The organism is Corynebacterium sp. HMSC05H05 (genome assembly GCF_001807265.1).
Classification (GTDB): domain Bacteria; phylum Actinomycetota; class Actinomycetes; order Mycobacteriales; family Mycobacteriaceae; genus Corynebacterium.
Genome location: NZ_KV788413.1, coordinates 1 through 42,445, shown reverse-complemented (window position 1 = coordinate 42,445; position 42,445 = coordinate 1). Strand labels below are relative to the sequence as shown.

The following is a 42,445-nucleotide window of genomic DNA, read 5'->3' as shown; positions in this document are numbered from 1 at the left end:
GGTTCTGCGGTCGCAGAATGTTGTGCCGGTTCTGTCCCGGGGTGGTGTTTTTGCTTCTTACTTTCGACTCGGTGTAAAGCAGACGCAAAGTCTAGGGTGGCCAGCTTAGCAAGGTGAATAGGGGTGACTACCCCTATTGGTAGATGCATTGCTCAATTTCATGACCGGTTTCGCTGACACGAATACCGCGTGTGCGGCTTGGGAACTTCGCAGGGATCCCTGACTCGAAATCAATTTCAAGTTTTGCTGATAATAGTCGCACCGCATCATCGACTTCATTGGGATCACAGGGAACATCAGCAACAGTTACGAAGAAGAATACCGAGTACTCCGCTTCCTCTTCCGGGCTTAGCTTCTCGCTCGGTGGGATGATCTCTGACAGGAGGAGTTCAAAAGTTGGTTCACTGTGTCCAGCTTGGTATGCCTGTTCAGACGAGAAGTGCACTCTGTTTTTCTCGCGCACTACATCGACGCATCTTTGGTGCCTTGCTTTTGCTTCATCAAGTTGGTCGTACCGACACACGAATTTTGTGAAAAAACACCACGTAGATGTCTCATTCATAAAGTTTCCTTATCTGTACGTCGATTTATTTCGTGGCGTGGTCGTCTCTATCCGGCCACCTGAACTAGAAGCGTGTCCGAGGGTAACGTAGAGGGGAGGATAAATAGATGTAGACAATGTATGTTTCATTGCTCCCCACTTTTCCGGAGGGTCTCCCTCGTTATATCCAATTGCAACTCGTGCTGGCACCATTCCCATCTCAGGTTTGTACAGAAAAGAGATTGACTCCAGCGACAACTATCGGGTCGCCCGCGCCTATTTCAAGCTGAGCATGTTACGGGACAGGTAGCCGAAACCGTAGATATCGAGCGGGCGTTTTTCGAAACGGTGACCATCTCGTCGAGTTCTTTCGGCATTCGCAGGGCTTTGGATTCTGACAGGCTGGCCGCCGAATCGGAATCGATTGCGTGCTCTTTGCGCGTGATCGGCGCTCGAGTAGTAAGGGAAGGATGGGCCGTGACGGAGTTTCGGCACCGCCACATCGATCGTCCGTGACAGGCTCTTGCAGTTGCGGTGGGGCACGCCCTAGAGAATGAGGCGTCGCCGTATTGGGCGTCGTTGGCAGGGTCAGTTTGGACGCAAGAGGATCTAGTTGAGTTGACTTGTCCAATCGGGGGGTCTCGAGCCAGTTGAACTTTCAAATACGTTGCCGGGAGGATAGGCGGCGCATCGGTTATTGCCATGCTCCTTTCGGTGGTGCACCGGAGGACGTCGATAAGCGAGGGGCTCTGCGCGCTACGATTGCGCACATGACTGACTCTTCAATGCGCGTACGTTTTTGCCCGTCACCAACTGGAACCCCGCACGTGGGCATGGTGCGCACGGCACTGTTCAACTGGGCGCAGGCGCGCCACTCCGGCGGCACGTTTGTGTTCCGCATCGAGGACACGGATGCCGCGCGTGACTCGGAGGAGAGCTACCAGGCGATCATCGAGTCGCTGGAGTGGCTGGGCCTGACCTGGGACGAAGGTATCAACGTGGGTGGCCCGCACGAGCCGTACCGCCAGTCCCAGCGCTCCGAGATCTACACGGACGTGCTGAACAAGCTCATCGAGGCCGGCGAGGTCTACCCGGCGTACTCCACCAACGAAGAGGTCCAGGAGCGTCACAAGGCTGCTGGCCGCGACCCGCAGCTGGGCTACGACAACTTCGACCGCGACCTGACGCAGGAACAGATCGACGCGTTCGAGGCGGAAGGCCGCAAGCCGGTGTGGCGCCTGCGCATGCCGGACCAGGATTGGACTTGGAACGACCTGGTGCGCGGCGAGGTGACGTTCAAGTCCGAGACGCAGCCGGACTTCGTGGTCGCTCGCTCCAACGGCGCACCGCTGTACACGCTGGTCAATCCTGTCGACGACGCGCTGATGGGCATCACCCACGTCCTGCGCGGCGAGGACCTGTTGTCGTCCACCCCGCGCCAGATGGCGCTGTACGAGGCGCTCAAGCGCGTCGGCGTCGCAGAGTTCACCCCGGAGTTCGGCCACCTGCCGTTCGTGATGGGCCAGGGCAACAAGAAGCTGTCCAAGCGCGACCCGGAGTCCAACCTGTTCAACCACCGCGACAACGGCATCATCCCGGAAGGCATGATCAACTACCTGGCGCTTTTGGGCTGGTCGCTGTCCGCGGACCAGGACATCTTCAGCGTCGACGAATTTGTCAAGGCCTTCGATGTCAACGACGTGCTGGGCAACCCGGCCCGCTTCGACCAGAAGAAGCTCGAGGCCATCAACGCCGACCACATCCGCCTGCTCGAACCGGAGGACTTCCGCGACCGACTGCGCGCGTACCTGACCGAGCACACCGACTTCCCGGAGGACTACCCGGCGGACAAGTTCGCCATTGCCGCGGACCTGGTGCAAACACGCATCAAGGTGCTGTCCGAGGGCTACAACCTGCTGAAGTTCCTGGTCACCGCCGACGAGGACCTGGAGCTGGACGAGAAGAGCGCGAAGAAGAACCTCAAGGACACCGCCATCGAGCCGCTAGACGCCGGTATCGCCGCGCTGGAAGCGGTGGAGGAGTGGACCACGCCCAACATCGAGGCGGCGTTGAACAAGGCGCTTATCGACGACCTCGGGTTGAAGCCCCGCGTCGCGTTCGGTGCCCTGCGCGTCGGCGCTACCGGCGCTGCAGTCTCCCCGCCGCTGTTCGAGTCTATGGAGCTGCTCGGCCGCGAATCCACGCTGAAGCGTCTGCGCGCGGCACGCGAGGTAACCCCATACCAGGCCGCGGAGTAGTTACAACGCTGTTGTTATAGCGCAATAAAGGCCGCCGCGATTTGTGCGGTGGCCTGCGGATTTGGTTGCTTTAGCTATCCATGGTTATAGTAGTCCACGTTGTTCAGCAGACAGGCGCAACACCGAAAGGGAAAGCGCAGGTCAGACTGGAAAACGATGGCCTATGGTGTAATTGGCAACACAACGGTTTCTGGTACCGTCATTCTAGGTTCGAGTCCTGGTAGGCCAGCTGCAGAGCTTTTTAGTTCTGTGTCCTAATGCCCCGTTCGTCTAGCGGCCTAGGACGTCGCCCTCTCACGGCGGTAACACGGGTTCAAATCCCGTACGGGGTACAACGCAAAACCTCCGATCCAGTTGCTGGGTCGGAGGTTTTTCGCTTCCGGTACTGTGACCGCATGGTGTGGAAGTTGTCGTCGCTGTTCAGCGGTGAAATTCGTCAAAGTGGGTCCAGTCTCATCGATGCGTTCAGTGTTCCAGCTGCGGCGTCGAGCCTGTCTTCTTCGATTCCGCTGCTCGCGGTTCCGGCACTGTTTCTCGCGGTGCTAGGCGGGGGAGTATTCGGTGCGCCGCTGTATGAGGGGATGAGTGGCACCGGGTCGTCGTTAAGCAATGGCTCCAGCAACGTCGCCGACACCTTCCCGGATCCGGACGCGAAGCCCGCGACCCTGAAATCGGTGACGCACATAGAAAACGACGTCTATGAGGTCGTCGTGTACTCGCCCTCCATGGATAGGGAGGTCAAAAACGAGGTGATCCTGCCCGGCGGGCCGGACAACGACGCCCCGCGGCCGACGCTGTATCTGCTGATGGGCGCGGACGGCGCGGCCAACGGCTGGTCCTGGCGCAACTCCTCCGACTACCAGGAGTTCTTCCAGGACAAACTTGTCAATGTGGTCACCCCGATCGGCTCGGTCTCTTCGATGCAGGCCGACTGGTACCGCGAGGACAAGGCGACTGGCCGCAACAAGTGGCTCACGTACTTCACCAAAGAGCTGCCTCCGCTTATCGACGAGCATTTCCACGGCACCGGCATCGACGCGATCGCAGGCATTTCCATGTCGGGCGGGCCCGCCCTAAACATCGCGTCCCTGGAACCGGAGCGGTTCGCCGCCGCGGCCTCGTACTCCGGATGTCCGGCCACCTCCGGCGTGCTCGGTGACACGTACGTGCGCCAGGCCCTGAAGCTCAACGGGGCGGATCCCCGCAAGATGTGGGGGATGTCCTCCGACCCGGCGTGGGCGGCGCACTCGCCCGTGCTGCACCTGGATGCGCTCGAAGGCACAAAGCTGTTTGTCTCCGCGGCGCAGGGAGTGCCCGGTGCCATCGACGACACGAAGACCTCCGCTGAACGCATCGGCCCGCCCGTGGCGATCGAGGCCGCATCATATGCCTGCTCGGAATACTTCGTGGATAGAGCGCAGCGCGCAGGCTTGGACGTGCAGTGGTACCCGCAGGTAGAGGGCACGCACAGCTGGGGCCTGTTTGAGAAGTCCATGCGCAAAAGCTGGGGTGTAATCGGGCCGGCTCTTGACGTGCAACCGTTCGCTAGGGAGACCCCAGTGACGAAGACGCCGCTTCCGGACGAGGCGCCGCAGCCCGTCGGCGGGTCCTCGAGATCGAGTAGCTGACACGTGTTCGGCTACAGTTTCGGGTGTGAAACAACATTTTCGGCGCGGCGTATCTTTGTGCGCCGCAGTCGCCACCGTCAGTCTGCTCGTTGCCCAGCCCGCGCAGGCGGTGGAAGGTGGGGAAGACCTTGGGCTCGTCGACAGGCAAGCACATGCCCCTGCGTTGAGTTCTGCGATCGCCACGATCTTCGGCTCCGGCGGGCTCGGATCCTCGCTCGCGGACGGGTTTGGGCAGCTGCGGCCAGGAACCCCGCCGATTGCGGTGCCGCTCATCCTGCTTGGTGCGATGATGAGCGGCGCGTTGGGCGACCTCCTGTTCGGCCGCTACCTATTCGGCGGCAGCTCCGTGGCCGCCGAAGCGCTCGGCTCCAGCACCGTGATTGACCGAACGTTCCCGGATTCGGACGCGCCGCCCGCGCAGTTCCGGAAACTCGAGCACGTGCAAGACAACGTGTGGGTCCTTACTGTGTACTCGCCGTCCATGGGCCGAGAGGTCGAAAACGAGCTGATCCTGCCCGCCGGTGGACCGGAAAACACGACGCCGCGGCCGACGTACTACCTGCTCGGCGGCGCGGGCGGCGGCGAGAAAACTCCGTGGTGGAAAGACGGCGGCGCCTCCGAGTTCTTCGCGGACAAGCAGATCAACGTGGTCACCCCGCGCGGCTCCGTCGGCTCGCAGCAGGCCGACTGGGCGGATAAGGACCCCAAGCTCGGTGTGTACAAGTGGGCCACCTACTTGACCAAGGAGCTGCCTCCGCTCATCGACGAGCATTTCCACGGCACCGGCCGCGACGCAATCGCGGGGCTATCCATGTCCGGCGGGCCGGCGCTGCACATCGCGGCGATGGAGGACCGCTTCGTCGCCGCCGGCACGTACTCGTCCTGCCCGTCGACCACAGGACTAGTAGGGCAGGCCTTCGCGTACGGCACCGTCAAGCAGTACAAGGGCGACCCGTCGAAAATGTGGGGACGGGCGTGGGACCGCGCCTGGGCGGCGCACTCGCCGGTGCGCAACGTCGAGGACCTCAAGGGCAAGACACTGTTCCTGACCGCCTCGCGCGGATTGCCGTCAAAGTGGGACGTGCCAGTGGAGGACTCGCCGGAGCCGCTGCTCGTGCCGGATGAGCAGCTGGCCTACACCTGCACCCTGCACTTCCTCTCCGAAGCACGGCGCAAGGGGCTGAACCCGGACTGGTACGAGTTCGAGGAAGGCACCCACAACTACGGGCTGTTTCGCCGAGAGCTGGTTGCAAGCTGGGAAACGCTGGGCCCGGCGCTTGGTGTTTCCGGCCTCTGACCAGGCGATTTGTAAGTTTGCGGTAGCGTCCTTTATCTTTAACAAGTCGCAAACAAGCGAGCGCGCCCCGTTCGTCTAGCGGCCTAGGACGTCGCCCTCTCACGGCGGTAACACGGGTTCAAATCCCGTACGGGGTACAAAGCAAAAGCTCCCGATCCGGACTCCGGGTCGGGAGTTTTTGCGTTGGTAGCCTTGGCGGGGTGACTTCCCTGGACTTCTTTGAAATCGACGTCTTCGCCACCGGCGCGTTCACCGGCAACCCGCTCGCCGTCATCTGCGGCGCGGATAATCTCAGCGACGAGCAGATGCAGCAGATTGCGTCGTGGACCAACTTCTCGGAGACGACATTCCTGCTCGAGCCGACGAATCTCGAAGCTGACTACCGGGTGCGCATTTTCACTCCGGTGGAGGAGTACGCTTTCGCCGGCCACCCCACGCTCGGCACGGCGCGCGCGTGGCTGGAGCTCGGCAACACGCCGCGCAACCAGGGCCGCGTGATTCAGGAGTGCGGCGTGGGCAACGTCGAGGTCCGCATCGAAGGCGACTCGCTTGCGTTCGCCACTCCGCCGCTCAAGCGCGACGACCGGCTCTCGGCAGAGGAAAAGGATGAGGTGTGCGACACCTTTGGCGTCGAGAAGCAATTGCTTGTCGACGCCGCCTTCGGCGACAACGGCCCCGGCTGGAAGCTGGCGCTGCTAGATGACCTGGACGCGCTGCGGGTGTTGGAGAAGCCGGCGGATAGCGACCTGAAGGTGGCGTTTGCGGCGCTGACGGGTGGGTCGGATCCGGCCTATGAGCTGCGCGCTTTCACGCCGACGTTCGAGGACCCCGTGACTGGCAGCGCGAACGGTGCGATGGCGCAGTGGCTGCGCGGGAGGGGAGATGTGCCGGCAGAGTACACGGTTTCGCAGGGCACGGCGCTCGGGCGCGACGGACGGGTGGAGATCACCGACGACGGGGAGGACATCTGGGTTGGTGGCCGCGCGCGGGTGCGGGTGCGTGGGACGCTGGACGTCGAGTAGAACGCGCGTTCGAATTGTGGGGTGGCGATGTCGGACGCGCTCGTATCGTGTGAAGCGTTCCCGGCAGAAAGGGGTCTGGCATGACCAATGCTCCCGTCGCGTCCCCGCGACTTATCAAAGCAATCAACACCGCAGCGTGGGCGCACCGTGACCACGTGCGCAAAGGCACCGACATCCCGTACGTCTCCCACGTTGTCGGTGTGATGCACCTCGTCTCCCAGGTCACCGACGACGAGGACGTGCTTATCGCGGCGCTGTTCCACGACATTTTGGAGGACGTGCCCGAAGAGTACAGCCCGCAGCGCATGGCCGAGGAGTTCGGCGACCGGGTGGTGGAGCTGGTGCGCGGAGTAACCAAGGACAGCACGCTTTCCAGCTGGCAGGACCGCTCGGACGCGTACCTGGCGCACCTGCGTGAGGCGGACGACGGCAGCGTGCTCATCTCCGCCGCCGACAAGCTGCACAACCTGCTGTCCATCCACGCGGACCTCGATGCGCTGGGCGACGAGCTGTGGGGCCGCTTCAACTCCGGCAAGGAGCGCCAGCTGTGGTGGTACCGCTCCGTGGCGGACCTGGTGCAGGAACGGCTGCCCGGCAACCTGCTCGGCGAGGAGCTGGCCCGCCAGGTAGAGCGGCTGGAGGCACGCCGCGCATAAGCTGGTGCGCATGGATAATTCGGTGATGAAGGTAGCGGTTATCGGCGCCGGCCCGCGCGGCCTGTGGGCGTCAGAAGAGCTCATGGAACGGGCGCGGGAGCGTGGCGCGGCTATCGACGTGACGGTGTTCGACGCCAAGCCGCTGGAGGAGTCCTCCGCGCCCGGGGCGTTTCGGGATTCGGTGCCGGAGGAGTTCATCCTTAATGCACCGAAGTCGATCGTGGAGACGAAACTCGGCCCGCTCGACCCGAACGATGAGCTTCCCGGCGATTTTCCCAGCCGAAAGCATGTCGGCGAGCACCTGGACAAGTCGTGGCGCGCTCTCGAGAAGAATCTGCCGCCGCGCTGCAGTTTCACCCACCGAGTGGAAAACATCGAGATGGTCGAGCCCACCGACAGCGGGGTAGACGTGCTCGGCGAGCACTTCGACGAGGTGCTCATGGTCACCGGGCATGCGCATGACTGGCCCGGCTCGCTCGCGCATGCGGACCTCGGCGACCTCAAGGTGATTGCTCCCGTCTACCCGGCGTCGAACCTGGACGCGGTGAGCCCGGACGATGTTGCGTTGGTCCGCGGCGCGGCGCTGACGTTTATTGACGTGGTCAAGTACGCCGACGCGAAAGTCTTCTATCCCGTGACCCGGTCGGGCCGCTTCATGGAGGTCAAGGCGTACCTCGAAGGCGAGGCAAAGGAGGCCGCTGAACCGTCTATTGAGGCGGCGTCGCAGAAGATCCTCGAGTGCGAAGGCCTCGACGAGCTAGAAGACATACTCGCGGACTGTGCCACGGAGATCCTCCGCATCGCTGACGGCGACGGCGGGGAAGACGACATCCGGAAGGTGTTGCGCGGCGAAGACTTCACCGGTGACCCAGTGGCGGAGCTCCGCGCATCTGTCGCGGCGGCGCGCGGGGAACGCCCGTGGACGCCGGCCCTTGCGGTGGCGCTGGCTTTCCGCGACACCTACGACGCGGTGATCGACCGCGCCTCCTACGGCGGGCGCCACACCCTGGGCGGGAAGAACTTCGACGCCTTCGTGTCCACGCTGGAGCGCGTCGGCTTCGGCCCGCCGGTGGAGTCCGCGCAGATCATGCTCGAGCTTATCGACGAAGGCCGGATCCGCACCGAGCTCATCGCCCGCGGAGAAGAGGACCTCCGCGACTTGGCCGAGGAGGTTGGCGCGACCGTCGTCATCGACGCGGTGCAGGCGCCGCCCGGGATTGTCGAAGGCACGCTGGTGGGCAACTTGGTGGACGCCGGAATCGGACTGCGCTACGCTGACACGAATGCGCTGCATGTGAAGCCGGACGCCACGCTCGTGGGGCAGGAACACCTCGCCGCGGCTGGCCGCATGAACGAGGGGCTGGTGCTCGGCCACGACACGCTGAAACGCACCAAGCAGCACGGCATTGATCGCTGGGCAGACCGCGTGAGTGCCGCTGCGGCAGAGCGTAAGTAGCGGCTGGTCAAAAACGCAGAACCCGCCACGGCGATCCGGGTGATCGCGGTGGCGGGTTGATTGTTTGGCGCTAGATGTTGAACTGCTTGCGGATGTCCTGGATCCACTGCGGGTGGACGTAGGACAGTGCCGCGAAGATCGCGCCCAGGACCGCGATCAGGATCGCCAACACGGTGAGGATGATGCCGCCGGTGCTGCTGCCGGACACACTGCCCGCGGCGTCCTTGTCAGTGTTTTGATCCTCAGCCGGCTCCTGCGGCTCGGCGTTCTTGGTGGTGACCTCCGGTTCAGCGCCTTTGGTGATGGTGGTCGGCACCTCAACCGTCTCGGTCTTCGTCACGGTTTCCTTCACCGTGGTCGGCATTTCCTTGGTCTTTTCCACCGTCTTGGTTGCAGGCGCGGTCTGCACGGACGTCTCGGTCACCGTGGCGGTGCCGACGGAGGTACTCGTCGTGGTGACCAGCTTCTCGGAGGTCTGCGTCGTGGTCACGACCTCAGGCGCCGGCTTCTCCTCGGTGGTCGGCTTCTGCTCGGTCGACGGCTTGGTGGTCTCTTCCGGCTTCTGCGCGTCCCTCTTCTGCAGCGTGACCTGGTCCACCACGTACGGGGTGTTGATGTTGTAGGTGGTCAGCTTCAGCTCGGTCGGGGAGACGTCGATGCTGGTGTAGTCCGGGTTGTAGTCCTGTCGCCAGCGGGCGGTGGAATCGTGTGCGAGGTCGCGGGCGCGCTCCTCGCGGACGTGCGGGTGCGTCTCGCCAGACTCGTCCTGGAAGTCGTAGTACTTGCCGCCGGTGGCGGTGGTGGAGGTCAGGTAAAGCACCTCGCCGTCCTCCGGGATCAGCACGTCGCCGGACTTGGCGGCGCCTTCCGGGATCACCGGATCGAAGCCGTTCATCAGGTGGGTGCGGGTGTAGATGTGGTCGTGGCCGCTCAGCACCAGGTCCACGCCGGCCTCGGAAAGCTTCGGCGTGAGCTGCTCGCGCAGGCGCACCACGTCGGAGTCGGTGTAGTGGGTGCCCTGGGAGAACGGGGCTTGGTGGATGCCCACCATTATCCAGTCCGCGTCGGCGCCGTTGGAGGCGATTGCGTCGTTGACAAACTTCGCGTGCGCCTCGATGTCCGCAGCGCTGGAGCGGTTGCCGTCGAGGCCGATGAACAGGACGTTGTTGTAGTTGAAGAAGTAGTTGGCGCTGGCGCCGTCTTCGTTGGGCAGGAAGTAGGTGTCCTGGAAATGGCGGTCTGGCGCGTAGGTTTCGTGGTTGCCCTTCAGTACCGCCAGGCGGTACTTCTGCAGGGCCTCCGGAGCGGTGAACTCCTCGAGCTGCTTGACCGGCGCGCCCCAGCCCTCAGCCTGGTCTCCCAGGTGCATGAGGAATGCGGAATCCGGGTGCTCGCCGGTGGCGACGTTGACGGCCTTGTTCCACGCGGCAGACTGCTCGGCGATCTTCGCGTCCACGCCGATCTGCGCGTCGGCCATGGCCAGGAAGTTCCAGGTGTCGGAATCCTCGCCCGTGGTGAAGGTGCGTTCCTCGCTCCAGCCGCGGTCGTCGTTGCCTACGCGGTAGACGTACTCCGTCTCCGGCTCAAGGCCGGTCATCGTCGCTTCGTGCGGGTAGAAGATTGCCGCGTTGTAAGGGCCACGCGGGGACTCGACGCTGGTGACGTCGTCCGGATTGTCTGCCGGCCAGTACTCCAGGTACTGCATCTCGTTGGTCTTGGACTGCCACGCCAGGTTGGCCTCGGTGGCGTCGGAGCCGATGCCGAGCACGATGCGGCTGATCTTGGTGTTGACCGCGTCGTCCTGGGCGGTGGCGTCGACGGCGACGGTCACCGGTGCGAACAGGGAGACAACGACGGTGGTGGCAACAGCGTTGCGGCGCAGAGAACGGTGGGTACGCAGGAGAGTCATGGTTGCCCACTTAAATCACCTGTTTTTAACAGGTGGTTACAAGTAGCAAGACACCTCGGTGAATTGAACATGAATTTCAAGTGACATCGGTCTGCTGTTCTTGCACCAGGTTTACAGCTGGTTAAAAGTTAGCTCCATGAGCTCAAAGTTCCGTGTCAATCGTCGTGTGTTCCTGCAAACTGTCGCAGCGGCAGCAGCCGCAACCGCCATCGGCACCGGCGGCGCCTACGCCGCGCGGCGCGGCACGGTGTCCACTCCGGAAAAACCGACCCCGGCAAGCGAGTGGGACCTGCCGTTCCTCCACGGCGTCGCATCCGGTGACCCGCTGCCGGACCGAGTGGTGCTGTGGACCCGCGTGACTCCGTCGCGCGAGGCGCTGCCGGGCTCAGGCCTGGGAGAGGACGTGGAGCTGGAGTGGCAGATCGACACCTCCGAGGACTTCAAAAACCCGCAGACGGGCACGGTGGCCACCTCGGCGGATTCGGACCACACTGTCCACGTCGACCCGGACGGCTTGGAGCCGGCGACGGAGTACTTCTACCGCTTTATCGTGAAAAACGGCGAGTTTGAGGGCGCGACCTCCCCGGTCGGCCGCACCCTCACGGCGCCTGAGGCTGACGCGAGCGTGGACAACCTCAACCTGGCTATCGCGTCGTGCGCGAACTGGGAGTCCGGCTTTTTCGCCGCGTACGGCGACATGGCACAGCGCGCCCGCGCAGGCGAGATCGACCACGTGGTCTTCCTCGGTGACTACATCTACGAGTACCCGACCGGCGAGTACGTCGGTAAGAGCGGTGTCGCGCGCATGCACCACCCGGAGTGGGAGATCACCACGCTGGAGGATTACCGCCAGCGCCACGGCCGCTACCGCACGGACCTCAACCTGCAGGCCGCGCACGCGGCGTGCCCGTGGATTGTGATCTGGGACGACCATGAGACGGCCAACAACAGCTGGTTTGCAGGCGCGGAGAACCACACCGACGGCCGTGTGGAGGGCGAGTGGCCGGAGCGCTTGAGCGCCGCGGTGCAGGCCTACTTTGAGTGGCTGCCGGTGCGCGCGCAGTCCGCGGGCGAAGAGCAGCTGCTCTACCGCAGCTTCAAGTTCGGCGACTTGGCGCAGCTGACCATGATGGATCTGCGCACCTACCGCGATGAGGAGACCACCGGCGCGAACTTCGCCAACGACGACCGCACGATGCTGGGCAAAAAGCAGTTCGATTGGGTGGCGCAGCAGCTGCAGGAATCCACCGCCCGCTGGGACGTGCTGGGCAACTCGGTGATGGTCTCGCCGATGCGTTTTGTCACCATCGCGGACAACGAGAAGGCCAACATCGCGGCCGGCTACATGAAGGAGCGTGCAACGGGTATCGCGGTGAACTCGGATCAGTGGGACGGCTACGCCGCGGAGCGCGACCGCCTGCTCACCATGTTGGACGAGCAGGAATCGAACGCACTGTTTCTCACCGGCGATATTCACTCGGAGTGGGCGAACTCGATCGCCTCGCCGTCCGGCTTCGGCGAGATCGGCTGCGAGATGGTCACCACCTCCATCTCCGCCCCCAATGTGGACGAGATCCTCACCAGCGCGTTCGGCACGTACCACAAGGAGGACAACTCCACGTCGTTGCTGGTGGAGCAAACAATTCGGGACGCCAACCCGTGGGTCAGTCACATCGATTTTGACGCACACGGCTACGGCGTGGCGAGCATCCACCGCGATTACGTCGACATGCTCTACTACCGTGTCTCGGACGTGGAGGACCCGGACGCTTCCGTCAGCTTGGGTGAGGAACGCCAGTGGCGCATCGGCGAGGGGTTCGTCGAAGCATAATCTGCTTATCGACGACGGCCGCGACATCTGGGTGGGCGGGCTGGTCACCGCGCGCGTGCGCAGCACCATCGAGCTGTAGGGGGCGGCCTACGTCATCATCACCTTGGTCTGGGCGACCGCCTCGTCCATGCGGCTGATCGCGTGGTGCAGCCGGTGGCGCAGCCAGAGGCCGAGGAAGAGGAAAGGCAGCGCGAAGAGGACGAGGATGCCGAGGTCTCGCCAGAAGTCCCAGCCGTAGGTGCCGAAGACCGCGGCGCGCATAGCGCGGATCGAGTAGGTCGCGGGCAGCCAGGGGCTGATCGCCTGCGTCCAGCCCGGCAGCAGCTGCAGCGGGTAGGCGCCGCCCGCCGCCGAGACCTGGAGCACCAGGATGAGCACGCCCACGGCCTTGCCGGCGTTGCTCAGGGAGAGCACCAGCGTGTAGCAGATCAGGTGGAAGACCAGGCTCGAGACCCACCCCGCCACGAAGAGGAGGAAGGGGTGCGCGGGCTCGATGCCCACGTAGACGATGAGCCCCGCCATGAGGAGCGTGGATTGGGCCAGGCCGGTGGTCACGAACGTCAGGTAGCGGCCAAAGTACTTCTGGCCCGCGGTGAGGCGGTCGGGATCGACCACGTTCTGTTCGATGGAGCGGTCGTCCGTGCGCACGGCCACCGACGTCAACAGGGCGCCTACCCACAGGGCGAGCACCGTGTAGAGCGGGGCCATGCCGGCACCGAAGCTGACGCGAGGGAAGACCTCCTTGCGCTCCACCTTGACTGGGTCGACGAGGGCGTCGGCGAGCACCTCCGGGTGGCTGGAGACGAGGTCAGCCAGCTTCGTCAGGTCCCCGCTCGAGCGCGCCTGCGCGATCGACTGCTGCGCCTCCTGCATCCTCGCCGCGTTGGCGCGCAGGGATTCCGCCGTGTCGCGCAGGTCCGCACCGGAGGCTGCGAGGGTGTCGCGCAGCGAGCCGGGCCGGTTGGCCAGGGCAGAGGAGACGCCGTCCATGTCCGAGCGGGCCTTGTCGACGTTCGCGCGGACGTTGTCCAGCGAGCCCGACAGCGCCTCGAGCCGCGGGCGGATCCCGGTGTCGTAGGAATTCTTGGCCGAGTCCATCGCCTCGCGGGCCCGGGCGATCGAGTCCTCGATCTCCTGCCGGTCCGCGTTCTTCCCGTCCCGGCCGCCCTGCCCGGTGGTGAGGCGCGCGGCGGCGTCGTTGAGTCGGTCGCGCACGGCCGTCTGGCGGGCGATAGCGTCGTTGAGGTCGCCGACCACCGCGCGCACCCCCGGTTGGGCGTCGGGGGGAAGCGCCGGGGCGACATGCCCGTTGATGGTGTCGCGCAGCGCCGTGTACTGCTTCACCTGGACATCGATGCGCGCGGCGATGTCCGTCAGGTTCGCGGCGGTGGCCTGGGAGGTGACGGAGGAGTCCGCCAGCAGCTGGTCGACACGGTCGCTCACGGCGGCGAAGCTTACCGACGTCGCCCCCAGCGCCGCCGCAAGCGCCGCGCCGTCTCCGCCGAGGCTCGCCCCGGTGACCCCGAGGTCGACGGGGCGGACCTGCCCGAGGGAGTCGCCCAGCGCCCCGGAGATCCGCTCGGCGCTGTCGACGAGCGGCACGCTCGACTCGGTGAGCGAGGCGAGCGCGTCCACGGTGCTGGCGCTGGAGAGCAGCTGGTCGCGGACGCTGGCGGTGCGCGTCTCGATGGAGTCGAGTGCCTGCTTGGTCTGCGCCTCGTTGAAGAAGTCCGAGGTCGTCTCGATCAACCCGAAGGACACCTCGGCGAGGACTCTAGTAAACGACGCGCTGATCTGGGCGCTGACGCCCTGCGTGCCGCTGGAGATGAGCAGCGGGGAGATGGGGTTCTTCTTCTCGTTGACGTAAAGGTCGATGCGGCTGGGTTCGGCGTTTCCGGCGTAGAAGGTGAACATGTCGTCGCTCAGCGTGGGCGGCAAGACGATGGCGGCGTAGTACTCACCGGACTTCGCGCCCTCGATGGCGTCGTCGGCGTCGGTGATGACCCAGTCCATAGAGTCGTCGCGGTAGAGCTGGGAGAGGACCATGTCGCCGACGTTGACGGCCAGCGGGGTGAGATCGCTCGTGTGGCCGCGGTCGGTGTTGGCTACCGCGACCTCGAGGCGCTCGGTGTTGCCGAATGGGTCCCACGCGGCCAGCACGTTGAACCAGGCGAAGAGGCAGGGGATGGCGATCAGGCCGACCATGACGATGCCCGCCATGACGTTGGTGTAGAGCCGGCGCAGGTCGTTGTAGGCGATGGAGAAGACGGTTCTCACTTGGTGTCCTCGCTTTCGGCGTCCGCGGGCCCGATGGTGACGCTGGTGCCGGCGGAGTCGTGGCGGTGGATCACGGCGTCGCGCAGCTCGGCCTCGCCGAGGCGCGAGACCTGTTCGGCGTCGACGAGGCTCTGCGTGAAGTACTCCACTGCGCCGAGGTAGAGGGTGATCAGCAGCGACCAGGCGACGACGATGGCCAGCATGATCGTCTTGTCGGTGGGCAGGAGCATGGTGAGCAGGGTGATGATGGCGATGCCGACAACGCCCACGACGATCCCGCCGAAGATGAGGGTGCGGTAGTTCTCCCGCAGCATCCGCGCCCGCTTCTCGACGTCACCGCGGAACTCATCCCGGTCCGACAGGGCGGCCATGATGTCGGACGCGCGGTAGGGCGAGCCCATGACCTCCACCTTCTCGTTGGTGATCAGGTTCGTGCGCGCGAGCTGGCGGTTGAACAGGAGGTTGGCGTGCGAGGAGGTGAGTCGGAACAGCCACCCCAGGGCGAAGGCCGCGGCGGACATGGCGAGAAGCGCCGCCATGAAGCGGAGGTAGTGGTGGCCGTAGAACCCGGCGATGGTCTCGCGCATCGCGTCGATGCCGTAGCGGAAGGGGAGGAAGGGGTAGATGTGGCGGAAGAAGTCGGGCATGAGCTCGATGGGGTAGAGGCCCGACGCGCCCGGGATCTGGATGACGACGAGGAAGACGGCGATGCCGCGGCCAATGTGGCCGAGCGCGGAGACGATGGAGTAGATGATCCCCGTGTAGGCGACCCCGATGGCGATTGCGGTGGCGAGAAAGGCCGTGACGGACTGCATCTGCACCCCGTAGGCCACGTTGCCGAGCGTCACCACGACGGCCTGGAGCACCGAGAGCGTGGCGAAGAGGAGGAAGCGGCCGAGGTAGGCCTGGCCGACGGTGAGGCGGCGGAAGCCCTCGGTGTCGACCTCGACGCGGAAGATGATCGTTAGCACGAACGCGCCGATCCACAGGGCCAGGTTGGTGAAGAAGGAGGCCATGGAGCTGCCGTAGTTCTCCGTGGGGAAGACGTCCTGCTGCTCGACGGTGACGGGCGAGGAGATGTACTCGCCGATCTTCGCGGAGTTGAGGTTCGTGACAGTGTTGAGGGCCTTCGAGTCGGAGGTGGCCAGGAGGGCGTTGATGTCGGACTGGGCGGAGCGGGCGCCGTCGGCAAGCGTGCCGAGGTTGCCCGAGACCTCGTCGAGGATGCCGAGGCTGGCCGCGAGCTGGTTGTCCACCCCGGCGAGCAGGGAGGTCGTTTCCTCGCGCAGGGCACGCTGGCTGCTCAGCGCGCCGCGTACGGAGGCGACGCTGCCGGAGGCCTGCGCGAGCGAGGCGTTGATCGCGGGCACGGACTCGCCGAGCTGCGTGCTCGCGTCGCGCGCTGCGGCGTTGGAGTTGGCGGTTGCGGCCTCGAGGGAGTCGCCGAGCTCGCCTATCGACGCCAGCGCGGCGCCGGCGCTGCGGTCCACGTTGTTCAGGCCGTCGAGGACGGCGCGGGAGGCGGCGGTACGCTCCTCCAGCGCGCTGGCCGCGGCGTCGAGCTGAGCGCGGACCTCGGGCGATAGGGCCGCCCCGGCCGACATGGCGCGCAGCTGCGCGGCGGCGGATTCGCCCTGCTTGACCACGCCGTCGACCTCGCCGACGGCGGAGCGCACCCGCCCCTGGGCGGTGCCGAGCTGGCCCGTCGCCTCCGCGATGGAGGCGTTGGCGGAGGCGGCGCCGAGGCTGAGCGCGTTGGTGGACTCGACGAGCGCGGTCGATGTGTCGGCGCTGAAACCGGCGGAGGACTTCTGCAGCTCGGCGATGATCCCCTCGGCCTCGGCGAGGGAGGAGTCCACGGACCGGAGGGTGTCGTCGACGGAGCCGACGAGGGTGCTCAGCTCGGCGACGACCGGGCGCGCCCCGCTGATGCTCTGCTTCATCGTGGCCACCCGCCCCTGGGCGGCGTCGAGGTCGGCGGCGATCTGGCCGAAGCTCCCGGAGGCCTTGCCTCGGGCCTCCTCGGCGTTAGCGCGCGTCGCGAATCCTTTGTTGCGCAGCTCGGTCGCCGCGGCCTCGCCGACCTTCTTCTTGAAGGCCTCGGACACGGCCGTGTCGACGGCGGAGGCGCCGGCGTCGGTGATCGAGGGGGCGACGCCGTTGCTCTTCTCGTTGACGTAGTACTCCAGCACCGGCTGCGTGTAGGTGCCGCTGACCAGGCTCAGCAGGTCCTCGCTGAACTCGGGAGGGATGAGGAACATGGCGTAGTAGTCGCCGCGCATGAGCCCGTCGCGGGCCTCGTCCTCGGGGAGGAAGACCCACCCGATCTTGTCGTTGCCCTTGAGCTGCTCGGTGATCTGCTCGCCGACGTCGACCTCGCCGACGCGTTCGGCGGAGGCGCCACGGTCGTTGTTGACCACCGCGATGCGGATGCTCTGGGTGTGGGCGTAGGGGTCCCAGAAGGCGTTGATGTTGAACCACGCGTAGAGCGCGGGGATGATGAGCACGCCGACGATGATGATGAAGGCCCGGGGAACGCGCAGTAGGCGACGAATGTCCCGTACAAGAATCTGCCCGCTCTTTCTCACGTGGCGAGCGTACCCTCCAACAGAGCGTTAAGGGAAACGCCCCGCGGCGGCCCGCCGGCCCGAAACGCAAAAGCTGGCGTTCATGCTTTTCGAATTATCCCTGGGCCTGCCCGCCGCCGTGGGCGGCACGCCCCTCGTTTCCTTTCCCGAGCTCGGCGGCGGGAACGCCCGGGTCTGGGCCTAACTGCGACGGAAGATCCGCTTCCCCGGCAGTGTGGCGGCGGGAGACCTCGTCGCGCTCCCGAACACCGCTGGGTACTTCATGCACATCCTGGAGAGCGCGTCGCAGCAGATCCCGCTGGCGAAGAACGTGGTGTGGCCCGCGGGGCGCTTGGACGACATCGACGTTCGCTGAGGCCCGTTGGCGCCCCCAGTACCAGGCCGGAGCTCGGCTAGAGCTCGGCGCTCAGTCGAGCGGTGGCGTCCTTGAGCGCGGCGCCCCACTTGGCTGCGGGGCTCGGTCCGAGCCGCTCGGCCGGGCCCGAGACGGACAGCACGGCGGCGACGCGGCGGTCTGGCCCGAACACCGGCGCGGATACCGAGGCGAGCCCGACCTCGCGCTCGGCGACGGATTCCGCGAGCCCCGTGTCGGTGACGGTGGCGAGCTCGTCGGCTGGAAAGGCGGTGGCGTCGATAAGCGAATAGGCGGCGAAGACGCGGGCGGCGGAGCCGGCGGTGAGCGTCAGGTGGGAGCCGACAGGGACTACGTTGTGCAGGCCGCTTTCAGGTTCCTCGGCGGCGATGCAGGTGCGCGTGGTCCCGGTGAGCTGGTAGAGCTGGGCGGATTCGCCGGTGGTCTCGACGAGGTCGCGCAGCACCGGGGCTGCGGCCGCGAGCAGCTTCGGCGACGGCCCGCCGGTGTAGCTGGGCAGCGCGGGCCCGAGCGACCATTCGCCGCGTTCGTTGCGGGCGAGCACATGGTGCACCTCGAGGGCTGTGGCGATGCGGTGTGCGGTGGCCCGGGGCAGCTCGGTGGCGTCGCTGAGCTCTGCGAGCGATTTGTCGCCGCTGGCCACCGCGGCCACGATTGCCACTGCGCGGTCGAGCACTTTGATGCCTGATCCTTCGTTATACTGTCTCACAGTTCGAATCCTACCATCTCATTATGTGGGAAGGCGGGGAGGAAACGCGAAGGAGTTTGCTATGGCGGATAGACCGTTAACGTTGGCAGAGAAGGTGTGGCGCGACCACGTGGTCAAGCAGGGCGAAAACGGCGAGCCCGACCTCATCTTCATCGATTTCCAACTCCTGCACGAGGTCACCTCGCCGCAGGCGTTCGAGGGGCTGCGCTTGGCCGGGCGCACCATGCGCCACCCGGAGCTGCACCTGGCTACCGAGGACCACAACGTGCCCACCGAGGGGATCGTCTCCGGCCAGCTCCTCGAGATCGCGGAGCCGACCTCGCGGACCCAGGTTGCCACGCTGCGCGAGAACTGCGAGGAGTTCGGCGTGACGCTGCACCCGATGGGCGATGTCAAGCAGGGCATTGTGCACACCGTCGGCCCGCAGCTGGGCATCACCCAGCCGGGCATGACTATCGTCTGCGGTGACTCGCACACCTCCACCCACGGCGCGTTCGGATCGATTGCCATGGGCATCGGCACCTCCGAGGTGGAGCACGTCATGGCCACCCAGACCCTGCCACTGAAACCCTTTAAGACCATGGCCATCGAGGTCACCGGCGAGCTGCAGGAAGGCGTCACCGCGAAGGACCTGATCTTGGCGATCATCGCAAAGATCGGCACCGGCGGCGGCCAGGGCCACATCATCGAGTACCGCGGCGAGGCCATCGAGAAAATGTCCATGGAAGCGCGCATGACCATCTGCAACATGTCCATCGAGGCAGGCGCGCGCGCCGGCATGGTCGCGCCCGACCAGAAGACCTTCGATTACGTCGAAGGCCGCGAGTACGCGCCAACGGGCGCCGACTGGGACGCGGCAGTGGAGTACTGGAAGACGCTGCCCACCGACGAGGGCGCGACGTTCGACTCCGTGGTGGAGATCGACGGCGCGTCGCTTACCCCGTTTGTCACCTGGGGTACCAACCCCGGCCAGGGGCTGCCGCTGGGCGAAAACGTGCCGGACCCGGAGGACTTCACCGACGAAACCTCCAAGCAGGCCGCCGCCAAGGCACTAAACTACATGGACCTGACCCCGGGCACGCCGCTGCGCGACATCGCCATCGACACCGTGTTCCTCGGCTCGTGCACCAACGCCCGCATCGAGGACCTGCGCGCCGCCGCCGAGGTGGTCAAGGGCCGCACCATCGCAGAGCACACCCGCATGTTGGTGGTGCCCAGCTCCACGCTGGTCAAACAGCAGGCGGAAGAGGAAGGCCTGGATAAGATCTTCACGGACTTCGGCGCCGAGTGGCGCACTGCCGGGTGTTCGATGTGCCTGGGCATGAACCCGGATCAGCTGCAACCGGGGGAGCGGAGTGCGTCGACAAGCAACCGCAACTTCGAAGGCCGCCAGGGCCCCGGCGGGCGCACCCACCTTGTCTCCCCGCTGGTCGCCGCAGCGACCGCTGTCACCGGCCACCTTGCTAGCCCCGCAGACCTGTAAAGGAGCACTCAGATGGAGAAATTCACCACCCACACCGGTGTCGCTGTGCCGCTGACGCGCTCGAACGTGGACACCGACCAGATCATTCCTGCGCGCTACCTCAAGCGCGTCTCCCGCACCGGCTTCGAAGACGGCCTGTTTTCCAACTGGCGCGAAAGTGAACCCGGATTCGTGCTCAACCAGGACGCCTACAAGTCCGGCTCCGTGCTGTTCGCCGGGCCCGACTTCGGCACCGGCTCCTCTCGCGAGCACGCCGTGTGGGCGCTGATGGACTACGGCTTCCGCGTCGTGTTCAGCCCGCGCTTCGCCGACATCTTCCGCGGCAACTCCGGCAAGGCCGGGCTGTTGGCCGCGAACCTGCCGGAAAGCGACATCGAGCTGATCTGGAAGCACCTGGAGCAGCACCCGGGCGAGACCGCCACCGTGTCGCTGGAAGACCGCACGGTCACCGTCGGCGACAACACGTTCGTCTTCGAGGTGGACGACTACACCCGCTGGCGCCTCATGGAAGGCCTCGACGACATCGGGCTGACGCTGCGCGACGAAGACGCCATCGAGGCCTTCGAAGCGAAACGGCCGGCGTTCAAGCCGGCCGTGCGTTAAGCGCTAGTCCTGCGCCGCTTCCTCGTCGAGGCGCTGGGTGACCTCCGGCGCGAACTCGGTGAGGAAGTCGCGCGAGGCGGCCACCACGCCCTGGATGCCGGTGAGGATGTGGGACTCGAACTGGTTGTCCGTGTACTCCCAGTGGCCGGGGAGGCTGTAGGCCACGCCCAGGGCGGTGATGCCGCGCTCCTCGTCCTTGAGCGCGGTGACGGTGGGGTAGGCCTTGGTGTAGTTGTACTGCTCGGCCCAGTTGCGGATGTCCTCGTAGCGGTCCGCGCCGATGGAATCCACCGCGACCGAGGAGATCACGTTGATGTTCGGCGCGATGTGCGCGATTTCCAGGCCGATGCGGGCGAAGCCGGTGCGGATGGCAAACTCGCTCGCCTCGTCGTACTGCCAGCCCTGCTTGGCAAAGACGTCCTTGACGCGCTGGATGGACAGGGGCTTCAAAGTGTCGTTGCTCATTGGTGTTACGCCTCCTTAGCGCCGTCGTTGAAGGATTCTTCGCGGCCCGGGAAGGTCGCGCGCAGTTCGCCGGCCACGTGGTGGATGGCGGAGAAGAAGTACTCGCACATCTCGCGCAGCTGGGTGTCCGCGAAGCCGTCGCCGGAGAAGAACGGCGCCTCCATGATCGCGATGGCGGTGCCATCTTCGCGCTTCACCGGGTGCACGCGCACCAGCGGCAGGGTGCGGTTTGTCACATTCGCGAACTCGCGAAGCTTCTCGACGTCCTCCGGTGCATCCACAACCGCCATCCACCTGGACGTGGCCTTAAAGCCCTCGCGTTCGACCTCGAAGAAGACCACCAGGCCGGGAAACGCGGTGCGGACCTCGCCGCCGTCTTCGCGGAAGTACTTCAGATCCATGCCTTCCAGGGTGGAGGCGATGCGTTCCTGCGTCACCGGCGGGAATGCGGTGGGGGTGGGGGGAGTCATGTGAAAAATCCGTTCCTTTCTTTTCAGCTACAGCACGGGCAGTGCGGACGGGACGTAGTCGGCTCCGGTGAGCTGGCCGCCGTGGAAGCTCAACACCCACACGGAGCCCTTCTTCGCGCGGATCTCCTTGTCGATGGGAAGGGTGCCCTGCGCAGACAGCCAGGCGATCATGCCGGGGATGACATCGCCCTGGGCGCAGACCACGGAGGTGCCGCCCTGCTCGATCACCTCCGTGAACGCGCGCTGCGCGCCGACCATGTCGGACAGCCACGCCTCGTCGCCGAAGCGCTCGTCTACGGCGACGTCGATGCCCAGCTCGTCCGCAAGCGGGGCGACGGTGGTCTGGCAGCGCTCGGGCGCGGCGGAGTAGATCCGCTCAGGTGCAAACGCGCTGAGCAGCGGGACCAGCATCTCGGACTGGCGGCGGCCCTTCTTGTCCAGCGGGCGGTAGTTGTCGTCGCCCGACCACTTCTCGCGGTCGTGCGCGCGGGCGTGGCGCACATACAGCACGCGCGCGTCCGCCGGGGTGCCGAAGCGCTTCTGCGCCTTGCGCAGCACCTGGCGGTCTAAGTCGTAGGTCATCAGCTCGCAGGCATCGTCGATAGGCAGCCAGCGGATCTCGTCCACCTCGTCGTTAGGTTCGAACTCGCCGCCGATGACCTCGCCTGTCCAGTAGTAGACCACCTTTGTGGTCTTCTTCACCGGGTAGACGGTCTTGCCCAGAAGCTTGCCCAGGCGCACGTCGAAGCCGGTTTCTTCCTTGATCTCGCGCACCGCGGTCTGCACCAGGGACTCGTCCGGGTCCAGCTTGCCCTTGGCCAAAGACCAGTCGTCGTAGTGCGGGCGGTGGATGCACGCCACCTCCAGCGAGTCAGGGTTTTTCAGGTCGCCGCGCCACAGCACCGCGCCGGCGGCAAGCGTGGTGCGCTTGAACTCGCTTTGCGGATGGTTGGGGATTTCCTGCAGGCGCCCGGTGAGGAACATCTCGCCGCGCGTGTCCTTGTCCTGCTCGTGCAGTTGGCGGTCGTCATTTGGCATACGTTCCATTGTGTCGCAGACTCGGCGGGCGCGCTAGGTCCGGTCAGGGTCCGGGCGGGGTGGTACGTTGTAGCGGTTGAAAAACGCTGGGAGGACGCACTGATGGTCAACGTGGCAGTACTGGGTGCCGGTTCCTGGGGGACCACCCTTGCCAAGGTGTTCGCGGACGCGGGCAACCCCGTGAGCTTGTGGGCGCGGCGCGAGGAGCTTACCCGCACAATCCAGGACACCCGGGAAAACCCCGAGTACCTGCCCGGCATCGAGCTGCCCGCGGCCATCCAGGCCACCTCCAACGCCGCCGAGGCACTGGAAAGCGCGGCGATCGCCGTGTTCGGCGTGCCCAGCCAGACCATGCGCGACAACCTCACCCGCTGGGCGCCACATTTGCCTGGCGGCGCCACCTTGGTCTCCATCTCCAAAGGCGTCGAATCCGGCACGCACATGCGCATGAGCGAAATCATCGCGGAAGTCACCGGGGTAGAAAACGAGCGCGTCGCGGTGCTGTCCGGGCCGAACCTCTCGCGCGAGGTCGCCGAAGAACAGCCGGCCGCGACCGTGATCGCCTGCGCCGACGAGAACCGCGCCAAGCTGGTCCAGGCGGCGTGCGCCACTAACTACCTGCGTCCGTACACCAACACCGACGTGGTGGGCTGCGAGATCGGCGGCGCCACCAAGAACGTCATCGCGCTCGCCTGCGGCATGGCGGCCGGCCAAGGCCTGGGCGACAACACCCAGGCCACGCTGATCACCCGCGGCCTGGCGGAAATCACCCGCCTGGGCGCAGCGCTCGGGGCGGACGCCCGCACCTTCGCCGGCCTTGCCGGCATGGGCGACCTGGTGGCCACCTGCGCCTCGCCGTTGTCGCGCAACCGCACGTTCGGCGCGGCACTGGGCGAGGGCGCGAGCATGGACGAAGCCCGCGCCGCCACCAAGGGCCAGGTCGCGGAGGGCGTGGTGTCCTCGCGCAGCATCTTCCAGCTCGCCGAAGAGCACTCCGTGGAGATGCCGATCACCCAGGGCGTGTACTCGGTGTGCCACGAAGGCATGAAAGTCGCCGACGTGATCGCCGCGCTGATGGGTCGCAGCAAGAAAGCGGAGTAGCTCCCGGTAGGCTAGCTCCCCGTGATCCGCATAGCTGTTTTGTACGGTGGCATGTCCACCGAGCACTCGATTTCCTGCATCTCCGCCGACTCGGTCATGTCCCACATGCCCGCAGACTACGAGGTGTTTCCCATCGGCATCACGCAGGAAGGTGTCTGGGTTGAGGGTGTGACGAATCCGGCGGAAGGGGCGGAGCTTCCCGTCGTCAAGCCTGGGCGCGAAGTGGCGCTCTCCTTGAACCCGCAGCGCAAGGGATTGCTTTACGACGTCACCTCCGGCGAGCCCATCACCACCATCGACGCCGTCTTCCCGGTGCTCCACGGCAAGTACGGCGAGGACGGCACAGTCCAAGGCTTGCTGGAGCTGGCAGGTGTGCCGTACGTCGGCCCGGGCGTGCTCGCCTCCGCGTGCGGGATGGACAAGGAGTACACCAAAAAGCTCGTCTCCGCGGTTGGCATCCCGGTCACGCGCGAGGTGATCCTGGACGGCGCGCGCGAGCTCACCGAGGCAGAGCGTTCGCATCTGGGGCTGCCGGTGTTTGTGAAGCCCGCGAACGGCGGGTCCTCCATCGGCGTGTCCAAGGTGACCAGCTGGGAGGCGCTGCCGGCGGCGGTGTCGCTGGCCTTGGAGTCCGACGGCAAAGTCATCGTCGAGGCCGAGCTGGTCGGCGACGAGGTGGAAGTCGGTGTGCTGGAGCGCCCCGACGGCACCATCGCCGCGTCCGTGCCCGCCAAGCTCAACGGCACCGAGGACTCCGCGGAGGGCTTCTACGGCTTTGAGACCAAGTACCTCGAAGAGGGCGTCACCGCGACGATCCCGGCGCCGTACTCGGACGAACTGATCGCCCAGCTGCAGGAGTTGGCGGTGACCTGCTTTCGGGCACTGGACTGCAAGTCGCTGGCGCGCGTGGATTTCTTCGTCACCGACAACGGCCCTGTGCTCAACGAGGTCAACACCATGCCCGGCTTCACCGCCATCTCCATGTACCCGCAGGTGTGGGCCGCCACGGGCGTGGATTACCCGGAGCTGCTGGGCACCTTGGTGCGCACCGCACTGCGGTAGGTGCACTCGGCGCGCCCCATCGCCCGTCCCGCGCAGCCCAGCCCGCCCCCCGGACATGGCCCAAACCGCCGCCTAGGAGCCAAATCCAGCTATCAGGGTCCAGCTAATCGGCTCTGAGAAGCGAATAGCTGGGTCTTAGTAGCTGGATCCGCGGAAAGGGTGCGGAAAGGGTGCGGACGGGGGCGAACAGAGGGGGCAGGTCGGCGGGGCTCGGCTAAGCCTCGCCGGTGTGCTCGGCGATGAGGTTCGTCAGGTTCGTGATCGCCTCGTTGCTCTCCGCCTGCGGCAGCGACGCCGCCACCTGGACGTCGCGGCCCATCGCGTACCAGGTGGAGGCGGTGGTGCCGTTGGCCAGCTTCACGTCCTCGAACCAGGGCACGCCGTTGATCTGGTCCAGGCGCGCGCCCGGGCCGTAGTTCTCCGGGTCGGCGACTCCGCAGCGCAGCACGATCGCGTCCTGACCTGCGGCGGACCACGCGACGGTTTGCTCGCTCAGCGCGTCCACGCGGGTGTAGCCGTCGGCGATGGAGTCGGGCGCCGCGGCGAGCAGGCTGTCGCACTTCGCTACGTCGCCGGCGCCGGCGAGGTCTGCGAGCGGGGCAGGGTGCTGCTCGGGGGCCGGACCGGTCAACGCGGAGGTGTCGATGCCGGCAACGGGGGCGGCGCCGTCGCGAAGCTGCTCCACATCGGCGGTGACGGCGAGGACGGGGGAGCGGTCCACGGTGAACCAGGTGGCCAGGGTGGAGCCCGGGGTGGCGTCGTTGACACGCAGCCAGCGCGCGCCGTCGATGTCCTCGGGCTGCGAATACGGGGTATACTGCGCGGGCGCGTCCACGCCGCAGCGCAGGGTGATGCGTTCGGTGGAGGAGGCCTGCCAGGCGGCGGCGCCTTCGGGGGCGGGCTCGGCCAGTTCGGCGCGTTTGAGGTCGGCGAGGGTGGCCGGGAGGGCGTCGATAAGCGAAGTGCACTCCGCGGAAGACGCCTCGGGCGCGGGGACTTGCGTCATCGCCACCGGCTGCAACGCCACCCGGTTGAAGAACACGCGCGCGCCGACGAGCACGCCGAGCACCAGCGCCACCGCCAGCCCAAGACTGATGTAGATGGTGGTGCGGTTAAATTGAGCATCATGCGCCGTGGAACCCATGGCGGCTGAGTCTAGTGAAAGGGTGCGCTAAGACGTGATCGAGACAGGCTTTCCCACCGGCGGGCCGACGCTGGGCGAGCTCGGCGAGCGCGAAGTCATTGCGCTGATCCGCGCTCAGGCGCCGTCCGCGCTCAACGGCGACGACGCCGCGGTGCTCGCCCCGGCGGCGCCGAACTCGCGGGTGGTGGCCAGCACCGACATGCTGGTCCAAGGCCGCCACTTCACCGCGGAGACCACCACGCCGTACCTGCTGGGGCGCAAGGCGGCGCTGCAGAACTTCGCGGACATCGAGGCCATGGGCGCGCGCCCTATCGCGGCGCTGATGGCGGTTTCCGCGCACCCGGACACACCGGCGAAGGCGCTGGAAGAGCTCGGGCGCGGCGTGGGCGAGATGGCGTCCGATTACGCCTGCGAGCTCGTCGGCGGCGATGTCACCGGCGGCGACTACTTGGTGGTGTCCGTCACCGCGATGGGGGCGCTCGGCGGCAACCGCCCGCCATTGACGCTGGACGGGGCGCGACCGGGCCACCGCGTGATCGCGCACGGCCGCATCGGCTACTCCGCGGCTGGCCTGGCGCTGCTGCAGGCGGATGTGGACGTGCCCGAACAGCTCGAGCCGCTGGTCGCCGCGCACCAGGTGCCGGAGCTCACCCCGGGCCGCGGCGTGGTGGCGCGCGCGGCGGGTGCGTGCGCCATGACGGACAACTCGGACGGGTTGATCCGGGACCTCACCCAGCTCGCGGAGGCGTCCGGCGTGGGCGTCGACCTGGCGTCCAACGCGATCGCCCCCGACCGGCTGCTCGTGGAGGCGGGCGAGCTGCTCGGCGTGGACCCGTGGGAGTGGGTGCTCGGCGGCGGCGAGGACCACACGCTCATCGGCACCATCGAAGGCTCTGCGCCGGTGGGCTTCCGCTCCATCGGTGCGGTATCCAGGAAGCAAGGCGTGCGTATCGACGGCTCCGCGCCCGCCACCGACACAGGATGGGAGAGTTTCTGATGTTGCCCGTGCACGAATCCTGGCAAGCGCCGCTGGCAGACGTGGAGGACCAGATCCACGCGATGGGCGACTTCCTGCGCGCCGAGGGCGAGTACCTGCCGCGCGGCAACGACATCCTGCGGGCGTTTGCGGACCCGTTCGAGGACGTCCGCGTGCTTATCTTGGGCCAGGACCCGTACCCGACGCCGGGGCATCCGATGGGCCTGGCGTTTTCCACCCAGCCCGGTGTCGCGGCGCCGCGTTCGCTGGTGAACATCTACAAGGAGCTGCAAGACGACTTGGGCGTCCCGCCGCGCAAGGACGGGGACTTGAGCTCCTGGTCGAAGCAGGGGATCTTGCTGCTGAACAGGGTGCTCACCGTGCGCCCGGGCGCGCCGGCGTCGCACCGCGGCAAGGGCTGGGAGGCCGTGACCCAGGCGGCGGTGGAGGCGCTGGTGGCCCGCGGCACCCCGCTGGTGGCCATCCTGTGGGGCCGTGACGCGCAGACGGCCGCGAGGTTCTTGGGCGACACCCCGCGCATCGAGTCGCCGCACCCCTCGCCGCTGTCCGCCTCCCGCGGGTTCTTCGGCTCCCGCCCGTTCTCCCGGGCGAATCAGGCGCTGGAGAAGATGGGTGCCCAGGCGGTCAACTGGGCACTCTAAGCAGAACCTGTAAACTCTCTCAGCATGTCTGCATCTCCGCTTTCTAACGGCGCACGCCTGCTCGCATGGGCCCGCCGCGCCTTAGGCGAGCTGGAGCGCAAGCGCGCGGAGATCAACGAGCTCAACGTGTTCCCAGTTCCGGACGGGGACACCGGCTCCAACATGGCGCATACGATGGCCGCTGCGGTCGAGGCCGCTTCGGAGCTGCCGGAGGGCGCGGGCCTGACCGAGGTCGCTGAGGCGCTGGCCGTCGGCGCGGTGCGCGGCGCACGCGGCAACTCCGGGGTCGTGCTCTCCCAGATCCTGCGCGGCCTCGCCCAGGCTGCCAGCTACGGTGCGACGGAAGGGGAGATGCTCGCCGTCGCGCTCACCAACGCCGTCGGGTTCGTGGACCGCGCCATCGCGGAGCCGGTCGAGGGCACCATCATCACGGTGCTGCGTGCCGCCGCCGACGCCGCGCGCCCCAACGCGCACCTGCCGCTTGTGGACGTCGCGTCCGCCGCCACCGCCGCCGCCCAGGATGCGCTGCGGCTGACCCAGACCCAGCTGCCGGCGCTGCGCGAGGCCGGGGTGGTCGACGCCGGCGGGGCGGGTCTGGTGGCGGTGCTGAACACGCTGACGGCTGAAGGGGAAGGTGCGGGGGAACCGGAGGACGTCGATAGGCAGGTGCCCGAAACGCACGGCACCCAGGGCGAGCTGGAGGTAATGTTCAGCTTCCGCGGGGACCTGGAGGCGCTGAAAGGCGAGCTGGCGGGGCTGGGCGACAGCCTGATTGTCGCGCCGCTGAACGACGGCGAGGCCACGGTGCACATCCACTCCCGCGACGCCGGCAAGGTCATCGAGACCGCCTTCGCCGCGGGTGAGGTGTCCGATCTTCGCCTGGAGGTGCTCACGAGCGCGGTGGCGGCCGGCGCGCCGGAGCGCCTGATCATCGCGGTGACCCCGCCGGGGTCCGTGACCAGCCTGTACGCCGCCTCCGGGGCGGTGACCGTGGTGCCGGGGCCGAACGTGGCGGCGGACATGCTCGACGCAATCACGCGCTCCGGCAGCAACGAAGTGATCGTGCTGCCGAACGGGCAGCTGAGTAACAGCGAGCTCGCGGCGGTGGAAAACGCGGCGCGCGCGGTGGAGCAGTCCATCACCATCCTGCCCACGGTGCGGCTGGTCTCCGGCATCGCGGCGCTGTCCGTGCACGATCCGGCGCAGCCGCTGGCCACCGCCGCCTTCACCATGTCCGAGGCCGCCGGCGAAATGCGCACGGCGCTCGCCTTCCGCGCCGAGAAGGGCGCGCTGACCTTGGGCGGGGCCGTTGCGAAGGGCGACGTGGTGGTCACCTCACGCGGCGAGCACATGCTCATCGCGGACGAGCCGATGGAGGCCGTGGAGCGCGCCTGCCGCCGTCTGCTCGAGCACGGCGGGGAGCAGGTGAGCATCCTGTTCGACCCCAACGAGCTGCGCGCCGACGCACTGGAGGAGCTCGCGGGCAAGCTTGGTGTCGACGTGATGGTCTATCCTGCGGACGGACTGCAAGCCTGCGCGGAGATTGGGGTGGAGTAGATGCTGGGGTTCGAGGACACGCGCCCGCTCAACCTGGTCATTCCTCTGAAACAGGCCAAGGCGATAGGCAAGCACCTCGACATCCACACCTGCGGCGAACTGCTGCGCCACTACCCGCGGCGCTACCTGCACTACGGCACCGGCGCCGATCTCGCCGGGGTGAAACCGGGCGACACGCTCAACGTCATCGGCACCGTGGTAGGCACCGAGCAGTTCACGTCGAAAAAGCAGCCGAAGCGGCCCATTTACAAGGTGTACGTGGACGACGGCCGCCAGGTGTTTTTGGCTGCCTTCTTCGGATCCCACTACGCCCAGCGCGTGCTGAAAGAGGGCCGGCGGGTGATGTTGACCGGCAAGTACGACGTGTTCCGCAACCAGCCGCAGCTGTCGCACCCGGACTTCGTACTTCTGGACGGCCCCACGCAGGCCACCGGCGCACTGCGGCAGCTCGGCCACTTCGGCGACATCGAGCAGATCATGAGCGGGCGGGAGTGGCTGCCCATTTACCCGGCGGTGAAAAACGTCAGCACCTGGACCATCATGGGCGCGGTGCATGCGGTGCTCAAGGAGCTTCCGCCTATCGACGAGCCTCTCGGTTTCACCCCGATAGGATTTTTGCCCCTGAACTCGGCGGTGCACCAGATCCACGAGCCGGGCCCGCCGGGACCTGCGCGTGCACTCGAGCGTCTGAAATACGACGAGGCGCTGTCCGTGGCCCTGGCGATGGGCGTGCGCCGCGCCGACGCGGAGGCCCGGAGTGCCGAAGCCCTGCCGCGAGTCGTGGGCCGCGACCAGGATTTGCTGGTGCAGCGCCTGCCGTTCCCGCTGACCTCCGGGCAGGACGAGGTGGTCGCGGAAATCACCCGCGACATGGCGCGCACCGTGCCGATGAGCCGGCTGCTGCAGGGCGAGGTCGGTTCCGGCAAGACCATCGTGGCGCTGATCGCGATGCTCCAGGCCGTGGACAACGGCGCGCAGTGCGCCTTCCTCGCGCCCACGGAGGTGCTGGTGCTGCAGCACGCCCGTTCCATGACGAAGGTGCTGATGAACGCCGGGCTGCCCACCCGCGTGGTGGCGCTGACCGGGTCCATGACGGCGGCGCAGAAGCAGGACGCGCTGCTGAAGATCGTCACCGGCGAAGCCGACATCGTGGTGGGCACCCACGCGCTGATCCAGGACGGCGTGGAGTTCTTCCGCCTGGGGCTGGTGGTGGTGGACGAGCAGCACCGCTTCGGCGTGGAGCAGCGTGACGCGTTGCGGGCCAAGGCGGGGGAGATAACCCCGCACCTGTTGGTGATGACGGCTACGCCGATCCCGCGCACCATCGCCATGACCGTCTTCGGCGATTTGACCGTGTCTACCCTGCGCGAGCTGCCGGGCGGGCGAAAGCCCATCCAGTCCGCGGTGGTGCCGCAGTTCAAGCCGCGCTGGGTGGCGCGCGCCTGGGAGAAGATCCGCGAGGAGGTCGCCGCCGGACATCAGGCGTACGTGGTGTGCCCGCGCATCGACGGCGAGGGCGGCGTGCTCGAGGTCTTCGCCGAACTCGCGTCCACGGAGTTCGAGGGCCTCAACGTGGCGTTCTTGCACGGCCGGATGAAGGGCGAGGAGAAGGACACCGTCATGGCGGACTTCGCCGCCGGCGGGGTGGACGTGCTGGTGGCCACCACCGTCATTGAGGTCGGCGTGGACGTACCGAATGCGACGGTGATGATGGTGCGCGAGTCCGAGCACTTCGGCGTCTCCCAGCTGCACCAGCTGCGTGGCCGCGTGGGCCGCGGCGGCAACCAGTCGCTGTGTTTGTTCCACACGCTGGCGCAGGAGGGCACCCCGTCGTTTGAGCGCGTGAGCCAGGTCGCGTCCACCACGGACGGCTTCGCGCTGGCGGAGCTTGACCTGCTCAACCGCCGCGAGGGCGACGTGCTGGGCACCCAGCAGTCCGGCATGCACCGCACGCTGAAGTTGCTCAACCTGGTGGAGGACTTTGAGCTGGTGCGCCGCGCCTACGACGACGCCGAGCGCCTGGTGGCGGACAACCTCGAGTTCGCCCGCGCCGCCACCGCGGACTTCATTCCGGAGGACTTCGAGTACTTGGACAAGAGCTAGGGCGTTAGAGTTGTGGCCATGAACCGCATCATTTCCGGCGAGGCCCGCGGCCGCAAGATCAAGGTGCCGCCAGAGGGCACACGTCCCACTTCGGACCGCGCGCGCGAGGGCCTGTTTTCCTCCCTGCAGGTCCGATTCGGGTTTGTGGACATGAACGTGCTCGACCTCTTCGCCGGCTCCGGCGCGCTGGGGTTGGAGGCAGCTTCCCGCGGCGCGGCCGAGGTGGTGCTGGTGGAAAACAACCCGGAGGCCGTGCGCGTCATCGAGTACAACGCCGGTGTGGTCGGCCACCCGAAAGTGACCATCGAGCCGGTAAAGGCGTCGACGTACCTCGCCCGCGCGCCGCGCAACCACTTCGACATCGTGCTCGCGGACCCGCCGTACGAGCTCGCGGATGAGGCCGTCGCGGAGATGGTGGAGGCGCTGAAGCCGGTGCTTCACGACGGCGCCGTGGTCGTCGTCGAGCGCCACCGCGAAAGCCCCGAGACGGCATGGCCGAAGGAGTTCACCCCGACCGGCCAGAAGTTGAAGAAGCGCCTCTACGGCATCGCGCGCATGGACATGGCCGTGTACTCGGAAGCAGAGGTGGAGGAGTAGATGACTACCGCAGTGTGCCCGGGCTCGTTCGATCCGATCACGAACGGCCATCTGGACATTGTCACCCGGGCCTCGCGCCACTTCGACGAGGTGGTGATCCTGGTTACCGGTAACCCGACGAAGACCTCGGGGCTGTTTTCCATCGACGAGCGCGTCGAGCTGATCCGCGAGGTCATCTCGCACCTGCCCAACGTGCGCGTGGACAGCTGGGGCGGGCTGCTGGTGGACTACACCTCCGCCCACCACATCACCGCCCTGGTCAAGGGGCTGCGCTCCTCGCTGGACTACGAGTACGAGCTGCCCATGGCGCAGATGAACCGTCGCCTCACCGGGGTGGACACCTACTTCCTGCTCACGGACGAAAAGTACGGTTACATCTCGTCCTCGCTGACCAAGGAAGTGGCCAAGTACGGCGGCGACGTCACCGGCTTGGTGCCGGATTCCGTGCGCGAAGCGATGGCGGAGAAGTACCGCTAGTGCTCGTTGCTTTGGGCGTCGGCATGGCCGTCGCGCTGGGTGCCGCCATGCAGCGCATCTCCGGCATGGGCGTGGGGCTTATCGCCGCACCGGTGCTGTCGCTGCTGCTCGGGCCTGTCGACGGCATCCTGCTGGTCAACCTCCTCGCCGTCATCAACGCGGCGACAAACACCTGGGGCATGCGCGCAGACGTGGACTGGAAAAAGTTTGCCCCTATCGCGACCGCGCTCGTCTTTGGCGTGGTCCCGGGCACCTGGGTGGTGGCGAACGCGCCGACCAATGTGCTGCTTGTGCTCGTCGGAGCGCTACTGTTGCTCGCGCTTTCCGTGGTCACCCTTGGCAAGCGCTACGTGCCCCGGGTCGAAGGGGTGGTGCCCGCGGCCGCGTCCGGTGTGATCGGCGGGTTCATGAACACCCTGGCCGGGGTGGCCGGGCCTGCGATCACGGTGTACGCGGAGGCGGCGCGCTGGCCGCAGCGGGTCTACGCCGCCACCCTGCAGCCAATCTTTTTGGTTGGCGGCACGCTGTCGTTCACGGTGAAGGTGTTCGCAGGCGCCGCCGATGTCACCGGCATCGAGCCTGAATTGTGGGTCGCCACCCTGGCCGCCCTGGCAATTGGGATCGCGGCGGGCAAGCGCCTGGCGCCGCACGTGCCTCCAGCGATCGCCCACCGTATCGCGCTCGGCCTGGCCTTCGCCGGCGGGGTGACCGCGCTCGTGCGCGGACTTCTGGCCTAGCGCTAGAACAGGGTGGACACGAACGCCTTGGTGCGCTCGTGCTGCGGGTTGTCCAGCACCTGCTCCGGGGTGCCGTACTCGATAATCTGGCCGCCGTCCATAAAGGCAACCTTGTCGGCCACCTCACGGGCGAACGCCAGCTCGTGGGTGACCACCAGCATGGTCATGCCCTGCTGCGCCAACTCGCGCATCACGCGCAGCACTTCGCCGACGAGTTCGGGGTCGAGGGCGGACGTGGGTTCGTCGAAAAGCATGAGCTTCGGGTCCATGGCCACCGCACGTGCGATGGCCACGCGCTGCTGCTGGCCGCCGGAGAGCTGGATGGGGTAGGCGTCCGCCTTGGTGCCCAGGCCGACCATCTCTAGCAGCTCCATCGCGCGGGCCTTGGCTTGGTCCGCCGGCTGGCCCTTGACGTGCACGGGGGCCTCGATGATGTTGTCCAGCACGGTGCGGTGGCCGAAGAGGTTGAAGTTCTGGAACACCATGCCGATGTCGCGGCGCTGCTTGGCGGCGTCCTTCTCGCTCATCTCGTGCAGCACGCCGTCGCGCTCGTTGTAGCCGATCAGCTCACCGTCGACGTAGAGGCGGCCGGCGTTAACCTTCTCCAGGTGGTTCACGCAGCGCAGCAGGGGGGACTTGCCGGAGCCGGACGGGCCGATCAGGCAGGCGACCTCACCGGGGTAGACCTCCATGTCGATGCCCTTGAGCACGTCGAGGTTGCCGAAGGACTTCCACACATCCACGGCCTGAATCATTGGCTTGTGCTTGACGGTCATTAGCGCTGCCCCTTCTTCTGCGGTTCTTCCACGATTTCAACGTTGTTGGGGATGGTGCCCTCGGCATCTGCCAGGCTGGCCAGCTGGCGGGCTGTGAGCTGGCGGGTGGCACCCCGGTCGAAGTAGCGCTCCAGGTAGTGCTGGGCCACCATGAGCAGCGAGGTGATCACCAGGTACCAGGTGGCGGCGACCAGGAGCATCGGCACCGGCTCGAACAGCGCGGCGGCGATGTCCATGGAGCGGCCGTAGAGCTCCAGCGAGTAGGGGATGGCCACCACGAGCGAGGAGGTCTTCAACAGCGAGATGAACTCGTTGCCGGTGGGCGGGATGATGATGCGCATGGCCTGCGGCAGCACCGTGCGGCGCATGGTCTGGCCCCAGCTCATGCCCAGCGCCTTAGAGGCCTCCACCTGGCCCTCCGGGACGGCGGAGATGCCGGAGCGGACGATCTCGGCCATGTAGGCGGCCTCGTTCAGGCCCAGGCCCACCACGGCGAGCGCGAATGCGGAGGAGGTGAACGGGTCCAGCGGGATCTCGGTGAAGCCCAGGTTGATCGTGTCGTAGATCGCGCCGATCAGGCCCCAGAACATCAGTTGGACGTAGACCGGGGTGCCGCGGAAGATCCAGAGAAAGATCCAGCCGACGGTCTTGAACACCGGGTTCGGGCTCATGCGCATCACGGCGAGCAGCACGCCGCCGATCACGCCGAGGAGCATGGCCAGCACGGTGATGGCGATGGTGTGCAGCGCAGCGGTGGCGATGCGGGTGTCCAGTAGGTAGGTGAAGTACGTATCCCAGCCGTAGGCTTCGTTACGCGCGGCGCCGATGACAAACCAGACCACCAGGACGACGAGCAGGGCGGCCAGCGCCCAGCGGCCCGGGTGGCGCAGCGGCTTGGCCTGGATGCGCTCGGGGCGGGTGCGCTCTTTTTGGCTCGCCGCGTACTTGGAATAGGGGGTGCTCATGCTCACTGTCCTCCCAGGGGTTGTTCATTTTTCAGGGCCTCGTCCAAGAGGCCGGTTTCGATGTTCCACTGCTTGAGAATCCGCTCGTAGTCGCCGGTGTCGATGAGGTGCTGCATCGCCGCCGCCATCGCGTCGGCCAGCGGCGAGCCCTTCGGCACCGCGAAGCCGTAGGGGGCTGCGTCGAACATCTCGCCGACCATTTCCAGCACGCCGTCGGAGCGCTCCACGGCCCAGGCGGTGACAGGCGAGTCCGCGCTGTATGCGTCGGCGCGGCCCACCAGCGCCGCGAGTGCGGCGTTGTCGGCGGTGTCGAAGGCCAGCACTGTGATCGGGTCTTTGCCGGCGGCCTCGCAGGCCTCGGACTTCGGGCGCACGTCGTCGGTGTCGGAGACGGTGGTGCGCTGCACCGACACCGTCAGTCCGCAGGCGTTCTCGGGGTCCACGTCAGCGCCTGGCTGGGCTGCCCACTGCACGCCCGCGTAGAGGAAATTGACAAAGTCGTAGGACTGGCGGCGTTCCGCGTTGTCCGTGAAGCCGGACGCGCCCGCATCCAGGCTGCCGGCGGACACGGCGGGCAGGATCATGGCGAAGTCCATGTCTTCGGCCTGGAAGTCCATGCCCATCACGCCTGCCGCGGCGCGGGCGAGGTCGAGTTCCACGCCGATGAGCTCGCCGTGGGAGTCTTTGAACTGGAAGGGGGCGAACGGCGGGTTCGTGCCCACGTTGAGCACGCCGTCCGCTGCGACCTCCGGCGGCACCATCGCCGCGATCTCAGGCACAGCGTCCGGGACGATCGGTTCCCAGCCGTCGGGGGTGCCGCCCTCCTCGTTGGTCACGCAACCCGCGAGCAGCATTGTCGCGCTCAGGCACGCGGCGACGCGCAGGGAGGTGGTGTGTTGCATACCGGCTCCAATACACGATGAATATTTACAAGGAATCGTATATTACACCGGGGTGCAAATGCGTATCGACGGCCCCGGGGTCACCCCTGGGGCCGTCGATAGGCAAATGTTTTCGGTTATTGCTGCGCCATGCGAATGCCGCGCATGACCAGCTCAATCAGCGAGCCGATGACCAGCATGCCCAAGAACACGGGGATGAGCACGGAGGTGGCCTGGCTGGAACCCGCGGAGGACTGCGCGAAATCGCCGGTGAAGAAACCGGACGACATCATCGCGGAGCCCTGTGCCTCCTGCTTCCACAGCTCGACCGGGTTGGCGGTGTCCGGGACAGACGAGTTTCGCGCCCATGCCTGGACAAAGTCCTTGCCGTCGCCTTCCTCCATGCCGTCGGTCCACTCCAGGAACATGTCGGAAGAGGAGACCTCTTTGAGCGGGTTCTTTTCCGGGTCGATGTAGAGCGGATCGTTCTCCGGGTCCTGGTCCAGCCACTCCAGGTCCGGCGACGGGTCGCCCGGCTTCCGCGGGCCCTTCTTCTTATTGTCGGTCTTGCTCGAGGAACTCTCCTCGCTGCTGGATGAGGTGCCCTCAGCCGAAAGTTTTTCAAACGCGTCCGCGGTCTTGCGGAAAACCTCGGCGTCTTCAGCGTTGATGCCGGTGCCTTCCGGCTTCGTCTGCGAGGTGGCGGACGGCGCGTTCAGGCCTGCAAGGACGAGTGCTCCGGCGGTCACGCCGGCGATGAGAGACTTGCGCATGGGGCGTATCTTAACCAATCCGTTAGAGAATGCGATGCAGAGTCTTTCGACCTGCGAAGAGGATCAACAGCGACAACACGAGAGAACCTGCACCGAACCAGTACGGCACGCCAGCGCCCATCGACGCGGCCAGCGGGCCGGATACAGCCGGCGCCACAGCGCCGCCGAGGAAGCGCATGCCCGAATAGCTCGACGATGCCACGTTGCGCGGCATCTCCGTCGCCTCCATGACGGCTTCAGTGAGCACGGTGTTGAAAACGCCACTGAAGAAGCCCGCGAGAATGACCAGGACCACTACGACGCCTAACCGGTGAGCGCCGAAGCCGAGGCCGGTGAGAACTGCACTGAAGCCGAGGAGCACGGTCACCACCACCGGAATCAGGCCGAAGGCGCGGGTCAGGCGAGGCGCGATGAACACTGAAGAGACGGCCAGCGCCAGGCCCCAGCCGAAGAATACGTAGCCCAGCTCAGTCGCGCCGAAGTTGCGCCCGCTCAGCGCGGCAGCTTCCTCGATGGGGTAGGGCGAGTAGGCGAGCAGGGTGAAAAACCCGAAGTTGTAGAAAAACGCCACCAAGCCGAGAGTGAGCAGAGCTGGGTCCTTGGCTGCTGCGAGCCCCGCCGTCAACGCGACAGGCTCCGGTTTGCGCTGCGCCTTGGCCAGCAGCGTCGCAATCGCGATAAAGCCGGCCGCCATGAGCACTGCAGTGCCGTAGAAGGGTGCGCGCCAACTGATCTCACCCAGCACACCACCGGCGAGGGGGCCGATGGCCATACCGACGCCGATCGCGGCCTCGTACAGGATCACTGCCTGGCCCGCGTGCCCCGCCGCCGTGCCGACGATGGCAGCCAGCGCCGTAGAGATAAACAGTGCATTTCCTAGCCCCCAGCCGGCGCGGAAGCCGATGATTGCGTCGACGGAGCCTGCGGCGCCAGACAAGGCAGAGAAGGCGACGATCAGTGCCAAACCGATCAAGAGTGTGGTCTTGACGCCGATACGTGATGAGATGAACGCGCTGAAGAACATCGCCAGCGCCGTGATCAGGAGGTAGCTGGTAAACAGCAGCATCGTTTGCGTCGGGGAGGCGTCCAGTTCGCGGCTGATCGCGGGCAGGATGGGATCCACCAGCCCGATGCCCATGAACGAGACGGCGCAAGCAAAGGCGAGGGCCCATACCGCCACCGGCTGTTTCAGAATGGAATGGGATGCGGATCTTTCGTGTGGCGTGTCTGTCACGCGCGTCCTCCTTCTCGTTGTCTCAATTCTGTTGTCAGCTCCGGCAGGAGCTCCGCCGCGCGCTGAAGCGTTGCGACGTCCTCCGGTTTCAACCCCGCGAAGACTGGGGCAAGCGCCTCGGCTACGGCCGCTCGGTAGTCGTGCAGCACCTGGCGACCAGCGTCGGTGATGGTGAGCGCTGTCGCGCGAGCATCGTCGTCGGCGGTGTGCCTGGCGGCGTAGCCGTCGTCCACAAGTCGCTTCATGGCTTGGCTCATGGAGGGTTGGCGGATGCCTTCCCGTGCTGCGAGCTCTCCAATGCGGAGCCCCGGTTCACGCTCGAGTGCCGCAAGTGCGCGCATGGACACGTTGGAAAGTTCCATCCCGGACGCCTGGTAAGCGGCTCGAGTGAAGTGGCTGCCCGCCGCAATTAGTTCAACGGCGAGCACGGCGAGGTCCTCGTTGGAGTGCATAGGGAGACTATATAGGTTGCCTATGTATGTGAAAATCCCGCAGGCCAGAAACGGTCTGCGGGGTCGGCGAGAGGTGCGGGCGCTAGTCCCCGGCCTCCGCGTCGAGGCGGGCCTGGTCGCGCTGACGGCGCCTCTTGCTGATGCGCTGGCTGACTACTCCTGCCACCACTGCGCCGATGATGGCGCCGACGATCGCGCCAGTTGCTCCAGCGCTATCAAAGCCGCCAGAGGGGTCGAAGCCGCCGGTGACGATGAGTCCTGCCAGCCAGACTGCGCACAATGCGAAGTAGATGACGAGCACGCCACGGGGAGTATCACGCAGGCGGATGACGGGTGAGGCGACGTAGTTGCGCATCCACTGTGTGCTCGCCGCACTACTAATGAGCGGGATTAGGAGCACGATGGCGGACCACAGGGCCTGGCGGCCAGGCAGAACCCACGCGAGGATCGCGCCGACGAGCGCCATGCCGATCAGCGAGGTGTAGAAGCCGACCGAGCTCGCCTTGTGGTACGTCGCGGCCTCGAACTCGTCGGTGGCGGTGCCGTCGACGTAATTGACGATTGAGTCTCCGAAATTCTTGAACATCATTCCTCCTTGGTTTGGCCAAAGATTTCTTCAACTGACTTTTCAAACTGACGGCAGATGTCGAGCGCTAAGTAGACGGAAGGCGAGTAGTTGCCCCGCTCGATGTTCGCGATGGTCTGCCGGGAAACGCCGACGCGGTCAGCGAGCTCCTGTTGCGACAACTCGTGCCAGCGCCGCCATTTGCGAACTGTGTTGGTGTGGTCGCCCATGTGGTCTCCTTCCATTTACAGAATGTAAAGCGAAGAGTTCCTGATGTCAAGAGTGGTTTACATAGTGGTGATGAAACTTGTCGATCTGGTCGCTCAATTCCCAGGTAGTCTCGGGGTGTGGTGGATACAAAACAGACAAAAACCATCGGCGAGCATCATGTGGCCTCGGAGCTTGCACGTCGTGGTTGGGCGCCGGCCCTCACGCGAGATGGTTTGGAGCGGACGGACATCCTCGCGGTTTTTACTGAGCCGGAGTGGCGTCGAATGATCGAGGTGCAGGTGAAGACAGCTCGAGTGCCGGCTGGTGGACAGGCCAACTGGCCATTAGCCACGCACTAGTGACTTCGGTTTCTGGAAACGGTCAGCTTTCGTGGCTGCATTTTGACTACAAAAACCTGGAAACCGCGGATCAACCAAAAACTTTGGTGTTCTCGGAAAATAAGAAAACACCCCGCCACCAGCGGTTTCGCTGCGCGGAGTGTTACGAAATTGTGCCCCAGGTGAGACTCGAACTCACACTGGACGGGTTTTGAATCCGTTGCCTCTGCCAATTGGGCTACTGGGGCATCGGGCGAAAGTTTATCCCAGCGCAGCCTCCGCCACGAAATCACCTCGCTAATGGGCGAGCCGGGCCATGTCGGGCTGCCCGCTAGACTGGCCAACCGTGAGCGATACACCCGAGAACACGAAGCGACTGTTGCTTATCGACGGCCACTCGATGGCCTTCCGCGCCTTCTACGCGCTGCCCGCGGAAAACTTCTCCACCTCAGGCGGCCAGCACACGAATGCGGTCTACGGGTTTCTATCCATGTTCGCCAATATCCTGGCGGACGAGAAGCCGACGCACGCCGCCGTCGCCTTCGACGTGGGCCGCAAGACGTTCCGCACGGAGCGTTTCCCGGAGTACAAGGCGCAGCGCGAGGCGGCACCGCCGGAATTCAAGGGCCAGGTGCCGATCATCGAGGACGTTCTGGGCGATCTCGGCATCACCACCTTGAGCAAGGAGAACTTCGAGGCGGACGACATCGTCGCCACGCTGGTCACCCAGGCCCGCGCCGAGGGCGACTTCGAGATCGTGCTGGTCAGTGGCGACCGCGACTACATCCAGCTCGTGGACGGCACCACCACGCTGATGTACCCCACCCGCGGCGTGTCCACCATGACCCGTTTCACGCCCGAGGAAGTGGAGAACAAATACGGCCTGACGCCTGAGCAGTACCCGGACTTCGCGGCGCTGCGCGGCGACCCGTCGGACAACCTGCCCAGCGTACCCAAGGTGGGGGAGAAAACCGCCACGAAGTGGATCTCGCAGTACGGCTCGCTGGAAGGGCTGATCGAAGGCGCCGACGAGCTCAAGGGTGTCGCCGCCAACAACTTCCGCGAGCGCATCGACCAGGTCCGCCTCAACCGCGAGCTGACCCAGATGGTCACCGACGTCGAGCTGCCCGTTGCCCCGAACGACCTGGAGCTCAAGCCCGCGGACGTCACCCAGGTGGCGTCGCGCTTCGACGACCTCGAGTTCGGCGTGAACCTGCGCGAGCGCGTCCTCGCTGCCGTGCCTACCGACGGCACCGCCCCCGAGCCGGAAACCGTCGAACTCGAAGACGTCACTATCGACGACGAGCCGCTGGACGTCTGGCTTAAGCCGCGTCACACCGACGGCCTTGCCGTCTACGTCTCGGGCAACGCTACTCCCGGGCAGGGGGATGTGGTGGCGCTGGCGATCGTCGATAAGCAAAGGCGCGGCATATCCAAGCTCGCCGCTGACTTGAGCGCCGAGGAGGACGCCGCGCTCAGGCAGTGGTTGGAGTCGGACGCGCCGAAGTTCATGCACGAGGCGAAGGCGGCGTACCACATGCTGCGCGGCCGGGGCATCGAGCTTAACGGCATCGCGCACGACACCGCGATCGCCGCCTACCTGCTGCGCCCGGGCCAGCGCACCTACGCGCTGGAGGACATCTACCAGCGCCACCTGCAGCGACAGCTTAACGTCGGCTCCGACCAGATGAGCCTGCTCGGCGACACCGCCGACGTCGACGCCGCCGCGGCGATCCTGGAACTGTCCGCGGAGCTGACCAAGGAGCTGCGTGAGATCGACTCCTACGAGCTCTACGCGGACCTGGAGCTGCCGCTGGTCACCGTGCTCGCGGAGATGGAGCACACCGGCATCGCGGTGGATCTGGACGTGCTGGAGAATCAGCGCAAGGAGCTCACACTCAAGGTCGAGCAGATCGAGGAGGAGGCGCGGGCGCTTGTGGACGAGCCTTCGCTGAACCTGTCTTCCCCCAAGCAGCTGTCCGCAGTACTCTTCGACAAACTTGAACTGCCGAAGACGAAGAAGACCAAGACCGGGTACTCCACGGCCGCGGGCGAAATCGAGGCGTTGGCGGAGAAGAACCCGCATCCGTTTTTGGACCACCTGTTGGCGCACCGCGAGCACCAGAAGCTCAAGTCCACCATCGAGGGCCTGATTAAGACGGTGCAGCCGGACGAGCGCATCCACACCACGTTCAACCAGACCGTGGCGTCGACAGGCCGCTTAAGCTCCGCGGAGCCGAACCTGCAGAACATCCCGGTGCGCACCGAGGCCGGCCGCGTCATCCGCTCCGCGTTCGTTGTGGGCGAGGGCTACGAGTGCCTGCTTACGGCCGACTACTCGCAGATTGAGATGCGCGTGATGGCGCACCTGAGCCAGGACGAGGGCCTGATTGAGGCGTACAGGGCAGGGGAGGACCTGCACAACTTTGTCGGCTCGCGCGTGTTCGACGTGCCCATCGACCAGGTCACCCCGGAACTGCGCCGCCGCGTCAAGGCGATGTCTTACGGCCTGGTCTACGGCTTGAGTGCCTACGGGTTGTCCAACCAGCTATCCATCTCCGCGGGCGAGGCGAAGGACATCATGGCCAGCTACTTCGAGCGCTTCGGCGGCGTGAAGCGCTACCTGGATGAGGTGGTGGAGCAGGCGCGTCGCGACGGCTACACGTCCACCGTGTTCGGCCGCCGCCGGTACCTTCCTGAGCTGACCAGCGACAACCGCGTGGCGCGCGAGAACGCCGAGCGCGCCGCGTTGAACGCGCCGATCCAGGGCACGGCCGCGGACATCATCAAGGTGGCCATGCTGCGTGTGGACGCCGCCCTGGAAGGCAAGCAATCCCGCGTGCTGCTCCAGGTCCACGACGAGCTGGTTGTGGAGATCGCCCCGGGCGAACTGGACGAGGTCCGCGAGATTGTGGAGCGCGAGATGGACGATGCCATCGAGCTGCTGGTGCCACTGGAGGTCTCCGCTGGCACTGGCGCTAACTGGGACGCTGCCGCGCACTAACACTCCACGACCTGCGGCAGCACTAAGGCGGGTAGGAACGGAATCGGTTCCTACCCGCCTCGCGCACGGCACCCCGCCCATGGCCGTGTTCCCCCATGGAGCCTCCCCCAGCAGCTCCGATTGCGTATTCAGTTGTGAACCTCCCCTCGGGGGAAGGGGCCACCGGGGGTGGCCATGACCTGGCTGGGGCTTATATTGTTTAGAAGATCGAAATGGTAGCGGTGTGG

38 protein-coding genes, 4 tRNA genes and 1 pseudogene are annotated in these 42,445 nt (G+C 66.0%); 25 read left to right on the top strand and 18 right to left on the bottom strand.

Annotation, left to right across the window (positions count from 1 at the left end; all coding sequences use genetic code 11):
- Positions 1-133 precede the first annotated feature (133 nt).
- Positions 134-562, bottom strand: coding sequence for a hypothetical protein (locus tag HMPREF3151_RS11670; RefSeq protein ID WP_083290308.1), 429 nt, complete (start codon positions 560-562; stop codon positions 134-136).
- 749 nt (positions 563-1,311) lie between these two features.
- Between HMPREF3151_RS11670 and gltX the strand changes: the two genes are divergently transcribed.
- The 9 genes from gltX (at position 1,312) to HMPREF3151_RS10365 (ending at position 8,858) form a co-directional block, all read left to right on the top strand.
- Entirely contained in the window at positions 1,312-2,799 is a 1,488-nt protein-coding gene (gltX, locus tag HMPREF3151_RS10405; RefSeq protein WP_070475638.1) for a glutamate--tRNA ligase, read from the top strand.
- Positions 2,800-2,956: 157 nt separating this feature from the next.
- A tRNA-Gln gene (locus HMPREF3151_RS10400) sits at positions 2,957-3,028 on the top strand.
- Positions 3,029-3,058: 30 nt separating this feature from the next.
- Positions 3,059-3,131, top strand: a tRNA-Glu gene (locus HMPREF3151_RS10395).
- 63 nt (positions 3,132-3,194) lie between these two features.
- Positions 3,195-4,427, top strand: coding sequence for an alpha/beta hydrolase (locus tag HMPREF3151_RS10390; protein WP_083290307.1), 1,233 nt, complete (start codon positions 3,195-3,197; stop codon positions 4,425-4,427).
- A gap of 25 nt (positions 4,428-4,452) precedes the next feature.
- Complete coding sequence (locus HMPREF3151_RS10385) at positions 4,453-5,724, top strand: alpha/beta hydrolase (protein WP_246815258.1); 1,272 nt, start codon at positions 4,453-4,455, stop codon at positions 5,722-5,724.
- A 64-nt stretch (positions 5,725-5,788) separates the two neighbouring features.
- Positions 5,789-5,861, top strand: a tRNA-Glu gene (locus HMPREF3151_RS10380).
- Between the two features lie 63 nt (positions 5,862-5,924).
- Positions 5,925-6,746 (top strand): PhzF family phenazine biosynthesis protein, encoded by an 822-nt coding sequence (locus HMPREF3151_RS10375; RefSeq protein ID WP_246815257.1) that lies wholly within the window; start codon positions 5,925-5,927, stop codon positions 6,744-6,746.
- 80 nt (positions 6,747-6,826) lie between these two features.
- Entirely contained in the window at positions 6,827-7,402 is a 576-nt protein-coding gene (locus HMPREF3151_RS10370; protein WP_070475632.1) for an HD domain-containing protein, read from the top strand.
- 10 nt (positions 7,403-7,412) lie between these two features.
- A complete protein-coding gene (locus HMPREF3151_RS10365; RefSeq protein ID WP_070475629.1) occupies positions 7,413-8,858 on the top strand; it encodes an FAD/NAD(P)-binding protein in 1,446 nt (481 codons plus the stop codon).
- A 70-nt stretch (positions 8,859-8,928) separates the two neighbouring features.
- Here HMPREF3151_RS10365 and HMPREF3151_RS10360 read toward each other — a convergent pair whose 3' ends face one another.
- Complete coding sequence (locus HMPREF3151_RS10360; RefSeq protein WP_070475626.1) at positions 8,929-10,767, bottom strand: purple acid phosphatase family protein; 1,839 nt, start codon at positions 10,765-10,767, stop codon at positions 8,929-8,931.
- Positions 10,768-10,903: 136 nt separating this feature from the next.
- Here HMPREF3151_RS10360 and HMPREF3151_RS10355 point away from each other — a divergent pair, with 136 nt between their 5' ends.
- Positions 10,904-12,598, top strand: coding sequence for an alkaline phosphatase D family protein (locus tag HMPREF3151_RS10355; RefSeq protein ID WP_070475623.1), 1,695 nt, complete (start codon positions 10,904-10,906; stop codon positions 12,596-12,598).
- Positions 12,552-12,677 (top strand): hypothetical protein, encoded by a 126-nt coding sequence (locus tag HMPREF3151_RS12240; protein ID WP_256365535.1) that lies wholly within the window; start codon positions 12,552-12,554, stop codon positions 12,675-12,677. Before HMPREF3151_RS10355 ends, HMPREF3151_RS12240 begins: the two co-directional genes overlap by 47 nt.
- A gap of 8 nt (positions 12,678-12,685) precedes the next feature.
- Here HMPREF3151_RS12240 and HMPREF3151_RS10350 read toward each other — a convergent pair whose 3' ends face one another.
- Together HMPREF3151_RS10350 and HMPREF3151_RS10345 are read right to left on the bottom strand one after the other, a co-directional pair.
- Positions 12,686-14,875: a YhgE/Pip domain-containing protein gene (locus HMPREF3151_RS10350; RefSeq protein ID WP_070475621.1), complete on the bottom strand. Its 2,190-nt coding sequence runs from the start codon at positions 14,873-14,875 to the stop codon at positions 12,686-12,688.
- The gene (locus tag HMPREF3151_RS10345; RefSeq protein WP_083290306.1) at positions 14,872-17,463 is read right to left on the bottom strand and encodes a YhgE/Pip domain-containing protein; all 2,592 of its coding nucleotides are present in this window, start codon (positions 17,461-17,463) and stop codon (positions 14,872-14,874) included. Before HMPREF3151_RS10345 ends, HMPREF3151_RS10350 begins: the two co-directional genes overlap by 4 nt.
- Positions 17,464-17,647: 184 nt before the next feature.
- On the opposite strand from HMPREF3151_RS10345, the pseudogene HMPREF3151_RS11875 reads away from it, so the two are divergent.
- A pseudogene (locus HMPREF3151_RS11875) lies at positions 17,648-17,818 on the top strand (Y4yA family PLP-dependent enzyme); the annotation flags it as partial.
- A 37-nt stretch (positions 17,819-17,855) separates the two neighbouring features.
- Here the strand turns inward: HMPREF3151_RS11875 and HMPREF3151_RS10340 are convergent.
- Entirely contained in the window at positions 17,856-18,512 is a 657-nt protein-coding gene (locus HMPREF3151_RS10340) for an IclR family transcriptional regulator (RefSeq protein ID WP_246815256.1), read from the bottom strand.
- Positions 18,513-18,606: 94 nt separating this feature from the next.
- On the opposite strand from HMPREF3151_RS10340, the gene leuC reads away from it, so the two are divergent.
- Both leuC and leuD read left to right on the top strand, forming a co-directional pair.
- Positions 18,607-20,028 (top strand): 3-isopropylmalate dehydratase large subunit, encoded by a 1,422-nt coding sequence (gene leuC / locus HMPREF3151_RS10335; protein WP_070475616.1) that lies wholly within the window; start codon positions 18,607-18,609, stop codon positions 20,026-20,028.
- A 12-nt stretch (positions 20,029-20,040) separates the two neighbouring features.
- Positions 20,041-20,631, top strand: a complete 591-nt coding sequence (leuD, locus tag HMPREF3151_RS10330) for a 3-isopropylmalate dehydratase small subunit (protein WP_070475613.1) — start codon at positions 20,041-20,043, stop codon at positions 20,629-20,631.
- 3 nt (positions 20,632-20,634) lie between these two features.
- On the opposite strand, the gene HMPREF3151_RS10325 is transcribed toward leuD, so the two are convergent.
- Genes HMPREF3151_RS10325 through HMPREF3151_RS10315 form a run of 3 tightly spaced genes read right to left on the bottom strand, consistent with a single transcriptional unit; the run spans position 20,635 to position 22,604 of the window.
- A complete protein-coding gene (locus HMPREF3151_RS10325) occupies positions 20,635-21,096 on the bottom strand; it encodes a hypothetical protein (RefSeq protein WP_070475610.1) in 462 nt (153 codons plus the stop codon).
- A gap of 5 nt (positions 21,097-21,101) precedes the next feature.
- Positions 21,102-21,566 carry a YbjN domain-containing protein gene (locus HMPREF3151_RS10320; RefSeq protein ID WP_070475607.1) on the bottom strand — a complete coding sequence of 155 codons (465 nt, stop codon included), beginning with the start codon at positions 21,564-21,566 and terminating at the stop codon, positions 21,102-21,104.
- A gap of 27 nt (positions 21,567-21,593) precedes the next feature.
- Positions 21,594-22,604: an NUDIX hydrolase gene (locus tag HMPREF3151_RS10315; RefSeq protein WP_070475604.1), complete on the bottom strand. Its 1,011-nt coding sequence runs from the start codon at positions 22,602-22,604 to the stop codon at positions 21,594-21,596.
- Between the two features lie 102 nt (positions 22,605-22,706).
- Here HMPREF3151_RS10315 and HMPREF3151_RS10310 point away from each other — a divergent pair, with 102 nt between their 5' ends.
- On the top strand, positions 22,707-23,705 hold the full coding sequence (locus HMPREF3151_RS10310; RefSeq protein ID WP_070475602.1) for an NAD(P)H-dependent glycerol-3-phosphate dehydrogenase: 999 nt from the start codon (positions 22,707-22,709) through the stop codon (positions 23,703-23,705).
- A 21-nt stretch (positions 23,706-23,726) separates the two neighbouring features.
- Positions 23,727-24,767, top strand: coding sequence for a D-alanine--D-alanine ligase family protein (locus HMPREF3151_RS10305; protein WP_083290305.1), 1,041 nt, complete (start codon positions 23,727-23,729; stop codon positions 24,765-24,767).
- A 214-nt stretch (positions 24,768-24,981) separates the two neighbouring features.
- On the opposite strand, the gene HMPREF3151_RS10300 is transcribed toward HMPREF3151_RS10305, so the two are convergent.
- A complete protein-coding gene (locus HMPREF3151_RS10300; RefSeq protein ID WP_070475596.1) occupies positions 24,982-25,911 on the bottom strand; it encodes a DUF3515 domain-containing protein in 930 nt (309 codons plus the stop codon).
- Between the two features lie 34 nt (positions 25,912-25,945).
- Here HMPREF3151_RS10300 and HMPREF3151_RS10295 point away from each other — a divergent pair, with 34 nt between their 5' ends.
- The 7 genes from HMPREF3151_RS10295 to HMPREF3151_RS10265 are packed head-to-tail and all read left to right on the top strand — an operon-like array spanning position 25,946 to position 33,020.
- The gene (locus HMPREF3151_RS10295) at positions 25,946-26,908 is read left to right on the top strand and encodes a thiamine-phosphate kinase (protein WP_070475593.1); all 963 of its coding nucleotides are present in this window, start codon (positions 25,946-25,948) and stop codon (positions 26,906-26,908) included.
- The gene (locus HMPREF3151_RS10290) at positions 26,908-27,549 is read left to right on the top strand and encodes a uracil-DNA glycosylase (protein ID WP_210383733.1); all 642 of its coding nucleotides are present in this window, start codon (positions 26,908-26,910) and stop codon (positions 27,547-27,549) included. Before HMPREF3151_RS10295 ends, HMPREF3151_RS10290 begins: the two co-directional genes overlap by 1 nt.
- A gap of 24 nt (positions 27,550-27,573) precedes the next feature.
- A complete protein-coding gene (locus HMPREF3151_RS10285; RefSeq protein WP_070475590.1) occupies positions 27,574-29,106 on the top strand; it encodes a DAK2 domain-containing protein in 1,533 nt (510 codons plus the stop codon).
- The gene (locus tag HMPREF3151_RS10280) at positions 29,107-31,209 is read left to right on the top strand and encodes an ATP-dependent DNA helicase RecG (protein ID WP_070475587.1); all 2,103 of its coding nucleotides are present in this window, start codon (positions 29,107-29,109) and stop codon (positions 31,207-31,209) included.
- Positions 31,210-31,227: 18 nt separating this feature from the next.
- The gene (rsmD, locus tag HMPREF3151_RS10275; protein WP_070475584.1) at positions 31,228-31,806 is read left to right on the top strand and encodes a 16S rRNA (guanine(966)-N(2))-methyltransferase RsmD; all 579 of its coding nucleotides are present in this window, start codon (positions 31,228-31,230) and stop codon (positions 31,804-31,806) included.
- A complete protein-coding gene (gene coaD, locus HMPREF3151_RS10270; RefSeq protein WP_070475583.1) occupies positions 31,807-32,283 on the top strand; it encodes a pantetheine-phosphate adenylyltransferase in 477 nt (158 codons plus the stop codon).
- Positions 32,283-33,020, top strand: a complete 738-nt coding sequence (locus HMPREF3151_RS10265; RefSeq protein ID WP_246815255.1) for a TSUP family transporter — start codon at positions 32,283-32,285, stop codon at positions 33,018-33,020. Before coaD ends, HMPREF3151_RS10265 begins: the two co-directional genes overlap by 1 nt.
- 2 nt (positions 33,021-33,022) lie before the next feature.
- Here HMPREF3151_RS10265 and HMPREF3151_RS10260 read toward each other — a convergent pair whose 3' ends face one another.
- From HMPREF3151_RS10260 to HMPREF3151_RS10225, 8 genes are all read right to left on the bottom strand, one after another.
- Positions 33,023-33,796: an amino acid ABC transporter ATP-binding protein gene (locus HMPREF3151_RS10260; RefSeq protein ID WP_070475580.1), complete on the bottom strand. Its 774-nt coding sequence runs from the start codon at positions 33,794-33,796 to the stop codon at positions 33,023-33,025.
- Positions 33,796-34,761, bottom strand: coding sequence for an amino acid ABC transporter permease (locus HMPREF3151_RS10255; protein ID WP_070475577.1), 966 nt, complete (start codon positions 34,759-34,761; stop codon positions 33,796-33,798). Before HMPREF3151_RS10255 ends, HMPREF3151_RS10260 begins: the two co-directional genes overlap by 1 nt.
- A gap of 2 nt (positions 34,762-34,763) precedes the next feature.
- The gene (locus tag HMPREF3151_RS10250; RefSeq protein WP_070475575.1) at positions 34,764-35,663 is read right to left on the bottom strand and encodes an ABC transporter substrate-binding protein; all 900 of its coding nucleotides are present in this window, start codon (positions 35,661-35,663) and stop codon (positions 34,764-34,766) included.
- Positions 35,664-35,779: 116 nt separating this feature from the next.
- Complete coding sequence (locus HMPREF3151_RS10245) at positions 35,780-36,415, bottom strand: hypothetical protein (protein WP_070475572.1); 636 nt, start codon at positions 36,413-36,415, stop codon at positions 35,780-35,782.
- A gap of 22 nt (positions 36,416-36,437) precedes the next feature.
- Entirely contained in the window at positions 36,438-37,649 is a 1,212-nt protein-coding gene (locus HMPREF3151_RS10240) for an MFS transporter (protein WP_210383732.1), read from the bottom strand.
- Positions 37,646-38,101 (bottom strand): MarR family winged helix-turn-helix transcriptional regulator, encoded by a 456-nt coding sequence (locus HMPREF3151_RS10235; protein ID WP_070475569.1) that lies wholly within the window; start codon positions 38,099-38,101, stop codon positions 37,646-37,648. Before HMPREF3151_RS10235 ends, HMPREF3151_RS10240 begins: the two co-directional genes overlap by 4 nt.
- A gap of 82 nt (positions 38,102-38,183) precedes the next feature.
- Positions 38,184-38,687, bottom strand: coding sequence for a hypothetical protein (locus HMPREF3151_RS10230; RefSeq protein WP_070475566.1), 504 nt, complete (start codon positions 38,685-38,687; stop codon positions 38,184-38,186).
- A complete protein-coding gene (locus tag HMPREF3151_RS10225) occupies positions 38,687-38,896 on the bottom strand; it encodes a helix-turn-helix transcriptional regulator (RefSeq protein WP_063937319.1) in 210 nt (69 codons plus the stop codon). The genes HMPREF3151_RS10230 and HMPREF3151_RS10225 overlap by 1 nt, the downstream gene beginning before the upstream one ends.
- Positions 38,897-39,013: 117 nt before the next feature.
- Between HMPREF3151_RS10225 and HMPREF3151_RS11665 the strand changes: the two genes are divergently transcribed.
- Complete coding sequence (locus tag HMPREF3151_RS11665; protein WP_210383731.1) at positions 39,014-39,235, top strand: hypothetical protein; 222 nt, start codon at positions 39,014-39,016, stop codon at positions 39,233-39,235.
- 153 nt (positions 39,236-39,388) lie between these two features.
- On the opposite strand, the gene HMPREF3151_RS10220 is transcribed toward HMPREF3151_RS11665, so the two are convergent.
- Positions 39,389-39,462: transfer RNA gene (locus HMPREF3151_RS10220), tRNA-Leu, on the bottom strand.
- A gap of 152 nt (positions 39,463-39,614) precedes the next feature.
- Between HMPREF3151_RS10220 and polA the strand changes: the two genes are divergently transcribed.
- Positions 39,615-42,218, top strand: a complete 2,604-nt coding sequence (gene polA / locus HMPREF3151_RS10215) for a DNA polymerase I (protein ID WP_246815259.1) — start codon at positions 39,615-39,617, stop codon at positions 42,216-42,218.
- The last annotated feature ends 227 nt before the right edge of the window (positions 42,219-42,445 follow it).

Excerpts from the sequence above, each read along its gene's own strand:
- gltX (WP_070475638.1), top strand. The coding sequence starts at position 1,312 with ATGACTGACTCTTCAATGCGCGTACGTTTTTGCCCGTCACCAACTGGA.
- leuC (WP_070475616.1), top strand. The coding sequence starts at position 18,607 with ATGGCGGATAGACCGTTAACGTTGGCAGAGAAGGTGTGGCGCGACCAC.
- polA (WP_246815259.1), top strand. The coding sequence starts at position 39,615 with ATGGCCTTCCGCGCCTTCTACGCGCTGCCCGCGGAAAACTTCTCCACC.
- HMPREF3151_RS10355 (WP_070475623.1), top strand. The coding sequence starts at position 10,904 with ATGAGCTCAAAGTTCCGTGTCAATCGTCGTGTGTTCCTGCAAACTGTC.
- HMPREF3151_RS10235 (WP_070475569.1), bottom strand. The coding sequence starts at position 38,101 with ATGCACTCCAACGAGGACCTCGCCGTGCTCGCCGTTGAACTAATTGCG.
- HMPREF3151_RS10315 (WP_070475604.1), bottom strand. The coding sequence starts at position 22,604 with ATGCCAAATGACGACCGCCAACTGCACGAGCAGGACAAGGACACGCGC.
- HMPREF3151_RS10230 (WP_070475566.1), bottom strand. The coding sequence starts at position 38,687 with ATGTTCAAGAATTTCGGAGACTCAATCGTCAATTACGTCGACGGCACC.
- HMPREF3151_RS10290 (WP_210383733.1), top strand. The coding sequence starts at position 26,908 with ATGTTGCCCGTGCACGAATCCTGGCAAGCGCCGCTGGCAGACGTGGAG.
- HMPREF3151_RS10365 (WP_070475629.1), top strand. The coding sequence starts at position 7,413 with ATGGATAATTCGGTGATGAAGGTAGCGGTTATCGGCGCCGGCCCGCGC.
- HMPREF3151_RS10285 (WP_070475590.1), top strand. The coding sequence starts at position 27,574 with ATGTCTGCATCTCCGCTTTCTAACGGCGCACGCCTGCTCGCATGGGCC.
- HMPREF3151_RS10280 (WP_070475587.1), top strand. The coding sequence starts at position 29,107 with ATGCTGGGGTTCGAGGACACGCGCCCGCTCAACCTGGTCATTCCTCTG.
- HMPREF3151_RS10320 (WP_070475607.1), bottom strand. The coding sequence starts at position 21,566 with ATGACTCCCCCCACCCCCACCGCATTCCCGCCGGTGACGCAGGAACGC.
- HMPREF3151_RS11670 (WP_083290308.1), bottom strand. The coding sequence starts at position 562 with ATGAATGAGACATCTACGTGGTGTTTTTTCACAAAATTCGTGTGTCGG.
- HMPREF3151_RS10245 (WP_070475572.1), bottom strand. The coding sequence starts at position 36,415 with ATGCGCAAGTCTCTCATCGCCGGCGTGACCGCCGGAGCACTCGTCCTT.
- HMPREF3151_RS10325 (WP_070475610.1), bottom strand. The coding sequence starts at position 21,096 with ATGAGCAACGACACTTTGAAGCCCCTGTCCATCCAGCGCGTCAAGGAC.
- HMPREF3151_RS10300 (WP_070475596.1), bottom strand. The coding sequence starts at position 25,911 with ATGGGTTCCACGGCGCATGATGCTCAATTTAACCGCACCACCATCTAC.
- HMPREF3151_RS10390 (WP_083290307.1), top strand. The coding sequence starts at position 3,195 with ATGGTGTGGAAGTTGTCGTCGCTGTTCAGCGGTGAAATTCGTCAAAGT.
- leuD (WP_070475613.1), top strand. The coding sequence starts at position 20,041 with ATGGAGAAATTCACCACCCACACCGGTGTCGCTGTGCCGCTGACGCGC.
- HMPREF3151_RS10360 (WP_070475626.1), bottom strand. The coding sequence starts at position 10,767 with ATGACTCTCCTGCGTACCCACCGTTCTCTGCGCCGCAACGCTGTTGCC.
- coaD (WP_070475583.1), top strand. The coding sequence starts at position 31,807 with ATGACTACCGCAGTGTGCCCGGGCTCGTTCGATCCGATCACGAACGGC.
- HMPREF3151_RS10250 (WP_070475575.1), bottom strand. The coding sequence starts at position 35,663 with ATGCAACACACCACCTCCCTGCGCGTCGCCGCGTGCCTGAGCGCGACA.
- rsmD (WP_070475584.1), top strand. The coding sequence starts at position 31,228 with ATGAACCGCATCATTTCCGGCGAGGCCCGCGGCCGCAAGATCAAGGTG.
- HMPREF3151_RS10225 (WP_063937319.1), bottom strand. The coding sequence starts at position 38,896 with ATGGGCGACCACACCAACACAGTTCGCAAATGGCGGCGCTGGCACGAG.
- HMPREF3151_RS10370 (WP_070475632.1), top strand. The coding sequence starts at position 6,827 with ATGACCAATGCTCCCGTCGCGTCCCCGCGACTTATCAAAGCAATCAAC.
- HMPREF3151_RS10260 (WP_070475580.1), bottom strand. The coding sequence starts at position 33,796 with ATGACCGTCAAGCACAAGCCAATGATTCAGGCCGTGGATGTGTGGAAG.
- HMPREF3151_RS10310 (WP_070475602.1), top strand. The coding sequence starts at position 22,707 with ATGGTCAACGTGGCAGTACTGGGTGCCGGTTCCTGGGGGACCACCCTT.
- HMPREF3151_RS10255 (WP_070475577.1), bottom strand. The coding sequence starts at position 34,761 with ATGAGCACCCCCTATTCCAAGTACGCGGCGAGCCAAAAAGAGCGCACC.